General features: G+C 72.7%; 36 protein-coding genes and 1 pseudogene. 21 read left to right on the top strand and 16 right to left on the bottom strand.

What is annotated here, in order from left to right:
• The 5 genes from OO60_RS43520 to OO60_RS46855 form a co-directional block, all read left to right on the top strand.
• Positions 1-367: serine hydrolase (locus OO60_RS43520; protein ID WP_033263584.1), on the top strand; the 367-nt coding region annotated here is incomplete at its 5' end.
• Positions 368-414: 47 nt separating this feature from the next.
• Entirely contained in the window at positions 415-732 is a 318-nt protein-coding gene (locus tag OO60_RS43515; protein WP_033263589.1) for a hypothetical protein, read from the top strand.
• Between the two features lie 50 nt (positions 733-782).
• Positions 783-1,319 carry a hypothetical protein gene (locus OO60_RS43510; RefSeq protein ID WP_003054117.1) on the top strand — a complete coding sequence of 179 codons (537 nt, stop codon included), beginning with the start codon at positions 783-785 and terminating at the stop codon, positions 1,317-1,319.
• A 31-nt stretch (positions 1,320-1,350) separates the two neighbouring features.
• Complete coding sequence (locus tag OO60_RS43505) at positions 1,351-1,971, top strand: suppressor of fused domain protein (RefSeq protein ID WP_003054115.1); 621 nt, start codon at positions 1,351-1,353, stop codon at positions 1,969-1,971.
• Positions 1,972-2,046: 75 nt separating this feature from the next.
• Positions 2,047-2,358 carry a hypothetical protein gene (locus tag OO60_RS46855; protein WP_155848785.1) on the top strand — a complete coding sequence of 104 codons (312 nt, stop codon included), beginning with the start codon at positions 2,047-2,049 and terminating at the stop codon, positions 2,356-2,358.
• Between the two features lie 282 nt (positions 2,359-2,640).
• On the opposite strand, the gene OO60_RS43495 is transcribed toward OO60_RS46855, so the two are convergent.
• On the bottom strand, positions 2,641-3,276 hold the full coding sequence (locus tag OO60_RS43495) for a TetR/AcrR family transcriptional regulator (protein WP_033263583.1): 636 nt from the start codon (positions 3,274-3,276) through the stop codon (positions 2,641-2,643).
• Between the two features lie 99 nt (positions 3,277-3,375).
• Here OO60_RS43495 and OO60_RS46205 point away from each other — a divergent pair, with 99 nt between their 5' ends.
• The 4 genes and pseudogenes from OO60_RS46205 to OO60_RS46850 all read left to right on the top strand — a co-directional run.
• Positions 3,376-3,660, top strand: coding sequence for a hypothetical protein (locus tag OO60_RS46205; RefSeq protein WP_209441431.1), 285 nt, complete (start codon positions 3,376-3,378; stop codon positions 3,658-3,660).
• Between the two features lie 97 nt (positions 3,661-3,757).
• A complete protein-coding gene (locus OO60_RS43490; RefSeq protein WP_003054108.1) occupies positions 3,758-4,078 on the top strand; it encodes a hypothetical protein in 321 nt (106 codons plus the stop codon).
• Positions 4,079-4,220: 142 nt separating this feature from the next.
• On the top strand, positions 4,221-4,730 hold the full coding sequence (locus tag OO60_RS43485) for a P-loop nucleotide/nucleoside kinase family protein (protein WP_003054105.1): 510 nt from the start codon (positions 4,221-4,223) through the stop codon (positions 4,728-4,730).
• A 111-nt stretch (positions 4,731-4,841) separates the two neighbouring features.
• Positions 4,842-4,958, top strand: a pseudogene (locus tag OO60_RS46850) (amidase family protein); the annotation flags it as partial.
• A 127-nt stretch (positions 4,959-5,085) separates the two neighbouring features.
• On the opposite strand, the gene OO60_RS43480 reads toward OO60_RS46850, so the two are convergent.
• Positions 5,086-5,712 (bottom strand): TetR family transcriptional regulator, encoded by a 627-nt coding sequence (locus tag OO60_RS43480; RefSeq protein WP_033263581.1) that lies wholly within the window; start codon positions 5,710-5,712, stop codon positions 5,086-5,088.
• 116 nt (positions 5,713-5,828) lie between these two features.
• On the opposite strand from OO60_RS43480, the gene OO60_RS43475 reads away from it, so the two are divergent.
• Genes OO60_RS43475 through OO60_RS43465 form a run of 3 tightly spaced genes read left to right on the top strand, consistent with a single transcriptional unit; the run spans position 5,829 to position 9,132 of the window.
• Positions 5,829-7,361: an acyl-CoA synthetase gene (locus OO60_RS43475; protein WP_003054099.1), complete on the top strand. Its 1,533-nt coding sequence runs from the start codon at positions 5,829-5,831 to the stop codon at positions 7,359-7,361.
• A gap of 11 nt (positions 7,362-7,372) precedes the next feature.
• Positions 7,373-8,365 carry an LLM class flavin-dependent oxidoreductase gene (locus tag OO60_RS43470; RefSeq protein WP_003054096.1) on the top strand — a complete coding sequence of 331 codons (993 nt, stop codon included), beginning with the start codon at positions 7,373-7,375 and terminating at the stop codon, positions 8,363-8,365.
• An 11-nt stretch (positions 8,366-8,376) separates the two neighbouring features.
• Complete coding sequence (locus tag OO60_RS43465) at positions 8,377-9,132, top strand: SDR family NAD(P)-dependent oxidoreductase (protein ID WP_003054093.1); 756 nt, start codon at positions 8,377-8,379, stop codon at positions 9,130-9,132.
• On the opposite strand, the gene OO60_RS43460 is transcribed toward OO60_RS43465, so the two are convergent.
• Together OO60_RS43460 and OO60_RS43455 are read right to left on the bottom strand one after the other, a co-directional pair.
• Positions 9,093-10,148: an aldo/keto reductase gene (locus OO60_RS43460; RefSeq protein WP_003054090.1), complete on the bottom strand. Its 1,056-nt coding sequence runs from the start codon at positions 10,146-10,148 to the stop codon at positions 9,093-9,095. The genes OO60_RS43465 and OO60_RS43460 overlap by 40 nt on opposite strands.
• Before the next feature lie 58 nt (positions 10,149-10,206).
• Positions 10,207-10,671 carry a VOC family protein gene (locus tag OO60_RS43455; RefSeq protein ID WP_003054088.1) on the bottom strand — a complete coding sequence of 155 codons (465 nt, stop codon included), beginning with the start codon at positions 10,669-10,671 and terminating at the stop codon, positions 10,207-10,209.
• A 113-nt stretch (positions 10,672-10,784) separates the two neighbouring features.
• Here OO60_RS43455 and OO60_RS43450 point away from each other — a divergent pair, with 113 nt between their 5' ends.
• From OO60_RS43450 to OO60_RS43440, 3 genes are all read left to right on the top strand, one after another.
• Complete coding sequence (locus OO60_RS43450) at positions 10,785-11,795, top strand: helix-turn-helix transcriptional regulator (RefSeq protein ID WP_033263580.1); 1,011 nt, start codon at positions 10,785-10,787, stop codon at positions 11,793-11,795.
• Between the two features lie 140 nt (positions 11,796-11,935).
• Entirely contained in the window at positions 11,936-12,934 is a 999-nt protein-coding gene (locus tag OO60_RS43445; RefSeq protein WP_162146197.1) for a glucosaminidase domain-containing protein, read from the top strand.
• Between the two features lie 77 nt (positions 12,935-13,011).
• On the top strand, positions 13,012-14,211 hold the full coding sequence (locus OO60_RS43440) for a cytochrome P450 (protein ID WP_003054082.1): 1,200 nt from the start codon (positions 13,012-13,014) through the stop codon (positions 14,209-14,211).
• Between the two features lie 4 nt (positions 14,212-14,215).
• Here OO60_RS43440 and OO60_RS43435 read toward each other — a convergent pair whose 3' ends face one another.
• Positions 14,216-14,887, bottom strand: coding sequence for a hypothetical protein (locus OO60_RS43435; RefSeq protein ID WP_003054079.1), 672 nt, complete (start codon positions 14,885-14,887; stop codon positions 14,216-14,218).
• A gap of 161 nt (positions 14,888-15,048) precedes the next feature.
• Here OO60_RS43435 and OO60_RS43430 point away from each other — a divergent pair, with 161 nt between their 5' ends.
• A complete protein-coding gene (locus OO60_RS43430) occupies positions 15,049-18,867 on the top strand; it encodes a tetratricopeptide repeat protein (protein ID WP_051768009.1) in 3,819 nt (1,272 codons plus the stop codon).
• Between the two features lie 66 nt (positions 18,868-18,933).
• A complete protein-coding gene (locus OO60_RS43425; protein ID WP_003054036.1) occupies positions 18,934-19,782 on the top strand; it encodes an SCO6745 family protein in 849 nt (282 codons plus the stop codon).
• Between the two features lie 6 nt (positions 19,783-19,788).
• Here OO60_RS43425 and OO60_RS43420 read toward each other — a convergent pair whose 3' ends face one another.
• Positions 19,789-22,626 (bottom strand): nSTAND1 domain-containing NTPase, encoded by a 2,838-nt coding sequence (locus OO60_RS43420; protein WP_003054033.1) that lies wholly within the window; start codon positions 22,624-22,626, stop codon positions 19,789-19,791.
• 170 nt (positions 22,627-22,796) lie between these two features.
• On the opposite strand from OO60_RS43420, the gene OO60_RS45290 reads away from it, so the two are divergent.
• On the top strand, positions 22,797-23,363 hold the full coding sequence (locus OO60_RS45290; protein WP_051768007.1) for a hypothetical protein: 567 nt from the start codon (positions 22,797-22,799) through the stop codon (positions 23,361-23,363).
• A gap of 87 nt (positions 23,364-23,450) precedes the next feature.
• Here OO60_RS45290 and OO60_RS43410 read toward each other — a convergent pair whose 3' ends face one another.
• The 6 genes from OO60_RS43410 to OO60_RS43385 all read right to left on the bottom strand — a co-directional run bounded on the left by OO60_RS43410 (position 23,451) and on the right by OO60_RS43385 (position 34,783).
• Positions 23,451-25,430, bottom strand: a complete 1,980-nt coding sequence (locus OO60_RS43410; protein WP_033263578.1) for a glycosyltransferase — start codon at positions 25,428-25,430, stop codon at positions 23,451-23,453.
• Positions 25,427-26,131 (bottom strand): DUF998 domain-containing protein, encoded by a 705-nt coding sequence (locus tag OO60_RS43405; RefSeq protein WP_244885672.1) that lies wholly within the window; start codon positions 26,129-26,131, stop codon positions 25,427-25,429. The genes OO60_RS43410 and OO60_RS43405 overlap by 4 nt, the downstream gene beginning before the upstream one ends.
• Positions 26,132-26,187: 56 nt before the next feature.
• Complete coding sequence (locus tag OO60_RS43400) at positions 26,188-27,567, bottom strand: HAMP domain-containing sensor histidine kinase (RefSeq protein ID WP_003077491.1); 1,380 nt, start codon at positions 27,565-27,567, stop codon at positions 26,188-26,190.
• On the bottom strand, positions 27,564-28,259 hold the full coding sequence (locus OO60_RS43395) for a response regulator transcription factor (RefSeq protein ID WP_003077492.1): 696 nt from the start codon (positions 28,257-28,259) through the stop codon (positions 27,564-27,566). The genes OO60_RS43400 and OO60_RS43395 overlap by 4 nt, the downstream gene beginning before the upstream one ends.
• 85 nt (positions 28,260-28,344) lie before the next feature.
• Positions 28,345-31,359 carry an MGH1-like glycoside hydrolase domain-containing protein gene (locus OO60_RS43390; protein ID WP_003077494.1) on the bottom strand — a complete coding sequence of 1,005 codons (3,015 nt, stop codon included), beginning with the start codon at positions 31,357-31,359 and terminating at the stop codon, positions 28,345-28,347.
• Positions 31,360-31,444: 85 nt separating this feature from the next.
• Complete coding sequence (locus tag OO60_RS43385) at positions 31,445-34,783, bottom strand: CHAT domain-containing protein (protein WP_033263577.1); 3,339 nt, start codon at positions 34,781-34,783, stop codon at positions 31,445-31,447.
• An 89-nt stretch (positions 34,784-34,872) separates the two neighbouring features.
• Between OO60_RS43385 and OO60_RS43380 the strand changes: the two genes are divergently transcribed.
• Positions 34,873-36,573, top strand: coding sequence for a caspase family protein (locus tag OO60_RS43380; RefSeq protein ID WP_033263576.1), 1,701 nt, complete (start codon positions 34,873-34,875; stop codon positions 36,571-36,573).
• A complete protein-coding gene (locus tag OO60_RS43375; RefSeq protein ID WP_033263575.1) occupies positions 36,570-37,463 on the top strand; it encodes a hypothetical protein in 894 nt (297 codons plus the stop codon). Before OO60_RS43380 ends, OO60_RS43375 begins: the two co-directional genes overlap by 4 nt.
• A gap of 93 nt (positions 37,464-37,556) precedes the next feature.
• On the opposite strand, the gene OO60_RS43370 is transcribed toward OO60_RS43375, so the two are convergent.
• The gene (locus OO60_RS43370) at positions 37,557-39,719 is read right to left on the bottom strand and encodes a hypothetical protein (RefSeq protein WP_033263574.1); all 2,163 of its coding nucleotides are present in this window, start codon (positions 39,717-39,719) and stop codon (positions 37,557-37,559) included.
• Between the two features lie 159 nt (positions 39,720-39,878).
• On the opposite strand from OO60_RS43370, the gene OO60_RS43365 reads away from it, so the two are divergent.
• A complete protein-coding gene (locus OO60_RS43365; protein ID WP_003087315.1) occupies positions 39,879-40,730 on the top strand; it encodes a MerR family transcriptional regulator in 852 nt (283 codons plus the stop codon).
• Here OO60_RS43365 and OO60_RS43360 read toward each other — a convergent pair.
• From OO60_RS43360 to OO60_RS43350, 3 genes are all read right to left on the bottom strand, one after another.
• Positions 40,695-40,991 carry a DUF3099 domain-containing protein gene (locus OO60_RS43360; protein WP_003087313.1) on the bottom strand — a complete coding sequence of 99 codons (297 nt, stop codon included), beginning with the start codon at positions 40,989-40,991 and terminating at the stop codon, positions 40,695-40,697. The two genes, OO60_RS43365 and OO60_RS43360, sit on opposite strands and share 36 nt — an antisense overlap.
• Positions 40,988-41,365: a hypothetical protein gene (locus OO60_RS43355; RefSeq protein ID WP_155848915.1), complete on the bottom strand. Its 378-nt coding sequence runs from the start codon at positions 41,363-41,365 to the stop codon at positions 40,988-40,990. Before OO60_RS43355 ends, OO60_RS43360 begins: the two co-directional genes overlap by 4 nt.
• A partial coding sequence (locus OO60_RS43350; RefSeq protein ID WP_033263573.1) for a cytochrome b occupies positions 41,362-42,283 on the bottom strand: 922 nt, incomplete at its 5' end. The genes OO60_RS43355 and OO60_RS43350, both read right to left, overlap by 4 nt.

Below are 42,283 nucleotides of genomic sequence, written 5' to 3'. Positions count from 1 at the left end.
CAGCCGCCAGAACCCCTCCCTGCTGGCCGGCGCGGGCGACCTCATCTCGACGGCCAAGGACCTGAGCACGTTCATCACGGCCCTGCTGGGCGGCCGGCTGCTGCCTGACGCGCAGCTGGCGGAAATGCTTACTCCTCAGGGCAAACTCGGGCTCGGCCTGGGACTGTGGATCCAGGACCTGGGCGACGGTGGCACGATCGTCCACCACAACGGGAGTGCGCCGGGAGGATATGGAGCGCTGATGATCAGCACACCCGACGGCAGCAAGACGTTGACCGCCACGCTGACGACGGGGGAGAGCGACCCGGCGGCGGTGTTCCCCACGCTGCTGGGCGGGCTCATCAACGCAGTGTTCGGCACCCGGTAGGCCGAAAACGGGTGGCGTGTGCGGAAGTGATGCGGCACGCTCGCCGGGTGGACGAATCAGCGGCGCCCGACCGGCTGGCAGAGGTGTTGCGGATCGCCTCCCGAGGCGCGGATCCCGGGTTGACCACCGGCCTTGTCGACGCCGCCCACGCGGATCCGGAAGGTACCGCGCTGGGCGACGTGGCCAAGTCCGCCCTCGCGGCGGGGGTGGAGCGGGAGGACATCCTTCGAGCGTGTGAGGCCGCTCGCCTGGAGATCCGGACGGCAGCCGGCAGCAGCCGGGAGTACGACGATCCCGCTGAAGACCGCGTGCTGGATCTCATGGATCGTCTCAGCGGGTGGTGCCACCCGAGTTCTCGCCTTTGAGTGACGTCGAACGCACTCTCATGCCGCCGAGCGGACGTTAGAGTCGGTTGGTGGACGATGCTGCACTGCGGACGACGTTCTTGGTGGCGAGGGCGACCGAATCCCGCGGTTGCCTCGAGCCGGGCGACTGGCCGGACGTCGCAGTCAGCCTACTGCTGGAAGGCAACGACGATCCCGAGATCGCCGAGCTGGCCGGCCTGAGCCGACGAGCCGGCGGCTGGGACACCAACGCACTGCTGGCCGCCGCGTACGACCGACACCGGATCTCGGTGCCCGACCAGGAGACGGCGGTGGACCTCGTCGCCCGGTTGATGGCGGACGACCTCCGTGCCCGGCCGGCCGCGGTGACCGGGCCGATGATCCGCCTGCTGGCCCGGCTCGCACCCCCGGACTTCGAGTCGAACCTGGCCAGTCGATGCTTCGCCGAGGAGGAGTACCTGGACTGCGGCTGCGGCGAGGACGCCCTTGGTTTCGAGGCGGAACTGCAGTCGATGCCGACGCTGGGGCTACCGGGGTCCGTCGTGCAGGCACTCGCGCGGCCACTACGTTCAACTCTCCCCGCGGTTCAGCCCCCTCACGGTCACTGATCGCACGCGAACTGTTTGCGATGATGTCGAGGTGACGGAGACCGAGGACGCACCGGGCTGGGACGCCATCGACACGGCTTTGGCCCAGCTGTACGACGACACAGAGCCACGGCACGTCGGCTACTTCCCGCCGCGAGGGTTCCAGGGAGCGGGCCTTCAAGGCTGCTCGGCATACCCTGCCGACCGGCACTGGCACTACATCACCTACGGCTTGAGCGAGCTGTACCAACCCGACCCCGAAGCCGACCCGGAATGGTCGGGCTGGGGGTTCGAACTGACCTGCCGCATCGTCCGGGGCACCGAGACCGAGCCTCCACAGTGGCCGTTCGCGATCCTCAACCAGCTCGCCAAGCACGTCAACACCAACAAGGTCCTCCTCGAACCCGGACACCGCATCGACCTACGGCAACCGATCACCGGCCACCCACACCTGCCCGACGCTCCGCCGAGTGAGCTGACCGTGTACGCCCTGACACTCGACCCACAGCTGGGGTGCATCGAAACCCCCAACGGCAAGGTCGCATTCCTCCAGGCCGTGGGTGTCTCCAGCCGAGAGAAGACCCGCATGCTCGAGACCTCCACAGCGGCGGTACTCACCGAGCTGGCCGAGAGCAACCCCTTGATCGTCACCGACCCACACCGCCAGGGCTGACTCACCTCTCGGAGGAACACTGACCAACCCGCGTCCGCTCATGCCGAATTGTGGATGCGCAACACAGGTCGGGGCGTGGATGATCCCCGCATGCAGGTATGTGGCTGGATCTTCCAGGACAACCTGGCCAAGGTCGTCGAGTACCTCGCCGGACTCGTCGGCTACAGCTGGGACGAACTTGACGACGGCGCACTCGAAGCGGGTATCCCGAACACCGAGGTAGACCTCCCACCCGACACGTGGTTCGAGTACCCGGTGGCAGGAGCAGTGGTACTCACGCTCCGAATCGCACGCGATCACGACGGCGGAATCTTCAGCATGATCATCGATGGTGAGATCGACGAGGTGCTCGCCGCGCGCATCGAGACACTGCTGGATCTTCACTGAGCTGGCGTGGTCCGCTGCAGCCAGGCAGCCACGGGGATTCCGGCCCGAGGACGACCGTGGGTTGCTCGCCGGTGAACAGGTGCGCCAACGCGGGGCCGAGGTGCCTGTATCCGTTCAGGGCGATCCGGCCGACTGCCGTTTGGGCGTGCCCTCAGCGTCGAGGATCGGCATGTGAAGCCCGAGGCCCCTCCGCAGCAAGCGCGGCCCCGCATCGCCGTCTCGAAGTCTGATACAGCTCTTCCCCCATCGGTACAGGGTATCGATGGCGTGCGGCTGCACGCGTCATCGGCTTTCTCCTCGATCACCCGATTCCGGGCTGGGGGCGGCAAAGATGCGGTCGAGTTGCCGGTCGATCACGGCGACGGCCTGTTCGGGTGATCGTTGTCCCAACAGGACAGATGCCTGGAGTCCGTCGGCGCCCGCGGTGAGGAAAGCGGCTTCGGTCCCGGTGTCGACGTCTCGCGGGATCTGGCCGTCCTCCTGTGCCTGGGCGAGCAGCCCGCCGACCAGGTTCTCCAGGGCGGGAGCCGCGTCCCGGCCGGCCGCGATGAAGGTGGGTTCGGTGAGGAAGCGGAGGAAGTAGGCCGCGTACACCAGGTGCCGGTTCCGTCGCTCCTCGTCCAGGGGAAGCAATTCCAGCAGCACGCCGCGCACGAGCGCGCGAGCGCCGGGCGGGTCGCCGAGGGCCGAAAGCCGGTCGCGGGCTCGCTGCTCGGCGTCGGTGTTCAGGATCTCCAGGGCACCGAGCAGCACCTGGTCACGCGTGCCGAAGTAGTACTGCAACTGACGCGGCAGGACACCGGCCTCGGTGGCGACCTGTCGCAGCGTGACGGTCTCCAGTCCGCCCCGGGTGGCCAATCGCCACACCGCTTCGGCGATCTGGCGGCGCCGCCGGTCGTGGTCCACCTGTCGGGGCATGTCGGGCAGTCCTCCTCGGCGGCTTACCGTGCACCGTTGTGGTTCGATCGTACCAAGACGTGTTATGGTCCGATCGAACCACAAAAGAGGGGGGCGCACATGCAAAGCAAGGGATGGGCAGGACTGGTTTCGGGCATGGTGTTGCTGGCGCTCGGCGCGCAGGGCGGTATTCGGCTGCTGGCCGATCACGATGATCGCGGACTGCTCGGCTGGGTGCCGGGCGGCTTCGCGGCGTGCCTGTCCTGCTACGCGGTCATCACCCTCGCCGGGTCCTGCTGGCCGGTTGGGGAAGCGCACGAGCGAAGCGGTCCGAGCAGGACACCTGAGCGGCAGCCACGCCCGACGTCGCGAGAGCCGGCCTCGAACGAGTCTTCGAGCTGGTAACGCGGCAGCGACGAGAAGCGACTGCTGGACGTATCAACCGGCTGGCCAGCTCTGGAGCAGTGTCCCTGGCCGACTGGCCACGACAGGGAAGAGACCGATGCCACCGAGGAAACGGTCGCGAAGGTACATCTGGATCGGCAGCCTGCTGGCAGGTGCTCTGGTCACGGCGGCACTGGGCAATGCCCTGCTGTCCGGCCTGTGCTTGTGGTCAGCCATCATCACGGCCATCGTGGCGGCCGTGAAGTCGTCGCCGAAGCCGGTGGCAGGAGTCGCCGGTCTCGGCGACGACCAGCCCGACGACGAGCGCGAAACATTGCGCCGCCGCGAGCGGGCCCGCGATCGGCGCCGTGAGGAGGAGTACTACCAAGCCGGCTTCGACGCCGAGCAGCGGGAGCACGAGGACCGCGGCGAGGTCTGAACCTCAGGCGAGGTTGGGCAGGAAGCCGAGGAACAGCCGACTGCACGCTCATGCCGCTTACCGCGCCGGCTCGGACGTGCGCGATCGCGGGTATATCGGGGGGATGAGACTCGCAAGGGGTGAGCAAGACCGGACGAGGTTCATGTTCGTGCTGGTTGGTGGGTGGCCTGGGGCAGGCAAGAGCACGCTGGCGGCCGCGCTCGGTCCGCGGCTGGGATTGCCGGTGCTGGCCAAGGACGAGATCAAGGAAGCGCTCGCCGAGGAGCTGGGGCACCCCCGCACGGTGGACGAGTCGCGGCGGCTGGGCCGGGCGGCGGTGCTGGCCGCTTTGCGGGTGGCTCGTCGCTGCCCCGGTGCGGTCGTGGACAGCACCTGGCCCGATTACACCCGGCCTCTGGTGGCGCAGTTGCCGGGCCGGGTGGTGGAAGTGCGTTGTGTGGTGCCACTCGAGATCGCCCGGTCGCGCTACTACGCGCGCGCCGCGCATCGGCATGCGAGCCATTTCGATCTGGCACGTGAGGAGTCCGAACTGTGGGGTGACCCCGTCCTCCCGCTCGGCGCCGGCCCCTTGGTGGAGGTCGACAACACCGCTGAACCGGACATTCTCGCCGTTGTCGCTGACATCCTCCGCGCGGCTGAGAGGTCCGAGTGAAACTTGCACGGCAAAGCCACAACACGGCGATGATCGTCGGCGCGGCCCCGCTGTTGCCGCAGACCGCGTGCGGCTGACTCCCTCCGTGTCGATCGTGACGTTGCCGGGCATGCTGGCCCTCGCCGCATCGGCTCCGACCTCGTGGGTTCGCTGCGCATCCCGGCGCATTTCTGCGGCGTCCACGCGCACAAGCCGATCCTCGGCCTGGCGGCCCGCCGCGGCATGGTCCCCCGTCCGAACGCCATCCGGCTCGGCCCCGACCTGGGCTTCGATGTCGCCTTCGCCGACCAGGCACGCCGAGCAGGACACCTGAGCAGCAGCCGATTGCGCTCGATGCGGGCGATCGCCTCGTCGGTCAGCCGCCGAGGCGGACCAGGCGGGGGAACAGCTCCCGGACAGCGCGCCGGAGGTCGTCGAGCGCCGCCTCCTCGCCCGCCAGGTGGCGCAGCAACGCCTGCTGGAACAGGCCGTCGAACAACGCGTACGCGTCGGCAGAGGAGCAGGTCGGCTCCGTCCCCGCGAGACTGGCGTACGCGCTCACGTTGCGCCAGATCATGTCTCGCAGGCTTTCGTCGATCTCGGCCACGTCGTCGCGGAACGCCGGCTCGTACAAGGACTGTGTGCGCAGGTCGTACCACATGCGGTGCATCAGGGGCGCCTCGGCGAGCGCTGCGGCCAGGCCGTCCGCGCAGGCAGTCGCCAGCTCGCCCGGAGTGGCCGCGTCGCCGACGCCGCCCTCGTACCGCTGGACGCACGCCGCCTTGTAGCGCCGTACGCAGTAGGTGATCAGCTCGACCTTGTCGGCGAAGTAGTAGTGCAGCAGCCCGTGGGAGAACTTCGTGTGCTCCGCGATCGTGCGCAGGCTGGTGCGGGCGTAACCCAGGTCGGCCAGCGCCAGGAGTGCCGCGTCGGCCAGCTCCCGGCGGCGGTCCTCGAACTTGTCGGCCGGGGTCCGGCGCCTCACGGCGGGTGCGCTGGTCACAGCTCCGAAGATACCATCCGGCCGCTTTCTGACCAATCGTCCAAGAAAATCTTGACATTCGTCCAAATGGCGGTCATGGTCGTCACCAGCCGCCGGCGAAGTCGGGAGGGACGACGATGTCTCTGTTCTTCTACCTGGAGAAAGGCGCCTCCCTGGACCCCGGGGCGCCCTGCTTGACCCTCGACGGGGTCTCCCGGTCCTACGGTGAGGTCGTCGAGCTCGCCGAGGCCGTCGCCCGCGCGTTGCGGCGCTCGGGCGTCGCCCCCGGGGACAAGGTCGGCATCCTTTCCGGCAACGACCCGACCGCGTTCACCTGCGTCTTTGGCATCTCCCGCGCCGGCGCGGTGTGGTGCCCGATCAACCCGCGCAACGCCGCCGGGGAGAACGCCGAGCTCCTCGACCTCTTCGACTGCACCACCCTGGTCTTCCAGCCCGCCTTCGAGGACCTGGTCCGCCGGATCGTGCCGCAGCTGCCGAAGCTCACCACCCTCGTCCGTCTCGGCGAAGGCGACGGCTTCGCGCCCGGTTTCCGCGACTGGCTCGGCCAGGCCGAAGCCGACCCCGGCGCCGCGGCCGCGCAGCCGGACGACGTCGTCGCGCTCGTCGGGACCGGTGGCACCACCGGGCGCCCCAAGGGTGTCATGCTCACCGACCGCAACCTCGAGGCGATGACGGCCATCACGCTGATGAGCTACCCCTTCGAGGGCCGCCCGGTCTACCTGGCCCTCGCGCCGCTCACGCACGCGGCCGGCGTGCTGTGCTTCCCGGTCCTCGCCCGCGGCGGCGAGGTCGTGATCATGGCCAAGCCCGACGTCGGCCGCTTCCTGGAGCTGATCGAACGGCACCGGGTCACCCACACGTTCCTCCCGCCGACGCTCATCTACCTCGTGCTCGGCCACGAAGCCCTCGACCGCACGGACCTCTCGTCGCTGCAGTGCTTCTGGTACGGCGCGGCCCCGATGCCGGTGACCCGGCTGGCCGAAGCCCTCGACCGGATCGGGCCGATGGCCCAGCTCTTCGGCCAGTCCGAAGCCCCGATGATGATCTCGACGATGTCCCCGGCCGAGCACCGGCGTCCCGACGGGACTGTCCACACCGGACGCCTGGCCTCCGCCGGACGGCCGTCGCCGCTCGTCACCGTGGCGATCCTCGACGCCGAGGGAAACCGGGTACCGCAAGGCGAACGCGGCGAGATCTGCGTCCGCGGCTCGCTGGTGATGGCCGGCTACTACCGCAACCCCGAGGCCACCGCGGAGGCGTCGGCGCACGGCTGGCACCACACCGGCGACATCGGTTTCCTCGACGGCGAAGGCTTCCTCCACATCGTCGACCGCGCCAAGGACATGGTCATCACCGGGGGGTTCAACGTCTACTCCGCCGAGGTCGAACAAGCGGTGCTGGCCCACGAAGCGGTCCGCGACTGCGCCGTGATCGGCCTGCCCGACGACAAGTGGGGCGAGCGCGTCACCGCCGTCGTCCAGCTCCGCCCCGGCCGGGAACTGGACCGCGGCGAGCTCATCGCGTTCGTCAAGGACCGCATCGGCAGCGTGAAAGCGCCGAAGCAGATCGAAGTCTGGCCCGACCTGCCCCGCTCGGCCGTCGGCAAGGTCCTCAAGGCCGAGATCCGCACGACCCTCACCACCCGCTGAAGGGAAACACCATGAAACTCGCGCTCTACCTCCCGAACTTCCGCGACAAGGTGACCGTGCGGGAACTCGAGGACCTGACCGCACTGGCCGAGGACCTCGACTTCGACTCCGTCTGGACGCTCGACCGGATCATCGTCCCGGAGACGTCGGACACCCAGGAGATGCAGTACGCCTTCGGCATGATCGAGGGCTTCCCCAAGGGGCTGCCGGTCAGCTCGCGCGGCGAGTTCCTCCAGGGCATGCCGCTCATCCCGTGGCTCGCGGCGAAGACGTCGAAGGTGCGGATCGGGATGAGCATCATCGACACGCCCTACCGCGCGCCCGGCGTCCTCGCCGCCGAGCTCGCCACCATCGACCACCTGTCCGGCGGGCGGCTCAACGTCGCCGTCGGCTCCGGCTGGATGCCCGAGGAGTTCGCCGCCGCGAGCGCGTCGCACATCTTCCCCAAGCGGCACAAGCACGTCCGCGAAACCCTCGAGATCATGCAGGGCATCTGGACCAACGACCTGTTCGAGTACCACGGCGAATTCGCCGACTTCCAGCGCAGCGGGTTCGGTGCCAAACCGGTCCAGAAACCGCACCCGCCGATCTTCTTCAGCGGCCTGAAGGACGCGAAGCGTTCGGCGAGCCGGATCGCGAAGTACGGCTTGTCCGGCTGGATCGGCATCCAGGACTCGCCCGAGGACATCCGGCGGTGGCGGACCGAAATCCGGCGCGAGCTCGAAGCCCTCGACACCGCGCGGTCGGTCGACGACCTCGAGATCGCCAGCATGATCTGGTTCGTCATCACCGACACGGACATGGACCAGAGCCCGCTCGGCAAGGGCACCAACCTGCTCGTGGGCTCGCAGGCGCAGATCACCGACCAGCTCAAGCGGTACAAGGAAGCCGGGCTCACGATGCCGTTCCTGTGGCCGCCCTTCCAGGACGTCCCGGTCGCGAAGACCCTCGACGACATGAAACGCCTCAAGGAAGAAATCCTCCCCAAGATCGACGCGATGTGAAAGGGACCAGCATGTCCGAACTCGAAGGAAAGCGCGTCTTCGTCACCGGCTCCGGCGCGGGCATCGGCAAGGCGATCGCGGCGTTGTTCACCGAGCGCGGCGCCCGGGTGGTGATCAGCGACCTCGACTCCCTTTCGGCCAAGCAGACGGCCGACGAGCTCGGCGCCGCCGGTGTCGCCAACTGCGACGTCACCGACGAAACCCAGGTCCGGTCGGCGATCCAGCAGGCCGTCGACCTCCTCGGCGGTCTCGACGTCCTGGTCAACAACGCCGGTATCGAGGTGTCTTCGCCGCTGCTGCAGCAGTCGACGGAGAGCTTCGACAAGATCTTCGCGGTCAACGTGCGGGGCACGTTCGTGACGATGAAGGCCGCGACCCCGCACCTGCTGGAGTCCAAGGGCAACATCGTCAACATCGCCTCGATCGCGGGTATCGGTGGCAGCCCGCTGCTGGGTTCGTACTGCGCGACGAAGGCCGCGGTGATCCAGCTGACCCGGGTGGCGGCGGTCGAGATGCGCCCGGCGGGGATCCGGGTCAACGCGGTCTGCCCGGGCTTCGCGGACACGGCCATGGTCGAGCGCCTGGTCCCGGACTTCGAGGCGGCGACGCAGGTCCCGTTCGGCGACCTCGTCGCGGCCAAGCAGGGCCGCCTCGGCACCCCGCAGGACATCGCGGAGGTGGCGGCGTTCCTGGCGTCGGACCGGGCGAGCTGGATCACCGGCAGCCACTACGTCCTCGACGGCGGGCTGACGGCGTCGCTGGTCTGAGGTGGCCGGACGGGCCGGCGGCGCAGGTGCGGCCGCGCGATGGGCGGCGGCCGGTAGGCCACGTCGACCGGCCCGAGGTCGGTGGCGGGCGGGACGATCTCGTCGATCCGGTCGAGGAGATCGTCCCCGGCCGGCTTCCCGGCTCCCGCCAGCAGGTCGTCCAGCTGCTCCTCCGTGCGGGGGCCGATGATCGCCGAGGTGACCGCGGGGTGGGCGGTGACGAAGGCCAGCGCGAGGTGCCGCAGGGGCGTCCCCGCCTGCTCGGCGAGCGAGGTGAGCGTTTCGACGGCGGCGAGCTTGCGCGGGTCGGTCAGGTGCTCCGGCGCCCAGTGCAGGCGGCCGGCCGAGGCGGTTTCCTTGCGGTAGTGGCCGGTGAGCAGCCCCATCGACAGCGGGCTCCACACGAGCACGCCGAGCCCGTACCGGTCGCAGACCGGCAGGATTTCCTGCTCCGCACCGCGGTTGAGGATCGAGTAGTGCAGCTGCTCGGTGCGGAACCGCGCCAGGCCACGGCGTTCGGCTGTCCATTGTGCTTCGACGATCTCCGACGCCGGCAGGTTGGAATGCCCGATGGCCCGCACCTTGCCCGCACGCAGCAGGTCGGTCAGCGCGCTCAGCGGTTCCTCGATGTCGGTGCCGGGCTCGGGGTGGTGGAGCTGGTAGAGGTCGATGTGGTCGACGCCGAGGCGGCGCAGCGACCCTTCGACGGCGGCGACGATCCAGCGCCGCGAGTTGCCGCGCTCGTTCGGGCCGGGGCCCATCGGGCCGTTGCCCTTGGTGGCGATGACGACGTCGTCGCGGCGGCCGCGCAGGGCCTTGCCGAGGATGCGCTCGCCGGTGCCGTCGCCGCCGTAGACGTCGGCGGTGTCGACGGCGGTGATGCCGTGGTCGAGGGCCCGGTGGACGATGCGGACGCAGGCGTCGGGGTCGGGGTTGCCGTAGGGGCCGAACATCATCGTGCCCAGGGTGAACGTGCTGACCTGGATGCCGGTGCGGCCGAGGGGGCGGGTCTGCAAGGGAGGTCTCCGGTTGTCGGGTGCGGTGGGATGCCGGAGCACCCCACCGCGGCGAAGGTCAGCCCTGGTGTTCGGCGGCGACGTCGATGATCCAGGTGACGCCGAAGCGGTCGACCAGCATCCCGAACGCGGGCGCCCACGGGGCCGGGCCGAACTCTTCGACGACGGTCGCGCCGTCGGCCAGGCCCTTCCACACCGGGGAAACCTCGTCGACGGTCGTGCCGCGGACGGACAGGAAGAACGGCTCCTTCGTGATGGTGGTGCCGTTCTCGCGGCGGGTCGTGGGCGCGGCCGGGGCGGCCGGGCCGTCGGTGCCGGGAACGTCGTAGGCCAGCACGCTGAAGCCGTTGTCCGCGGTCACCTGGCCGAACACGACCTTGCCCGCGTCGGGCAGCTCGGCGGGCATGCCGAAGTCGCCGTAGGTGACGACGGTGACCTGACCGCCGAAGACCGACTGGTAGAACTCCAGCGCCTCGCGGGCCTGGCCGGTGAAGTTGAGGTGGGCGACAGCGGTGAGCGACATGTGTTCCGGACTTTCTCGAAGGGGTTCCGCCGCCGGCGGGTGCCGGCGACGAGAGCCACGATGGCAGGGGTAGCGGTCAGGGAACGTCCGCTTCTCGTGGCACCATGGGAGTCATGCCGATCGCGTCGTCGACGGTGACTTCGGGTCGCCTGCTCTCGCTGCTGTCCCTGCTGCAGGTCCGCCGGGACTGGCCGGGCGCGCTGCTCGCCGGCCGGCTGGGGGTCAGCGAACGGACCGTGCGCCGCGACGTCGACCGGCTGCGCGAGCTCGGCTACCCCGTGCAGGCGGTCAAGGGGCCGGAGGGCGGCTACCGGCTCGAAGCCGGCGGCCGGATGCCGCCGCTGCTGTTCGACGAAGAGCAGGCGGTCGCGCTCGCGGTGGCGTTGCGGATCGCGGTCGGCACGGGCGCGGGGATCGAGGAGGCGGCCGCCCGGGCGCTGGCCACGGTCCGCCAGGTGCTGCCGGCGCGCCTGCGGCAGCGCGTCGACCAGCTGGAGATCACCGCGGCCGGACGGGACACGCAGGTCGGCACCGACGTCCTGCTGGCGTTGAGCTCGGCCATCCGGGCCACCGAGGAAGTGCGGTTCGACTACGACTCGCCGTCGCGCCCGGCCGAGGGCGGGCCCCCGCGCCGGGTGCAGCCGCACCACCTCGTGGTCCGGAGTGGACGGTGGTACCTGGTCGGCTGGGACGCCGTCCGGGCGGACTGGCGGACCTACCGCGTCGACCGGCTGCGGCTGCGGGTGCCGAACGGGCCGCGGTTCACCCCGCGGGAGGTGCCGGGCGGCGACGTCGCCACGTTCCTCGCCGCCCGGTTCAAGGGCTCCGACACCGCCGACGCGTGGCCGTGCCAGGGCGAGGTGGTCCTCGACCTGCCGATCGCCGACGTCGCGCCGTTCGCCGGCGACGGCGTCGCCGAGGCAGCCGGCCCCGGGAAGACCCGGCTGCGGACCGGCTCCTGGTCGTGGCCGGCGCTGGCCGCGAGCCTCCTGCGGTTCGGCTGCGACGTCGCCGTGACCGGCCCACAGGAGCTGCGGACCGCCTTCGCCGAACTGGCCGGCCGGGCGGCGGCAGCCGCTCAGCCCCGGTCACCGAGTCCGGCAGGCCGGGGTCGATGTCGTTGACGCAGGCGCCGGTGGCACCCGAGGCGCACACCGGAGATGGTGTCCGGTGCCCTGTCGCCGCGGCCTGCCTCCAGGACTGCCCCGACGGCCGGTCCGCCGCCCGGCGATCGGTGCTACACCCTCCCTGGGAGGGAGGCACGATGAGGCACATCCCGGCCGCCCAGGCTCAGCGCTCTGCCGGAGGCCACGGTCCCCGGACCGAGGCCGCCCGCCCGCACGCGTTGCTGACCGCGTTGCAGACCGCCGCCGGGAACCGGGCGACCACGTCGTTGCTGGCGGCTGTGCAGCGGCAGTCGCACAGCCGTGCGGCGGCCCCCGATCCGCCGGGCGTCGAGCACGGGCTCGGCGTCGCCACGCCGGGGCTGGACATCCAGGCCGGTCCGCTGGGCGCCGAAGCCGACCTCACCCCGGAGCTGGTCAACCAGTTCCGGCGGAACAAGGCGGACGTCGTGGCGTTCGTGGCGCGGTACCGGGCACTGGCCGAGGAGGAGCAGCGGACGTCCGGGGTGCCTGCCGCGTTCACGCTGGGGCAGATGGGACTGGAAACCGGGTGGCGGCTGGAATCCCCGTTCACCGGGCACAACCTGTTCGGGGTGACCTCCCGCGAGGACCGCCCGGAGGACCAGTGGGCCTACCAGCCGACCACGATCCGGGTGCCCTCGCGCACCTTCGAATCCCGCGACCTGCGGCCGGCGCGGCGCGGGGGACGGGTCATCCGGGCGGACCGGGTCGTCCGGCCGGCCGACGGCTCCGACCCGTTCCGCCGCACCGGGGACCACTGGGAGTACACCGCGCTGCGGCCGTTCCGGGTGTACCCCGGCGAGGCCGCCGCGGTGGCCGACCACACCTCCCTGCTGCACCACCGCATCTACACGGCGGCGTGGGCGCGGGCCGACGAGCCGGCGCTGTTCGCCCGGGCCGTCGCGGAGGCGGGCTACGGCGGCCACAACTCGAGCCGCAACCCGAACGTCGTGGCGGGCTACCGCGCGGAACTGCTCGCCGCGATCCGGCTCGCCGAGGGCGCTGCCGCACTGTGGGACCGCCGCCCCGCCGTCGCACGGGAAGCCGACCTGTGGTGGCGGACCGAAGGCCTGCCACGGGAACGTGAGCGACGGCGGCGCGAGCACCGCGTGCGCTGAACGGCTGAACCCCGGTGCGCCCGGCCACCGCCGGTGCCAGGCTGGTCAGGCCCGTCGCCGGGGGAAGGGGACTGCCGATGGACACCGCCGAGCCGCTGCCGTACCCGTTCGGCGACGCGGTCGCGCTGGAACCGCACGCCCGCTTCGAAGACCTGAGGCGGCGCGACGGGCCGGTCCGCGTCACGATGCCCTACGGCGGCGACGCCTGGCTGGTGACCCGGTACGAGCAAACGAAGTTCGTCCTCTCCGACCCCCGCTTCTCGCGCGCGGCGGCGGCCGGCGCCGACGTGCCGCGGGGGCGGCCGGGCTTCGAGCCCGCGGGGAACCTGCTGTGCATGGATCCGCCGGAACACGGGCGGATCCGGTCGCTGGTCGCGAAAGCCTTCACCGTGCGCCGGGTCGAAGCGCTGCGGCCGCGCGTGCGGGAAATCGCCGACGGGCTGCTCGACCGGATGGTCGCGGCCGGCCCGCCGTCGGACTTCGCCGCGGCCGTGGCGTGGGAGCTGCCGGTGCAGGTGATCTGCGAGCTGCTCGGCGTCCCGCTCACCGACCGCGAGCTGGTGCGCCGGTGCACGGAAACCATCGTGGCCGTGGGCGGGGACGTCACGCCCGCGGACGTCGCCGGCGCGCGCGACCGGCTCGCGGCCTGCCTGACCGGCCTGATCGCCCGCCGGAAAGCCGAACCGGCGGACGACCTGCTGACCGCCCTGGTGGCCGCCCGCGACGACGGCGACCGCCTCACCGACCGCGAACTGCTCATGCTCGGCATCGCCCTGCTGGCCGGCGGCCACGAGACGACCGCGAGCCAGATCGGCAGTTTCGCCTACCAGCTGCTGTCCCAGCCCGACCAGTGGCGCACGCTGGCGGCCGACCCGGAGCTGGTCCCGGCCGCCGTCGAGGAACTGCTGCGGTTCGTGCCCCTGGTGACCGTCGCCGACCTGGCCCGCATCGCCACCGAGGACCTCGAGCTCGGCGGCCGCCCGATTCGCGCGGGGGACGCGGTCCTCGTCCAGCTGGATTCGGCGAACCGCGACGCGCAGGTGTTTTCGCACCCCGCGCAGCTGGACTTCGGCCGGAAGGCCAACCACCACCTCGCGTTCGGCTTCGGCGTGCACCACTGCATCGGCGCGCCCCTGGCCCGCCTGGAGCTGCGCGTGCTCTTCGGCACGCTGGTCCGGCGGCTCCCGGGATTGCACCTCGCGGTGGCGGCGGGGGAGGTCGAATGGTCGGCCGACCGCCTGATCCGGGGCGTCCGGGCGCTGCCGGTCGCCTGGTGAGCGCCTAGCGGGCCGGGACGATCGGGTAACCGGTCGCGGCGACGAGGCCGGCGACGGCGGCCAGGGTGGTGGCGGGGTTGAGCGCGCTCACGACGGCCGGGGTCACCGGCTGCCCGGCGTAGAAGTGCCGCACCGCGTCGAGATTGACCGGTGTTTCGTAGTAATCCTGCGCCCAGTCTTGAAACGCTTCGGGCCTGCGGTCGGTCAGCAGGGCGAACAGCCAGCCGGCGCCGTCGTCGCCGCCGGGGGGAAATTCGATGGTCCCGTGCCGCCAAACGGTGTCCGTGTGCTCGCGCCACAGACAGACCGTGACGTACGGCGTGCCGAATTCGTCGCAGAACGCCGGATCCGTCACCCCGTCCCGGAAAACGCCGGGCAATTCGTCGAGGACACCGGGCCAGGGCTCCTCATCGTCGGTGGCGTAGGGACTCATCGGCGACTCGTGGTCGAAGCCGCGCAGGCAGGCGCCTGCGGCGGTGAAGAGGATGGAGTACTCGTTGCCCGAGCCGTCCCGCATGGACGCGAGCTCGGCACCGGGCGCCCAGGCGGGGTGGTAGTGGTGGTACCGGTCTTCACTGCCGGGATCCAGGACGACATCGAGGGCGGCCAGCGCGCGGCACAGGGCACGCAGGGCGGGGACGGCGGGCAGGGCACCGGCGATGTCGTACACGGTCACGGCGACATCCAAGCAGACGGCCGGGAACTGCCGGGCCGGCGTCGGCGCTGTGCGTAACAGGGGGATGTGAGCGGGCGACTTCCAGCGGAGCGGTCACGGCGGGTGACGCAGGAGCGGGAGTTCGCTGGCGTGGTGTTCTACCCCGGATTGCGGTGAGTGGTGTGGCGACGATTCAGCTGCGGGAGCAGGAGACCCGGCCGGATGGGTCGTTGGTGGTGCGGGTGGTCTACCCGGACAGTTCGGAGTTCGAGGTCGCGGTGGCCGATCCGGCGTCGGAGGCGGACGAGGAGCTGCTGGCGTGGTATTTCGAGCGGCATCTGCGGTTTCCGTTCCTGGATTGGGACAAGCGTGCCGCGGCGGTGAAGCTGCTCGATCGGTACGGCCGCGAGCTGTTCGCGCAGGTGTTCGCGGGTGAACCGGGTGAGGGGTACCGGTCGTTCCGGAAGGTGGGGTTCGACGGGTGCCGGATCGAGGTGACCGGCGGTACCGGGATGCATCGGCTGCACTGGGAGGCGTTGGCCGACCCGGCGCTGGATTCCCCGGTGGCGTTGCGGGTGCCGATCACCCGGCGGGTGGACCGCAATCCGCCGCGGTTCGACCTGCCGGGGCCGCGGCCGACGTTGAACATCCTGGTGGTGACGGCTCGGCCGGATGGTGCGGGTGATGTGGGGTACCGGACGGTGTCGCGGCCGCTGGTGACCGCCATGCACCAGTCCCCGCTCCGGGTCACCATCGATCTGGTGCGGCCCGGTACCTGGCGGGCGCTGCGGGAGCACCTGGCCGCCACGCGGGACCGGCACGGCACGGGCTGGTACCAGCTGATCCACTTCGACCTGCACGGCGCTTTCGCCGATCACGCGGCGATCGCCGCGGGACACGCGAACGGCCGCTTCCTGTTCGCCGGCCGGGAGGCGTTCGAGGGCAGGCGGGGGTTCCTGTTCTTCGAAACCGCGGCCACCGGGACGGCGGATCCGCGGTCGGCGGAGGAGATCGCGGGCCTGCTGGCGGAGCACCGGGTGCCGATGGCGGTGCTGAACGCGTGCCAGTCGGCGATGGCCACGGCGACCGAGGCCGCGCTGGCCCAGCAGCTGGTGCAGGCCGGGGTGCCGGTCGTGGTCGGGATGGCGTATTCGGTGACGGTGACGGCTGCGGAACTGTCGATGCCGCAGCTGTACCGGCGGCTGGTCGAGCACGAGAACCCGGATGTGGCGTTGCAGGCCATGCGCCGTGCGCTGCGCGACAGCCCGGACCGGTGTGGCTATTTCGACCAGACGCTGCCGTTGCAGGACTGGGTGCTGCCGGTGGTGTTCCAGCAGCAACCGGTGCGGCTGGCGTTGCGGGAGATGACCGATCCGGAAACCGAGGTGTTCTACGCCCGCCAGGACCGGGTCGATCGCGAGCCGGAGCCGGAGTACGGGTTCCTGGGCCGGGACTTGGACATCCAGGCGATCGAACACGCCCTGCTGGTGGACGACGCCCGGAACCACCTGCTGGTGCGGGGGATGGCCGGTGCAGGGAAGTCCACGTTGCTGCGTCATGTGGGCTGGTGGTGGCAGCGCACCGGGCTGGTCGACCAGGTTTTCGCCTTCAGTTTCGAGGATCGGGCGTGGACGGCGAACCAGATGGTCCGCACGATCGCCCAGCAGTTGTGGGGTCCGGTCGAGTTCGCGCGGTGGGACCAGCTGTCGGAAACCGCCGGCCGCGCCCGGGTCGCGCAGGCCCTGCGGGCGTCGCGGCACCTGCTGGTGATCGACAACGCCGAATCGATCACCGCCGGCCCCGCCGCCATCCCGCACGCCCTCAACCAGGACGAGCGTGACCAGTTGCGTGGCTGGATCCGGCAGCTGCGGGGCGGTCGCACGCTGGTCGTCTGGGGATCGCGGGAAGCCGAGACCTGGGTGGCCGCGGACAGTTTCGCCGGCAACGTCCACCAGCTGGGCGGGCTGGACCCGCAAGCGGCGTCCGCGTTGACCGATCGCATCCTGACCCGCTTCGGCGTCACGCACTACCGCGATGACGCCGGACACCGCGACGCGCTGAACCAGATCATCAAGCTGCTCGAGGGCTACCCGCTTCCGCTGGAAGTCGTCCTCCCCGCCCTGGCCACCACACCACCGGCCACGGTCCTGGAGGAACTCACCGCCGGCGGCCACACCGCGGATCCGGCCGGGCTGATCCAGGCCGCCATCGAGTACAGCCACGGCAAACTCGACCCCGCGCTCCAGCACTCCCTGCTCCTGCTCGCCCCCTTCACCGCCACCATCCCCGCGGGCGACGTCCTCGCCGGCTACCAGGAGCTGCTCGCCGGCCTCGAACCCGACGACGATCCTTGGGGCCCGCTCGACCTGCCCGCCGCACTCGACGCCGCGACCGGCCTCGGCCTGGCCATCCCGCACCCCGAACTCGAGCCGCTCAGCCAGGTCGTCCCCGTCCTGCCGTACTTCCTGCGGCAACGGCTCCGCGAGCACCCGCGGTGGAAGGACGCCACCGAATTCGCGCACGGCCATTTCTACGCCCAGCTCGGGCTCAACTTCCACGGCTTGCTGACCGGCACCGACCCCCAGCAGCGACGCGTGGGGCAAGCGGTCACCGCCGCGAGCTACGCCAATCTGAGCGCCGCCAGCAGTTACGCCGCCCACCACGGCCTCCCCGTCCTGCCCGCGCTCTGCGCCGTCGAGGAACTGCTCGACCAGTTGCAGCAGCACGAAGCCCGGTTGCAGTGGTTGAGCGACATCATCGCCACCATCACCGAGGCCACGCCCGATTCCGTCGAACTCCCCGAGTTCCTCCACCTTGCCGGGATGGCGGCGCAGGAGCTGCGGCGGTTCGGCGAGGCCGAACGCCATTACGGGCGGGCCCTCAGCCTGAAGCTGGAATCCGGCAACCGGCACAGCGCCGCGACCACCTACGGTCAGCTCGGCAGGGTCGCGCAGGACCAGCGGCGGTTCGGCGAGGCCGAACGCCACTACCAGCAGGCGCTCGACCTGTTCCTGGAGTTCGACGACCGGTACGGCGCCGCGCGTACCTACCACAATTTCGGCACCGCGGCGCAGGAGCTGCGGCGGTTCGACGAGGCCGAACACCGCTACCGGCGGGCCCTCGACCTGAAGCTGGAGTCCAATGACCGCGACAGCGCCGCGACCACCTACCACCAGCTCGGCATGGTGGCGCAGGACCAGCGGCGGTTCGACGAGGCCCAACGCCACCTCCAGCAGGCTCTCGACCTGAAGCTGGAGTTCAACAACCGGTACGGTGCCGCGAGCTCCCACCACGAGCTGGGCGTCGTGGCGCACGAGCTGCAGCGGCTCGGCGAGGCCGAACGCCACTACCAGCAGGCGCTCGACCTGTTCCTGGAGTTCGACGACCGGCACGGTGCCGCGAGCTCCTACCACCAGCTCGGCATGGTGGCGCATGAGCTGCGGCGGCTCGACGAGGCCGAGCGCCACCTCCAGCGTGCCGTCGACCTGAAATTGGAGTTCGACGACCGGCACGGTGCCGCGAGCTCCTACCACCAGCTCGGCGTCGTGGCGCAGGCGCGGCAGCGGTTCGACGAGGCCGAGCGCCACTACGAGCATGCCATTGACCTGAAGCTGGAGTTCGACGACCGGCACGATGCCGCGAGCTCCTACCACCAGCTCGGCGTCGTGGCGCAGGCGCGGCAGCGGTTCGAGGAGGCCGAACGCCATTACCGGCAAGCTCTCGAAGCCTTCCGCGAAGCCGGGGATGATCGGAGCGCGTCCGCGGTGACGACGTCGTTGAGCCGGCTGCTGGCGGAGACCGGACGCCACGACGAAGCCTTTGCCATGGCTGTCGACGCCGCCGTGAGCTGGCAACGCCTGACCGGCCAGTTCGACCCCGACGACCTGGCGCTCGTCGCCGCGGAACGGCGGCACGTCGGCGACGACCTCGTCCGCCAGATCCTCGACGACCTCGGCGAACCGGTGCCGGACGAGCTGACCGAGGCGATCTCCCCGGAATGATCCGGCGGCCGGTCCGCCGTGCCGCGGGCGACCCCGGCCGTACCGACCGGATGGTATGTTGGCCCGGTGATCGATGTGGCGCGCCGGACCTGGCGATTCCTCGAGCCCTACCACGGAATGATCTACTTCGCCCCGGAAGCCGTTGCCGCCTACGGCAAACTCGGGCTCCGCGGCCGGGCCGGCTACTTCGCGTCGAGGTCCGCGGCCCTCGGCGTGGTTCCCGCGCCGGTCGTCGTCGCCACCTTCTACAACTTCAACCCCGCGCTCGTCGCCGAGTCCATCGCCGACGCCTGGTCCGCGACCGACCCGGCCGCCGTCCTCGAAGCCCGCTACGCGGCCGCCGACCAGGCCCTGCGGGGCACGCTCGGCGACGCCATCGACTCACCCGAGATGCACCGGGCCGCCACCCTCCTTCGCGCGGCGGCCGAAACAGTCGCCGGCGATGTCACCGGCCGGCCCCTGTTCGCCGCCCACGCGGCCCTTCCGTGGCCGGCCGAGCCCCACCTGGTTCTGTGGCACGCGCAGACCCTGCTGCGGGAGTACCGCGGTGACGCCCACGTCGCCGCCCTGCTGACAGCCGGGCTGAACGGCATCGAAGCCCTCGTCACCCACGCCGCCTCCGGGGCCGTCCCGGCCGAAACCCTGCGCACCTCCCGGGCGTGGTCCGAGGACGAGTGGAACGCAGCCGTCAACGGCCTCCGTGCGCGGGGCTGGCTCACCGACGATGCCGATCCGGCGTTCACCCCCGACGGCACGGCCCGCCGTGCGGACATCGAGAAGGCGACCGACGAGAACAGCGTGACGCCCTACGCGCACATCGGGGAGTCCGCCTGCGCCGAGCTGCAGACCCTGGTGCGGCCGTTCAGCCGGGCCCTTTCCGAGAAGCTCATGCCGTGGGCCCTCTCGCGGTACTAGCGGCGGTCAGCAGGGCGGCCGGTAGTCCACTCCCGGGAAATAGGCGTCCCACTCCTGCCGGGTGATCGACGGCCGGGCGATTTCGCAGGCCCGGGCCGCCGCGCGGGCGGGGTCGGTTTCCCACAGCAGCGCCACGTGGTCGTCGCCGGCGGTGGCCAGGAGGTGGCCGTCCGGGCTGAACGTCACCCACTCGACCGCGCCCGTGTGGCCGGTCAGCGTGGCCGACAGCGCCGGGGTCTGGCGAGTGATGTCCCACAGGCGCACCGAGTGGTCGTAGCCCGCCGAAGCCAGCCAGTGCCGGTCCGGGCTGTACGCCAGGGATGTCACGACGTCGGTGTGTCCGGAAAGGACGGCCGGGCGGGCCGGGCCGGTGGTGGGCCACAGGCGGACCGTGCGGTCGTCGCCGCCGGAGGCGACGGTCCGGCCGTCGCGGCTGAAGGCGACCGTCACCACCAGGTCGGTGTGGCCGGTGAGCACCGCCCGTTCCACCGGGCGGGCCGGGTCGCCGACGTCCCACAGCCGTACCGTCCGGTCGTCGCCGCCGGACGCCAGCAGCCGGCTGTCCGGGCTGAACGCCACCGCCTTGACGTTGCGCTCGTGGGTGGTCAGCGTCGGCAGCTCGACCGGCGCGGCCGGCACGCGCACGTCCCACAGCCGCACGGTGTGGTCGTAGCTGGCCGTCGCCAGCGTGCGGCCGTCCGGCGCGTACGCCAGTGAATAGATCGAGTCCCGGTGGCCGGTGAGCACGGCCAGCTGAGCCGGGTGCGCCGCGTCGCGAAGGTCCCACAGCCGGACCGTGCGGTCGCGGCCCGCCGTCGCCAGGACCTTGCCACCGGGGTCGAACGCCACCGCGTGGACGGCGTCGGTGTGGCCGGTGATCGTCGCCAGCAGCGCCGGGTGGGCGGGATCCGCGAGGCTCCACAGCCGCACGCGGTGGTCGGCGGCGGCGGTCGCGAGCAGCCGGCCGTCCGGGCCGAAGGCGGCCGCGTCGACTTCCTGCGGGTGACCGAGCGGGATGGTGACCGCGCTGACCAGGGCGTCCCGGTTGCCGGGCGTGGGACGGAGGCGGTAGGCGGCCAGCGCCAGTTGCGCGGCCAGCGCCGGGTTTCCGGCCCGGAGCGCGATGGCCTCCTCGGCGACCTGCTGGGCCAGCACCGTGTCCCGTTGCGCGGTGACCAAGCCGGTGGCCCGGAGCGCGGCGACCGTCGCCACCGTGGTCGCCCCCAGCAGCGCGGCCAGCAGGACGACCAGGGCGCGCAGCAGCCGGGACCGGCGCCGCGAGGCGGACAGCTGCGCGGACTCGGCGGCCAGGCCGGCGTCGAGGAAGGCGCGTTCGCGTGCGGTGAGCGCGGTGCCGGCGAGCTCCCGCGCCCGCGCGAGGCGGGTGCCGCGGTAGAGGGTGTCCGGGTCGCGCCGCAACGACTCCCACACCGCGGCGTCGCCGGAGAGCTGCCGGTGGATCCGCAGCGCCTCGCGGTCGGCGGCCAGCCACTCGCGCAGCCGCGGCCAGTGCTTGATCAGCGCCTCGTGCGTGACCTCCACGGTGTCGTGGTCGACGGTGATCAGGCGGGCGGCGGTGAGGGCGTCCAGCACGGCCCGGACGGTCGCGGTGTCGTCCAGTTCCGAGCGGGCGACGCGGCGCTTGGTGTCCTCGGTGCCTTCGCCCAGCGCGGTGAGCCGCAACAGGATCTGCCGGGCCATCGCCCGCTGAGGCTCGTCGAACCCGGCGTAGGCGTGCTCGGCGGTGCGGGCGAGGGCGTGCCGGACGCCGCCGGTCTGCTCGTAAGCGGCCACGGTCAGGGCCATGCCCTGGCGGCGGTGCCAGGTCTCCAGCAGCGCGTGCGAAATCAGCGGCAGCGCGCCGGGCTGGTCGGCCGCCTCCGCGACCAGGCGCGCCACCAGCTCGCTTTCGACGGTGTACTGCGCCGCGGCGGCCGGCTTGACGATGGCCTCCCGCAGCTCGCCGGGGCTCAGCGGCCCGACCAGGACCTGCCCGGCGCCGAGCGCGGGCTCGAGTTCGGGGTGGCGGGCGCAGTGGGCGAAGAAGTCCGATCGCACGCCCAGCACCACCCGGGCCTGGCTGCGCGACGCCGTCGCCGCGTGCGTGAGAGCCGTCGTGAACGCCTGTCGTTCCGCGGCGTCGGCGCACAACGTGAACAGCTCTTCGAACTGGTCGACCACCAGCAGCAGCTCGGTGCCCGCCGGATGCCCGGCGAGAGCCTGCCGGACGCGCAGGTGCACGGCCGCGGGATCGTCGGTGAACTCCCGGTGCAGCGCCGTCGCGGATGCGCCGGTGAACGCGGCCAGCCGCAGCGCGCACTCCTCGATCGGCGACGCACCGGGGGTGAAGGTCACGGCCGGCCGGGTGCCGGTGCCGGCCAGGCCCGCGTGCAGCAGCGAGGACTTCCCGGAGCCGGACGCGCCCAGGACGGCGACCAGCCGGTGCTGCCGCACCCGGCCGAGCAGCGTTTCGAGCAGGGCCGCGCGGCCGAAGAACCGGTCGGCGTCACCGGTCCCGAACGCCGACAGCCCGAGGTAGGGCGGCCGGAGCGCACCGGGATCGGCGTGGCCGGCCGGGGTGAGCAGGGCCCTGGTTTCGCGCCAGCGCTGCTCCCATCCGGCCGGATCGCCGCCGCAGGCGCGGACGTAGGCGAGGGTGACGGCCAAGCTGGGCAGCGTTTTCCCGCCGGCGGCATCCGACAGCGTCGTCACCGAATAGTGGGCATCGCGCGCCAAGCGCCGGTAGGGCGGATTGCCGGCGGATTCACGCAGTTTCCGCAGCTCGCGGGCGAACGAGGGCAGCGGTTCGTCCCCCGTGGCGAGCGGACGTTCCGGTCGCGGCATCGGGCCTCCCCTCCCGGCGCCCATTGTCCGGCGGTTGGTTGTCCGTTGTCACGCCGTCGGCGCCGGACAACCCGAATGCCCTAGGTCTGGATTCCTGGCCCGCACCGAGGGGGGCCGGAACCACGCACCGATCCGGTTCGCGCGCATTTCCGGGAAGAAGGGGAAACTCCATGCTGAAACGTTTGCTGTATTCGATCGCCGGCCTGGCCGCCGCCGGCGCGGTCGTGGCGCCGGCGACAGCGGCCGCGGCGCCGGCCGGCCCGCAGGCATTCATGGCGCAGTCCAGGGCCGCGGGACTGACCGGCGAGCAGGCAACCTGGCTGCAGGCCGAAGCCGAGCGCTACCTGGCCGCGATGGGCGGCAAGCAGGTGGCGCCGAACCGCATCGAGGTCGAGGGCCGGGCGGAGGTGTCGATCGCGCTCCCCGGCGACGCGCACCCGCGTGACCTGAGCGGCCGCGGCGCCGCGACTCTGGCCGGTCCCTGCGACGGCGGCACGGCCTACCGCCATTTCTGCGCGTACCAGCACCAGTTCGGGACCGGAACGCAGATCGACATGTTCAGGTGCGCCGACTACCCCCTGCCCAACTGGGTCGGCTTCGGCTCGTGGGGCAACAACCAGACCCCCGGGACGGTCGCGGTGTTCTGGGGCAAGGTGTGGCCGTACGACAGCAGCACGGCGCCGTCGAACGACCAGTCCTACGACTGGACACCGGTCTGGACCGTGACGAACTGCTGACGATCAGGTGAGACCGGGGGGAATACGGCGGCGGTGCTGGTCCGAGAGCTGTCGGACCAGCACCGCCGCACCGGGTTCAGCGACCGGTCACGCCGCCTGCTCCACGGCGGTCGGCGCCGGAAGGCCGGCCAGGATCCGGTACTGCGCCTCGAAAGCGGCCAGCACGCCGTCGATGTCGTGCCGCGCCACGATCGCGCGGGACGCTTCACCCATCCGGGCCCGCCGGTCCGCGTCCGCGGCCAGGTCGGCGATCCAGCGCGAGATCGTGGTGATCGCGCCCGGTTCGAACAGGTAGCCGTTCTCGCCGTGGCGGACCAGGTGGGGGAGGGCCAGCGCGTCGGCGGCGATCACCGGGAGGCCCGCGGCCATCGCCTCCATCGTGGCGAGGCTCTGCAGCTCCGCCGTGCCGGGCATGCAGAACACGTCGGCCTCGGCGTAGCGGCGCACGAGCTCCGCGTCGGACACGAACCCGTGGAACGCCGCCCGCACGCCCAGTTCGGCGGCGAGGGCCTCCAGTTCCCGGCGGCGGGTGCCGTCGCCGACGAGGTCCGCGCGGACGTGCGGGAGCGGGGCCAGCGCGCGCAGCAGCTGGTCGACGTTCTTCTCCGCGTCGAGCCGGCCCACGAACAGCACCGACATCGGCCCCTCGGCCGGCCGGGCCGCCGGGGCCGCGTAGTGGGCGAGGTCGATGCCGCAGGACACGACCTCGGCCGGCCGGCCGAGCCCGATGCCCGCGAGGACCTCGGCCGCGCGCGGGGTCGGCGTGGTGACGATGCGGGCGTGGCGGTAGACGCGCACGAGGTCCTTCCACGCCCAGCGGGCGAGCGCGTCCTGCACCCGGCGGGGGAACGGGGTGTAGCCGAGGAGGTTGTCCGGCATGAAGTGGTTGGTGGCCATGCCGGGAACGTTGCGCTCGACGGCGGTGGCGAGCAGGGCGCGGCCGACGCCGAAGTGGGCTTGGACGTGGACGACGTCCGGGCGCACCCGGTCCAGGATCGCGGCGGCGGCCGTCCGGGCGCGGCCGGGGGTGCAGAACCGGTACTCGCCGTGGAAGGGGATGGCGCGCGAGCGGATCCGGTGGATCGTGTAGCCGTCGCGCCGCTCGGTGCGGGCCGGACCGTCGCCGGACGGGCAGGCGACGTGGACGTCGTGGCCGCGGCCGGCGAGCCCGCGGGCCAGGCGCTCGGCGAAGAACGCCGCGCCGTTGATGTCGGGCGGGAACGTGTCGGCGCCGATCAGGACGCGAAGGCCGGTCGGTGGCACGGGATTCTCCTCGGGTTTCGGTGGGACCTCGGGAACGGCACCGGCGAGCACGCGCACGCCGGCGAGCGCGACGACCGCGGCGAACGCGGCCGCCGGTGGCGGGACTTCGCCGTAGGCCAAGGCGGCCACGGCGACGGCGGTGAGCGGATCGAGCACGGTCGCCGTGCCGACGACGACCGCGGCCGGCCCCGCGGCATACGCGCGGTGCAGCAGCACACCGCCGGCACCGAGCAGCAGCAGGGCCTGCCCGGCCAGCAGCGCGGCCGTGGCGGGCGGCTGCGACGCGGCCGCGTGCACGACCGACGAGCCGAGTCCGAAGAGGACGGCCGCGGAAGCGGCCGTCGCGGCACAACCGGCCCGGGCGAACCACCCGAGGGCCGCCAGCACGAACCCGGTGACGGCCACGCCTTCGGCCGTGCCGGCGCCGATCGCCGCGGCCGGAGCGGCCGAAGCGGCGAAGGCCACGAACCCGGCCACCCCCGCCACCACGAGCCCGACCGCGGCCACGACCCGGCGGGTGCGGGCCCGCGGTCCGAAGAGGACGGTCAGGACGAGGCTGAACACGCCGAGCGGCTGGACGACCGGAAGCGGCGCCAGCGCGAGGGCGACGAGGTGCAGGAGGCCGGCCCCGGCCGCGAGCCCGGTGGCCGCCCACCAGCCGGGGGAACGCAGCAGCCGGGAGAGGGTGCGCAGGCCGGGCGCGCGGTCGACGGCGAGACCGGCGACTTCGGTGTGCTGCCGGGTCGCGGCCACGGCGAACAACGCGGCGGCGACGAGGGCGCAGGCGATGGCGACGGCGGTCATCGGGCGGCCTGCCGGGTGTCCGCCGCGGGCGTTTCGGTGCCGGTCTGCGCGCGAGCTGCGGGTGGCTGGACCCGCCGCGCTTCAGCCGCCCGGGCCGCCGCGCGCCGCAGTGCCATCGCCGTTGTCACGACGATCGAGAACTCCGCCAGCAGCGCCGCGCGCTCGAACAAGCCGCCCGGCAGCCACGTGACCACCTGCGCCATCCCGAACGCGGCCGCCGTCACCACACCCGCGACCGCGCCCCGCCGGAGCGCGCGTGCCGCCGTCCGCCAGGCCGGCTCGGTCCGCAGCCGGGCGCTCAGCGTCCAGGCCGCGAGCGGCAAGCTGGCGAACAGCACCGCGCCGCCCGCGCGGTGGATCTCGCCGGACACCGTCGGGGCCGCCGCGTCGAGGTTGCTCCGGAAGAGCAGCACCACCGCGATTCCCGCCGTCCAGCACCAGAACAACGTGCTCACCAGCGGGTCGCGGGGCAGCGCCGCCCACCGGGCCGCGGCCGCGAGCGCCGCCGCGGTGGCGAGCAGCAGCAGGAGGGCGAGCGTGAACAGCAGCCGGCCGCCGCGGTGCCAGGCGTAGTCGCTGACCGGGTCGCGCCAGGGGTCGACGTGGCCGGCGAGCCCGAACGTCAGGACGGCGATGATCGCCTGCGCGGCGGTCGCCGTGACCAGGGTCAGCGTCGGCGCGAGCGCGGTCCGTGGAGTCACCCTTCAGACGGTGTCGCCCGTCCATGAGAGTTCGGTGAAGATCGCGCGGGGTTTCCTTAAGAAGCGGCCAGCGGGAAGACGAGGTCGAACCGGGCGCCGCCGCTCTCGGCGCGCGCGGCCGAGACCCGGCCGCCGTGCTGGGTCACGACCTGTTCGACGATCGCCAGCCCGAGCCCCGAACCCGGCAGCGCGCGGGCGGTGTCGGCCCGGTAGAACCGCTCGAACACGTGCGCCAGGTCCGCCTCGGGCACCCCCGGCCCCTCGTCGTCGACGCGGACGCGCACCGCGCCGCCGCCGGCCGACATGGTCACCCGGACCGTGCCGCCCGGCGGTGACCACTTGGCGGCGTTGTCGAGCACGTTGAGCACCGCCCGCTCGACCGCGGCCGGGCGCACGAGCACGTCGGCCTCGGCCAGCTCGGCCTCGAACGACACCGCCGGCCACCGCGACCGGGTGCGTTCGACGGCCGAGGTGACGATGTCGGCCAGTGCCAGGCGCTCCTCGGCTTCGGTCGGCCGTTCACCGGTGGACAGGTCGACCAGCTCGCCGATCAGCGCGGTCAGCTCGACGGCCTGGGTGTCGAGGTCGGTCAGCAGCCGGGACCGGTCTTCGGCAGGCAGCTGCCGGCCGGGGTTGGCGTCGGCGTGGATCAGCAGCTCGATGTTGTTGCGCAGGCTCGTCAACGGCGTCCGCAGCTCGTGCCCGGCGTCCTCGACCAGCCGCCGCTGCTCGTCGCGGGACCGGCTCAGCGCGCCGAGCATCGCGTTGAACGCCGTGGCCAGCCGGCCGATCTCGCCGCTCGCGGTGACGTCGATGGCCGCCGACAGCTCCTGCGTGCGCGCCACGTTCTCGGCGGCGGAGGTGAGCTCGTCGACCGGCTGGAGCGCCGAGCGGGCGATCGCCCGGCCGGCCGCCGTGGCGCCGAGCACCCCGGCGGCGGACACCACCAGCAGCCAGAAGCCCAGCCGGCCCAGGCTGTCTTCGACGTCCTCGGAGTCCTGGGCGACCTGGACGGTGCCCCCGCCCGGCCGCGCGGCCGTCCACATGCGGAACCGGTCCTCGCCGCGGTGGATGTTGGCCGCCCGGCTGACGGTGAACAGCCCTTCCGGCGCCGGGGGCGGAAGATCCGTGATCGGGCCCGCCGTTCCGGTGACCTGGCCGGCGGCCGAGCCGAACTGGACGGTCAGGCTGCGGTTCCGGTCGGGCCCGGGCTCGGCGGTGGAGCGCAGGGTCGAGAGCGCTTCCGCCGGCGAGGCGGCTTTCGCGGCGAGCTGGGCGTAGGACTGCAGCCGGGCGTCGAACTGGTCGTAGAGGTCGGCGCGGGTGATGCCCCAGGAGATCGCCGACACCGTCACCACGGCGAGCGCGACCGCGGTCGCCACCAGGACGCCGAGCCGGGCGCGCAGGGACAGCGTCTTCCAGCGGCGCCGCTTCACAGCGGCTCCTCGCGCAGCACGTAACCGACGCCGCGCACGGTGTGCAGCAGCCGGGACCCGCCTTCGGCTTCCAGCTTGCGGCGCAGGTAGCTGACGTAGACGTCGAGCCCGTTGGACGCGGCGCCGAAGTCGTAGCCCCACACGTGCTCGAACATGACCGAGCGGGTCAGCACGATCCGCGGGTGGTGCAGGAACGTCTCGAGCATCGCGAACTCGGTCCGGGTCAGGTGCAGCGCGCGGCCGCCGCGGAAGACCTCGCGGGTCGCCGGGTCGAGGGTGACGTCGGCGAACCGCAGCGCGGCGGGCGCCGGCGGGGCCGGCGTGGCGTGGTACTCCGTGCGGCGCAGCAGCGCCCGCACCCGGGCCAGCAGCTCCTGCAGCGCGAACGGCTTGACGAGGTAGTCGTCGGCGCCCGCGTCGAGGCCGGCCACCCGGTCGGTCACCGCGGTCCGCGCGGTCAGCATCAGGACCGGCACGGTGTTGCCTTCCGCGCGCAGGACCCGGCACACCTCCAGGCCGCCGAGCACCGGCATCGTGACGTCGAGCAGCACGCCGTCGGGGTGCTCGGCGCGGATCACGGCCAGCCCGGCGCCCCCGTCACCGGCGATGGAGACGGTGTAACCCTCGAACCGCAGGGTGCGCGACAACGAGTCCTGCACGGCCGTCTCGTCGTCGACGATCACCAAGTGCACCCGGCGTCCCCTTCGTTCCGGCGGCCGATGACACACAGTGACAGTAGCCGAGGTTTTCGCGCGGGTACCGAACTCTCATCGAAGATTAAGGCGCCCGGCCGATCTCGTCCGCGGTGAGGACCCGGTTCCACACCCGGACGTCGTCGATGCCGCCCGGCCAGAAATCGCTGTGGTGCCAGCCGGAGACCGCGCGGCCGATCGCCAGCGGGCCGGGGGCGGCGTCGCCGGCCGGCTGGGTCCACGTCTTGGCCTGGGCGACGCCGTCGACGTAGAGGACGTAGGTTCCGGCGTCGGCGTCGTGCACCCCGGTCAGGTGGTACCAGCGCCCGGGTTGCGGGGCGGCGTCCGACAGGGCGCGGCCCGAACTCGTCGAGAACGCCAGGCGGTCGTCGGCCGCGGAGTACTGGAGGTAGAACCCGCTGCTCGGGTCGCCGTCCTGGCTGACCGCCGTCGCCCAGGAGCCGGTGCGGTCCAGCCGGACCCAGGCGCTGACCGAGTAGTTCCCGGTGGTGTCGACGACGGGCCCGCCGGTCGCCGCGTACTGGCTCGAACCGTCGAGCTGCAGCGCCGTTCCGGACGTGCCGGGCACCCACGCGGGGGAGCCGGTCAAGGTAGCGTCGTGCGCTCCCGCGCTGTCGTGGGCGACGGTTCCGCTGCCCTCGTCGAGGGGCCAGGCGCCGACCGGGTCCGGCTGCCCGGCCGCGTGCGCGACCTGGAGCCGGAGGAGCCGGTGCGTGCTCTCCTGGCCGCCGGGACCGCGGTAGGACACGGTCGCGGACATCGCCGCCGCGCTGCCCGGCTCGGCCCCCGGCGGCGCGGTCAGCGTGGCGTTCCAGGTGGCTCTCCGGCCGGGCGGGATCGCGGCGGGGGCACGGCCGGACGTGACCGACCAGCCGTCCGGGACGGCGAGGCTCAGCCGCGGGGCGGCGAGCGGGCTGCCGGTGGTGTTCTGCACGGTCACCGTCAGTGGCGTGCTCCGGCCGGCCGTGATGACGCCGGCGGCGTTGGCGGGACCGGCGGTGATCCGGGCGTCCGGGCTCGACGGCGTCCAGGACTGCAGCTCGCTCACGCCGACGAAAGCGCCCGGCGGGTTGGTGAACACGAGCCGGATCCGGCTGGTGGTCAGCGTCGGGAAGGTGATCCGGTTGACGCCGTTGCCGGCCGGGGCCGCCTGCTCGCGCACCTGGCCCGGGATCTCCTGCCACGCCGAGCCGGTCCAGTACTCCAGGCGGTAGGCCGCGGCCGGTCTGACCCCGCCGCCGTCGTCGTAGCCGTGCCAGCGGATGTCGCCGACCGGGGTGGGGGCGCCGAAGTCGACGCCGTAGAAGTCGCCCGGGTTCGGCGAGGCGTAGTTGGTCCAGCGGGTGTTTTCGGGGACCTCGTCGTACCAGACCTTGCCGTCGAGGGCGCTCCACGGGTTGTCGTTCGGCCACGTGTAGGAGGTGATCGGCCGGGGATAACCGGTGCGCAGCGGGTTGGCGGCGTCGTCTACGAGGTCGGTGCGCGGGGCGAGCAGGGTGCGCCCGACGTCGATCGTGGTGGCGCGCAGGGTGGGGGAGCGCTGGACGAGCCGCCCGTCGACGTAGAGCCGCATCCCGGCGCCCTGGCCGTAGTGCGTGCCGTCGCGGTCCCACAGCACGGTGACGTCGTGGCCGTGGTACGGGACGTTCTCGGCCGCGAAATGGTCCCATGTGGACGGTGTCAGCGGCTGCACGCGCAAGGTGGTGTCGCTCTGCGGGCGGAGGCCGAGCAAGCCGGACAGGACGAGATCGGTGTAGGTGGAGTGGTTGTAGTCCTCGCTGTGGCTGGGCCCGTCGTAGACCCAGGCGTCCCGGTCCGGATCGTGGGCTTCGGCGACGTAGGGCGTGCCGTTCTTGGTCTGGGTGCGGGCGTACGTGGCCAGCGCGGCCGCATAGTCCTCTTTGGACACTGTGGGCTGGGCCGGGTAGTCGTCCAGGAGGTTCGCCAGGCCGGTCAGGGTCTGCGCGGTGGCGAAGGGCCAGCTCGGCCCGTCCCAGCGGCAGCAGGAACCGGCGTCCTTCATGAAGAACGGGCTGCGGCGCTCGGCCGTCGTCGGCCCGAAGGCACCGGCGAAGCCGCCGGGGTCGAGCAGCTGGGACCACGCCGCGCTGTCGGCGGGCCGGGCCGCGCCGAACATCCAGGGCAGGAACCCGATCTGCTCACGGCTGCCGGAGAGCCGGTGGTCCGGGTTGCCGTCGCGGGGCATCGCGTAGTAGAAGCCGCGGTTTGGGTCCCACAGCCACTTCTGCAGCGCCGCCGCGAGGTTCGCGGCGCGCTGGGCGTACTCGGTGGCGAGCCGGTGGTCGCCGGCCGAGTCCGCGATGCGGCTGATCGCGAGGGCGTCGCCGTACTGGTAGGAGTTGAGCGTCGGCCGGTAGCCGGCGCCGCCGTGGTAGGGGTTGGGCGACTCGTAGGACGAGGCGGAGTACTCCATGGCGTCCCACACCGGGACCGACCAGTAGAGGCCGAGCCCGGGGTCGAACTGCTTGTCCCAGCCGCGGTACTGGCGCACGAGGGCGGGCAGCAGCGCGCGCACCGGGCCGAAGTCACCGGTCACCTGCGCCTGGCCGTAAGCGGACGCGGCCAGCCAGACGCTGTATTCGTGCGCCCAGTCGGTGGTGTCGGCGTTGACGTCGTCGGTGGCGGGCTTGGCGCCCGCGCCGGGGCCGGTGAGCCAGAACCGCAGGTAGTCCCGGCCGTAGCCCGGGTCGCGCAGCCAGCGCCCTTCGGTCAGCTGGTGCCCGGCGGCGGCGTTGATCGCCTGGTAGGGCGCGGCGTACCCGCAGCAGTCGAGGAATTCCGTCGAGATCCAGCCGTCGGCGGGGTTCGTGTAGCGCAGGTGCTCCTTGAAGACGCGCCAGCGGTAGTAGTAGACGCGCTCCATCGTGGCGTCGGGCAGGTCCACGAACGGGATGTTCGCCTCGTACCAGCCGGGTTCGGCGTACCCGGCCAGTGCGGCCGAGTGATCGAGGAAGTGCGTCCCCGGGCCGGTGGTGGCTCCGGCCGCGCCGGCGGCACCGGTGAGCCCGGCCTGCGCGAGCAGCACGGCGACGGCCAGCCAGGTTCTTCCCCGGCGCATGGGTCCTCCCGGATTTACAACGTTGTAAAACTCAGCCTCGACCACTATCGCTCAAAATTCCCCAGAAGGGAACACCGGGCTGCGGTCAGGGGCGGCCGATCAGGACGAAGGCCGCCCACTCGGCCGTCCGCAGCGGTGCGTCCTCCTGCGCCGGTGACCTCCGGGCCGAACCCGGACCGGGTGCGTCCTCGCCGACAGCAGCGCAAAGGACCGTGTACCGCTCGTGGAGGTCCAACGCGGTGAGCGACCGCAGGAACTGCTGCGCGCCCTGCAGGGCCTCGGCCGCGTTCTCCCCGGCGGCCAGCCTGTGGTGGAAGTCGTCCATCAGGACGCACGTCGACCGGTCGTCGACCGGCCACAGCGAGACGACGGCGGACCGCGCACCGGCCGCGAGGAGCTGGCGTGCGAGCCCCACGACGTCGCCACCCCGGGTCACCTCGCCCCGCCCGGTGTCGCAGCCGCTGAGCACGACCAGGTCCGCGTCGAGGTCGAGGCCCGCGAGATCGGTCACGGACAGCCGTTCCCCGCCGTCGAGGACGATCCCGGACGCGGTCGGCGCGATGGCGGAGATCAGCCCGTGGGTGGCCAGGTGCGCGACGCGCGCGGCCGGCAGCCTGCCGGTGACCGCCGTCTTGGCCGCGCCGGCACCGAGCAGGGCCGTGGTGCGGTGGTGCCGCGCGGCGGCCAGCGCCTCGACGCGGGTCGCCGGGAGCCGGGGGAGGCCCGGGGCGGCCGGGTCACCGACGACCAGCACCTCGCCCTCGCCGCGCGTGCCCGCGAGCCGGGGCAGGAGGCTCGCCGCGGGCAGGGACGACAGCACGTGGGAAGCGCCCAGCACCCGGCCGCGGAAGGGCAGCACGGCGAACGGCAGCAGGTTCAGCGCGCCCGAGGGGACGACCACGACCCGCCGGTGCGCCGTCAGGTGGCCGGCCACCGGATCGAGGAGCAGCCGGCTCAGCTCCCGCCGGGATGCTTCGGCGTCGCCGGGAACGTATGCGCCCGCACCGGCCGCGTGGATCCGGTGGACGTGCCCGGCGACGCGGTCGGCGTCGACCGGGACGGCGAAACCGTCGAGCTCGCGGCCGGTCAGCGCCCACCCCAGCAGGCGGTCGCCGGCCAGCAGGTACTGGACGACCACGGTGTCCGGGGTCAGGCAGGCGCGCAGCTCGGCCGGCCCGGGCGCCTGCGGAACGTCCGCCGCCGGCCGCCGGCCCAATGCGGTTTCCGCGCGTTCGAGTTCGAGCTGCGCCGCGTCGAGCAGCTCCTGGGGACCGGTCCCCGGAGCCAGCAGGCCGAAAGCGGGATCCGGGGAGTCCGCCGCCGGGTGCATGCCCTGCCAGGCAACCAGGTCGTAGGCCGCCGACCAGGCGGCGGCTGCCCGCCGCCAGCGCAGGACCGGCGCCTTCTCGACGCCACGGTGCTCGCTCAGCAACGCCGCGAGGGGCAGGGACCGCAGCCGGTCGCCGTGCCGGAACGACCCGGTGACGTCACCCTCGGCCAGGGCGGCCTCCGCCGCGAGCCGGTACAGCAGCCGGGCGTTCGTGCTGTCGGTGTAGGCGGTGCGGAAAGCATCCCGGCCGAGCGTGCCGAACCAGCGTTCGAAGGCGGTGCGGGCGGCGGCGGTCAGCCGGCGGGCCCGGCCGGTGTCGCCGGTCCGCAACGCCGCTTCGGCCGCCGCCGGCACGGCGTCCCACCCGTTCGGTTCGCCCGGCCGGATCTCCGGTTCGCCGGCCAGCAGCTCGGCGGCCGCCGCGTACGCGCGGGCCTGGAGCAGCAAGCCGGCCCTCAGCTCGGCGGGCATGGCCGTCCGCGGAACGGCTTCCACCACCTCGGCGTGGCGGCCGGCGGCGGCCAGCGCCACGGCCCGGATCGACGCACCCCGCGCGCCGAGGCCCGTGGCCGTGCCGATCGCTTCGGCGAAGGAATCGTCGGCCCGCACGTCCAAACCCGCCCGGCGGCGCGCCAGGCCTTCGGCGACGGACACGAGAACCGACGTCTGGGCCACGCTGTCGCGAAGGCTGCCGGCGACCTGCGCGGCCATCGCCTCGGCGAAACCGGGCTGCCGGGGCCCGCCGTCGGCGGTGAAGCGCTGCCGGCCCAGGTCCGGCAACGCCTCGAAACGACGGCGGGTGGCCGCGAAGACGTCCTCGTCGGCATCGCCGTCGGGCTCGACCGCGACCGGGCACCGCGCTGCGAGCTCGCCCGCCTGGTCCCGGCACCAGGCCAGCCCGGCCGGATGCCCCTCGATGACGTACTGGTTGGTCAGCCCGATCAGCAGGTTCGCCGCCTGCATCCACTCGTCGAGCGTCGGCGTCCCGGTGCCGGAACAGGCCCGGAGCGCGCTGTGCAGCGTGCCGATGGCCGGTCCGCGGCTGTTGAGCCCGCCGTACAGCTCGGCGGTGGCGCCGAGGCAGGCCAGCCGTTCGCCGTCGTGACCGATCCCGCCGGCGATCTCCAGGGCGACCGCCAGCAGCAGCCGCGCCGGTTCCGGGCGGCCGTCCCGCAGCCACCGCCCGCTCGTGCCGCGCAGCAGGAGCGCGAGCGCCCTGGCGTAGCTGGCGCTGCCGCCGGTCCGGGCCCACGCGGCGATCTCGGCGGGCAGCCGGGTGCGGAGGGTGCCGGCGTGGCCGGCCGAGACGAGCGCGACGAGCCGGTGGGTCCCGGCGAGGTGGCGGACGTCGTCGGCACCGGCTTCCGCGGCGAACCGGCCCGCCCGGGCCGCGAGGCCGGCCGCGAGGTCCGGCTCGCCGGCCAGGGACGCCAGGAACGACCGCCGCAACGCCGACGCGGCCGCCCCGCGGCCCGACCCGGCCCGGCGGAACGCGGCTTCGGCGTCCGCGCACGCCGTTTCGACGAGGTCCCGCGCGCCCGGCGGCGGCGTGTGCGGCGGCCGGGTGAGCTCCCACGGGTCCAGCCCCATCAGCTCCGGGGACGACCACGGGCTCAGCACGGCGTCGGCGACGAACAGGTGGCAGTCGCCGGCACCGGCGTCGTCGCCCTCGGCGGTGAACCGGTCGTGCGCCCGGCGGCAGTGGTCCGCGGCGGCACCCGGCTCGCCGCCGAGGCGCAGGAGGTCCGCCGCGACGAGCAGGCCGCGAGCCGCCAGCCGGTCGCCGACCCGGTTCCGGAGCCGGTCCAGGCACCGCAGGAGGTCGTCGACCATGCGGTGGGCGGCCGCGGAACCGCGCGCCGGATCGACGCGCGCCGACCCGAGGACCATGAACCGCCACGCGTGCGCTTTGATCCGCAGTTCGGCGTCCGCCGCGAGCCCGGGTTCCGCGGCCTCGGGAATGTCCCGGAACACCTGCGCCAGCACCGGTTCCGGCGCGTCCGCGGCGAATCCGCCGGGAAACCGGACCTGGTCGTGGAAAACCGCCAGCTGCCGCGCGACGAGCGCGGTCGCCTCGTCGGTGTCGCCCGGCATCCGGCCAGTCTCGGGAAGCGCACGAAGCACGGCAAGGCCGCCGAACGGGTGGTAACGGCCGGGCGGCCGGCACCGATTCGGTGGTTGTGATGCGGCGAGCGGCGGTTCTCATCGGCGTGCGCGAAAGCGGTGATCTTCCGCCGCTTTCCGCGGTGCTGCCGGGAATCCGTGACGTCGGGAACTGGGCGCGCGGGCAGGGTTTCGAGACCGTCCGGACTTTGACCGACGAGCACGGGAAACTCGGCGTCCGGGCCATTCAGGACACGATCGCCGAACTCGTGGAGCCCGGGGTCGTCGACCAGCTCGTCGTCTATTTCGCCGGGCACGGCGTCAACATCGGGCGAACCGAATACTGGCTGCTTTCGGATGCGCCCGCCTACACCAACGAGGCCGTGAACGTCGCGGGCAGCGTGGAGCTGGCCCGCTGGTGCGGGGTTCCGCACGTGGTGTTCGTCTCCGACGCCTGCCGGACCGCCGCCGACGGCATCACGCAGCAGACGCTCCGGGGTTCCGACGTCTTCCCGAACGCCGGCGGCGCGGCCGGCAGCCGGCCCGTCGACCTCTTCTACGCGTGCGCGCTGGGCAGCCCCGCGTACGAGGTCAAGGATCCCGGTTACGCGGCCGCGCGGTACGACGCCGTCTACACCAAGGCCCTGGTCGACGCGCTGACCGGCCGGGCGCAGGAGGTCCTGGAACCCGCGGACGGGGAACCGCCGTCCAGCCTGGTCCGCCCGTGGCCGCTGCGGACGTACCTCGAGGGCGAAGTCGGACGGCGGCTGGCGATGCTGGTGCCCTCCGGCGACCTGATCCAGCAACCGGACGCGATCATCACCTCGCCCCCGTCCGCCTGGCTGTCCCGGTTGGACGGGGTGTCCCGGCCGGCCGGGACCCGCGGCCCCGCCGTCGTCGAGCCGCCTCCGACGCTCGGCTCGGTGACCCGGCTCGCGATCGACGAGGCTGTGCGGGGAGCGCAGCCGGCGCCGATCTTCTCCGAGGCGGCGGACCAAGGAATCACCGGAGCCGCGGAGCTGTCCGAGACGATGCAGCTCCGGGACCGGTTGTCTGGGCGCGGTCCGTCCCTTTCGGACTCGGGATTCGTGGTCCGCGGAGGTGAGTTCGCCTTCGCCTGGAACCCCGCCACCCCCGTTTCCCAAGACGGGAATCGGGTCCTGCTGGGGTACAACAGCCGGGGAACGTCCGTTTTCCTCCAGTTCGGCAACGGTACGGCGGTCATGCTTCCCGTGCTGATCGGCCAGGTCGGCGTCATCACGATCCAGGACGGCACCGTGGTGGACATCGACTACGGAATACAGATACCCGGGGAACGCCACTGGGACCGATACCGGCCCCTGCGCGCGCTCGTCGCGGCCACCGCGAGGCAGGGGCTGTTCCGCCTCGAACGCGACAACGTCGACGCCTTCGCGATCCGGCTCCGCGAGGACAGGATGTACGACCCCACGGTGGTCCTGCACGCCGCCTACGCCTACCACGAACTGCAGCGCGACGACCTCCTCCGCGAACTCTTCGAGTACGTGGGGTCCACAGTGGACGCTGCGCTGTTCGACGTCGCCCTGCTCGCCGGTGCCCTCCGGCCCCAGCGGATACCGATCCTGCCCGTGGTGCCCATCCTCGCCCGCGGCTGGGCCCTGCTGGACGCGCTGGGCGCCCGCCTGCCCCGCGAGGTGACGGACCTGCGCCGCCACCTCGTGCCGGGCCTGTGGACGCAGTTCACCGCGGACGGGGCCGGCCAGGCCCGCGCCGCCGTCGAGAGCACGGGAGGCCGCCTGTGACCCGGCTGGTGTTCGTCCACGGCCGCGCCCAGCAGGACAAGGACGCCGCGGAACTCAAGCAGGAGTGGATCGCCGCGCTGCGCCGCGGACTGGCGAAGTCCGGCCGGCAGCTGCCCCTGCCGGACGACCACATCCGGTTCCCCTACTACGGCGACACCCTGCGCGACCTGGCCACCGACCGGGCCGGCGTCGCCGGCGTCGTCGTCCGCGGCGCGGCGGTTCCCGCCGAGGAAGCCACCTTCGTCCGCATGGTGCTGCAGGAGGTGCGCAAAGAAGCCGGGATTTCGGACGGCCAGATCGTCGCCGAGGCGGACGCCGCGGACCGGGTGGCGGTCGAACGCGGGCCGCAGAACTGGCCGTGGGTCGTCGCGGTGCTGCGCGCGCTCGACAAGCACGTCCCCGGAACGAGCGCGCCGAGCATCGCGGCGTTCACCCACGACGTGTACCGCTACCTGCGCAACATCGGCATCCGCGACCGCATCGAAACCGGTGTCCGGGCCGCGTTCACGGCCGGCGAGCCGACGGTGGTCGTCGGCCACTCGCTCGGCTCGGTCGTCGCCTACAACCTCCTGTGCCGCGACGGCGAACGGGAGGGGTGGAACGTGCCGCTGTTCGTCACGCTCGGCTCACCCCTGGCGGTGACGGCGATCAAGCGGCAGCTGAGCCCGGTCCGCCACCCGGCGTGCGCCGCCCGCTGGTTCAACGCGTCCGACCCCCGCGACATCGTCGCGCTCCACCCCCTGGCCGCACCGTATTTCCCAGCCACACCGCCGGTGGAGAACAAGACGGACGTCGAAAACCCGACCGCGAACCGGCACGGGATCAGCGGCTACCTCGAAGACGCCGAGGTGGCCCGCCGGATCCACAACGGCCTCACCGGAAAACCGTGAACCCCGGAGCATCCGGCGGAGCCACGTTGAGACGATCGGTCGTTGCGGGAACACCGGCGACATCGAGGCCATCGGTGGCCTGGCCGCCCCTTGTCACCGCAGGTGCTGGCGCACCTGGTTGCGGACCCGGCCGGAGAGCCGGGAGTCCTCGTCGAGGAGCCGCATCGCCGCCCGGCCCGCGGCCGGGTCCTGCTGCTTCGCCCGCAACGCGGCCTGGAACCGGAGCTCGTCCTTCGCGTGCCGGTCTCCGGAGATCGACACCAGTGCCTTGACCGCGTGCTTGCCGTGCAGCGCCAGCGCGGCCTGCAGCCGCAGGTCGTCCGGCCGGCCCCGCTCGGCCAGGGTGCGCAACGCCGGCTCGGCGGCTTTCCGGTCGTACCGGTCGAGGGCCTTCGCGGCCTTGAACCGCAGCTCGTCCGGGGCGGCGCCGTCCGTGGCCAGGTCGCGCAGCACCGGCGCGGCGGCCGCGCCGCCTTCGAGCGCCGCGGTCAGCCGGTATCGGTGGCCGGCCGTGGGGCGCGCGGCCAGGTCGGCCATCACCTGCTGCCCGCGGATCTTGTCGAGGCTCGCCACCTTCCGGGCGGCTTGCATCGCGTCCTCGTCCTGGCTGGTTTCGGCGATCACGCCGAACAGCCGGACCCGCCTGACGCGGTCCAGCTTGGCGCCAATCGCCTCGACCACCTCGATCCGGCGCTTGGCCGGCACCAGCGAGCTCCTCGCCAGCTTGTCCAACGCCGCGTACCCGACCTTCGGGTCGAGGTCGAAGGCGCGGTTGAGGGCGTCCGGCCGCTGCGGTGCGATGGCGACGAGCAGGCGGGCCCCGGTGGTCGGCTCGGTCTTCCCGACCAGCGTCGCGGCGCGGATCCGGGCGTCTTCGGGAGCGTCCTTGTCCTCGGCGAGGCCGACGAGCGCCGCGATCGGCCCACCGTGCTTCTCGACGATGTGCCTCGCCGCGGCGAAGCGGGCCTCCCCACCGGCGGCCGGATCCTGCGAGAGCCGCTCCAGGGCGGGGACCGCCTGGTCCGGGGCGAACTCGCCGAGCATCTGCACGGCGTGGAAGCGGGTCATGCCGCCGGCTTCCGACCACGCCACGCCCGCCACGATCCGCATCGCCGCGGCGTGATCGTGCGGATGCACCAGAGCCGCGACCCGCGCCGGGGTTTCGGGGTTGGTGGCGGTCGCGACGATCAGACCGGCTGTTTCGTGTTCCGCGTCGGCGTTGCGGGCCAGGAGGTCCGCTAACAGCTTCAGCCTGCCCTCGTCCGAAAGGCCGTGCTGCGGCTCGGTCAGCTCCCGCATGACCTCGACCGAGCCGGCCGCGATCGCCGCCGGCGTCCGCCATTCCCGCATCGCGGGCGACCGCGCGAGGGTCAGCATCGCCCGGACGCCCAGCGCGGCGTCCCGGTCGCCGATCAGCCGGGCGGTTTCGAGGCGGTCCTCCGGCTTGCCGACGAGGCCGGCGGCCAGGACCGCGAGGTTCTCCCGCGCCCGCGGCGGGTCGTGTTCGGCGAGTTCGTCGACCGCGAGGAGCCGCCGCTGCGGCCGGCAGCCGTCCGGGGGAAGGCGGACGAGGTCGTCCAGCACCGTCCTGGTGGCCGCGGGATCGAGGGAGGACAACCATTTCGCCCCGGCGAGCCAGTGGTCGTCCGGCAGGCGGTCACCGCGTAGCGCCTCGCCGAGGACCGCGGTGGCCCGGCCGGCGAAATCGTTGCCCGGAACGAGGTTCCGCCGGAGCAGCTCCAGCACGAACCGGAGGTTCGGGTACCAGTGCTCCTCGCTCAGCAGCCGGTTCAGCCGCCGCTCGACGGCGGCGCGCGACTCCCGCCACCACAGCGCGGCGAGGTAGAGGTGGGTTTCCAGAGCGGGCCACGGCCAGTCCGCCCGCGGCGCGAGGTACCTCCCGGTCCACGGCTGCCACCACTTCGGCCCTCGCGGATGCCGGCGCGCGAGGTGCCGCGCGGCCAGGAAGTGCGCCAGATCCTCGTCGGCGAAGGAAAAACCGCGGTCCTCGGCGGTGAACACACCACAGCCGCCGAGCAGCCGCACGACATCACCCCGCCCGGCCCCGCCGAACCGGCGCGAACCGGTCGCCAGATCGAGAACGGTCCGCGGATTCTGCTCGATCACGCGGGCGTGGGCGATCTCGGCGAGCAGGGCGAGGGCGTCATCGGCGGTGAGACCGGGAGTGCCGGCGAGCTTCCCCGCACCGAGGCGGGCGGTCCACTCGAGCTGCTCCAGCGTCTCCCCAGCGGCCATCTCCGTAACGTAGTAGTCCCCGCGGCGGCCGGTCCAGGACGAAAACGCGACAGTACCGGCGTCGATCGGTGGCGCGTCTTCCCGGCGAGCCGCCGGCTGATCTTGCGCGTACTGTGATGCAAAATCGGTTCAAATGCGTTCAAGATCCGAGGAGGCCGCATGAGCAGCGCCCCTGAGCTGCGGTCCCTCAGCTCCAGCGAGGTCGCCCGGGCCCTCGGTGTCTCCCAGGTTACGCTGCGGACGTGGGAACAGCGGTACGGCATCGGTGCCTCGGACCGCGAGGAGAACGGCCGCCGGCGGTACACGCCCGAAGACGTCGAACGGTTGCGGCGGATGCGGGCGCTGCAGGCGCAGGGCACGCGGGCGCGGGAAGCCGCCCGGCTGGTGCTGGCTCGGTCGGCGGCGGGGACCAGCGTCGAACTGCGGCGGGCGCGGATCGCCGAGGCCGCCGAACTGCTCGACCTCGCCACCATGGGTGGCCTGGTCGACGACGCGCTCGCGAGCCTCGGGGTGGCGAAGACGTGGACCGAGGTCGTCGCGCCCGTCCTGCGGGCGATCGGGGAGCGGTGGGCGAAAGCGGGGGACCGCAACGCGATGGCCGCGGAGTGGGCGCTGGCCGCCGCGGCCTCGACCGCGCTGGACCGATTGCGGACGCCGGTGCCCGTGCGGGCCGGCCGGGGGCCCGTGTTGTTCGTCTGCGGGCCGGCGGAACGCCACGAACTGCCGGTCAAGGTGCTCAGCGCGGCCCTCGGCGACGACGGCGCGCCGTCGATGTTCCTGGCCGGCCTGGTGTCGATCGACGTCCTGCGGGTGGTGGCCGCCCGCCACTCGCCGAGTGCCGTGGTGGTGTGGTCGATGACGTCGCCGTCGGCGGACGTCCGGACGCTGCACACCCTGCACGGCGAGGGGATTCCGGTGCGCCCGGCCGGCCCGGGCTGGCGCGGCCTGCCGACGGTCGGCGAGCCGCTGCCGCCGTCATTCTCCGGAGCCCTGGCGGCCTGCGCCGGGTGACCGCGACGGCAGCGGGACGCGGTCGACCCGTTCGGCCCGGCGGGCCGGCACGTCGTTGGCGATCAGCACCGCGGCCCACGGCAGGGGCACGGAAATCGCCAGGAAGGCCAGGGCGAGCCACCAGACGTGCGCGGTGAGCCCGGCGAGCACCAGGCACGGGATGCGGCAGGCCATCATCACCACGTACTTGCGGCGGCGGCGGGCGAGCTGCTCGCCGGCCGACGGCGCCGCCGTGGTGATCAGGGCGGCCCGGCGGCTCACGGCACGCTCCCGAGCCGGACGGACGACACGGCCAGCGGCCCGATGGTGTTCTGCACGACGGAAAGCAGCACCGCCGGCTCGCTGCCCGGCAGGCGCACCGCGGCCGCCCACACCGATCCGGCGACGAGCAGCACGGCGAGGGCCGCCGCGACCGTGATCGCCGTCCGCCGCAGCCGCTCGTCGCGGGTGTCGGTGATGGTCAGCGCCAGCGCCGCGTGGACGACGAGAGCCACCACCGCGCCCAGCGCCGGCCAGTCGAAGGGCAGCCAGGTGAAGCTGATCGCCGTGGCGACCGCGGACAGCACGGCCGTGGCCGCGGCGCACCCCCCGGCGAGCCGTGCCCGTGCCCGTGCGGCAGGCAGTACCGCAGTCATCGCCGTCCCCGGTCCAGCGCGCGGGTTTCGGCGGGTGGGTCGGGGGTCAGCAGCGAGCCGGGGACCGCGTGCCCGGCCGAACCCAGCTTGTTCATCTTCTTCGGCACCGGCGCGCCCTGGTACTCGAGCGGGGTGGCGGCGAGCGGCTGGTGGATCTCGACGAACTCGCCGTGCGGCAGCCGCTTGATGATCCCCGTCTCGACGCCGTGGTCCAGCACCTCGCGGTCCGCCCGTTGGAGACCGACGCACAGCCGGTACGTGACGAAGTACGCCAGCGGCGGCCCGACCAGCAGCCCGATTCGGCCCGCCCAGGTCATCGCGTTGAGGGAGATGTCGAACTGGACGGCGAGGATGTCGTTGAAGCTGGAGAGGGTCAGCACGAGGAAGAACACGATCGCCATCGCCCCGATGGACGTGCGGACCGGGACGTCACGGGGGCGCTGCAGCAGGTTGTGGTGCGCGGTGTCGCCGCTGAGCCGCCGCTCGATGAACGGGTAGCTCAGCAGCAGCGTCACCAGCACCGCGATGCCGATCGCACCGGCGAAGAACACCGGCGGCACGGTGTGGTCGCCGAGGTAGAGCTCCCACGGCGGCCACACGCGCAGCAGCCCGTCGGCCCAGCCCATGTACCAGTCCGGCTGGGACCCGGCGGAAACCTGGGACGGGTTGTAGGGGCCGAAGTTCCACACCGGGTTGATCTGGAACAGCCCCGACATCAGCGCCAGCACCCCGACGACCAGGGTGAAGAACGCGCCGCCCTTGAGCGCGAAGTACGGCATGATCCGCACCCCGACGACGTTGCTCTCCTTGCGCCGCACTCCCGGGAACTGGGTGTGCTTCTGGTACCACACCAGCGCCAGGTGCGCCCCGACCAGCGCGAGCATGATGCCCGGGATCAGCAGGATGTGCAGCGTGTAC

Source organism: Amycolatopsis vancoresmycina (assembly GCF_000716785.1).
In the GTDB taxonomy this organism is placed as follows: domain Bacteria; phylum Actinomycetota; class Actinomycetes; order Mycobacteriales; family Pseudonocardiaceae; genus Amycolatopsis; species Amycolatopsis vancoresmycina.
Note: the sequence above shows the minus strand (reverse complement) of the source record. Positions and strands in the feature narration are given on the sequence as shown.

Coding starts and splice junctions, on each gene's coding strand:
- OO60_RS43495 (WP_033263583.1), bottom strand. CDS start 3,276: ATGCCCCGACAGGTGGACCACGACCGGCGGCGCCGCCAGATCGCCGAA.
- OO60_RS46205 (WP_209441431.1), top strand. CDS start 3,376: ATGCAAAGCAAGGGATGGGCAGGACTGGTTTCGGGCATGGTGTTGCTG.
- OO60_RS43490 (WP_003054108.1), top strand. CDS start 3,758: ATGCCACCGAGGAAACGGTCGCGAAGGTACATCTGGATCGGCAGCCTG.
- OO60_RS43485 (WP_003054105.1), top strand. CDS start 4,221: ATGTTCGTGCTGGTTGGTGGGTGGCCTGGGGCAGGCAAGAGCACGCTG.
- OO60_RS43475 (WP_003054099.1), top strand. CDS start 5,829: ATGTCTCTGTTCTTCTACCTGGAGAAAGGCGCCTCCCTGGACCCCGGG.
- OO60_RS43470 (WP_003054096.1), top strand. CDS start 7,373: ATGAAACTCGCGCTCTACCTCCCGAACTTCCGCGACAAGGTGACCGTG.
- OO60_RS43465 (WP_003054093.1), top strand. CDS start 8,377: ATGTCCGAACTCGAAGGAAAGCGCGTCTTCGTCACCGGCTCCGGCGCG.
- OO60_RS43455 (WP_003054088.1), bottom strand. CDS start 10,671: ATGTCGCTCACCGCTGTCGCCCACCTCAACTTCACCGGCCAGGCCCGC.
- OO60_RS43450 (WP_033263580.1), top strand. CDS start 10,785: ATGCCGATCGCGTCGTCGACGGTGACTTCGGGTCGCCTGCTCTCGCTG.
- OO60_RS43445 (WP_162146197.1), top strand. CDS start 11,936: ATGAGGCACATCCCGGCCGCCCAGGCTCAGCGCTCTGCCGGAGGCCAC.
- OO60_RS43440 (WP_003054082.1), top strand. CDS start 13,012: ATGGACACCGCCGAGCCGCTGCCGTACCCGTTCGGCGACGCGGTCGCG.
- OO60_RS43420 (WP_003054033.1), bottom strand. CDS start 22,626: ATGCCGCGACCGGAACGTCCGCTCGCCACGGGGGACGAACCGCTGCCC.
- OO60_RS45290 (WP_051768007.1), top strand. CDS start 22,797: ATGCTGAAACGTTTGCTGTATTCGATCGCCGGCCTGGCCGCCGCCGGC.
- OO60_RS43410 (WP_033263578.1), bottom strand. CDS start 25,430: ATGACCGCCGTCGCCATCGCCTGCGCCCTCGTCGCCGCCGCGTTGTTC.
- OO60_RS43390 (WP_003077494.1), bottom strand. CDS start 31,359: ATGCGCCGGGGAAGAACCTGGCTGGCCGTCGCCGTGCTGCTCGCGCAG.
- OO60_RS43385 (WP_033263577.1), bottom strand. CDS start 34,783: ATGCCGGGCGACACCGACGAGGCGACCGCGCTCGTCGCGCGGCAGCTG.
- OO60_RS43380 (WP_033263576.1), top strand. CDS start 34,873: ATGCGGCGAGCGGCGGTTCTCATCGGCGTGCGCGAAAGCGGTGATCTT.
- OO60_RS43370 (WP_033263574.1), bottom strand. CDS start 39,719: ATGGCCGCTGGGGAGACGCTGGAGCAGCTCGAGTGGACCGCCCGCCTC.
- OO60_RS43365 (WP_003087315.1), top strand. CDS start 39,879: ATGAGCAGCGCCCCTGAGCTGCGGTCCCTCAGCTCCAGCGAGGTCGCC.
- OO60_RS43355 (WP_155848915.1), bottom strand. CDS start 41,365: ATGACTGCGGTACTGCCTGCCGCACGGGCACGGGCACGGCTCGCCGGG.